The sequence below is a fragment of the Rhodococcus sp. 15-649-2-2 genome (assembly GCF_002258645.1).
GTDB lineage: Bacteria > Actinomycetota > Actinomycetes > Mycobacteriales > Mycobacteriaceae > Rhodococcoides.
In genome coordinates this window covers 1-50,902 of sequence record NZ_NPFM01000040.1, presented here as the reverse complement: position 1 = coordinate 50,902, position 50,902 = coordinate 1, and the positions used below count along the sequence as shown (strand labels likewise).

The following is a 50,902-nucleotide window of genomic DNA, read 5'->3' as shown; positions in this document are numbered from 1 at the left end:
ACCCCCACCAGGGCGGATGCGAGCCCCCGCCCCCTCTACGACCAGCCCACACCACGAACTCGCCGCGATCGGGCGGGAGATCTTCACCGCCGCCCGCAATGCGTCAGGCCACTGAACCGCACCCTCTCAACCAACACCCAAGGAGAACACCATGATTGCCAGCCTCACCGCATCGACGACCACATTCCTCGCGCAGAACATCGGCGACGTCAGCCCCCAAGCACCGGACGGCCCCACCGGGGACAAGATCTTGACCCTGCTGTCCTGGCTGATGTGGGGATGCATCATCGCTGCCGTCGCCGGAATCATGATCTGCGGCGCGATGCTCGCGTACGAGAAAATCTCCGGTGGCGGCCAAGGCGGCAACGCGACCGGCAAACTCGTCGGCGGACTGTTCGGGTCCATCGTCATCGGTGGTGCCGCAGGCCTGGTCAACATGCTCGTCCTATGACCATCGTGAACTGGACTCTGTGGGGTCTGATCATCGCCTCGATTGTCGGAGTCATGGTCGGCGGCGGTGAGCTTGCGTACGACCAATTCAGGGGCCGCTGGTGTCAGGCCAACCAGCGGGCCACCGGACTGCTGTATGCGTCGATATTGCTCGGATTCGTTGCTGGAGTGGCGAATACAGTGGTCACGGCGGCGATGACATGAACATCGACGTGCTCGCGCAACCACCGACCTCACCGGTCGAGTGGCCCGACGAGGTGTGGCAGCCGGTCATGACGGGCCTGTCGTGGCTGCTCTGGTTCGCCATCGTCACCTGCATCGCAGCACTGTTCGTGTGCGGGGCGGTGTTCGTCAACCAACGCAAATCCACCGGAACACAGATGGTCGAGGACGCCACCCTGGCCCGAATCCTCATCTGTGCCGCCATCATCGGATCCGCATCCGGGATCGCCCAAGCCGTACTCGCCTGAGAACACCGAAATTCCCTGCGCCCGAACTGCATCGACCTGAAAGGCCCTCCTCTGATGACCGTCTCCCGCACACTCCGGATCGCCGCGACAGCGGCGACCGTCCTCGCACTCGCTGCGTGCGGATCCGGCAACGACGACACACCCGCCGCTGCCCCGGATCCGGCACCGGATCTGCGTTCCGCTCCGGCCGAGCTGACCTGGCGCGAGGTCGCAGGGGTATCGGTGCCCACCTCACGGGTCGACGGGCCCCTCGCTGGAACATCGGTGAATCGCAGCGGATATGCACAGACCCCACAAGGTGCTGTCCTGGCCGCGATCAACGGGCAGACCGCACTTGCCGTCGCCGACGACCGCGCGTGGCCGGAAGTGGTCAACACCGTGACCGCACCCGGGCCCGGTCGCGACGAGTTCGCGGCCGCACGCGCCGCCGTCACCGTCTCCGGTTCGGTCCCTGCCGACGCTGCACCGAAGTTCGTCGGGTTCGAGGTCACCGACTACTCCAGTGATCCGCTTTCGGCGGGGGTGTCGGTGGCACAAACCATCGGGACCGGAACCGAGTTGTTTTCCTATCCTGTCGCGCTGCAATGGATCAGCGGCGATTGGCGGATCGTGCTACCCACTTCCGAGGAAAACATCGACGCCGTCGAGATCGACAACCTCGAGGGCTACACCACATTGGAGCGCACCCCATGAACCGTCGGCTACGTACCGTCCTGATTACCGTTGCTGCGATCGTCGTCATCGCCATCGTCGGCGCGATCGTGTTCATCATCCCGAACATGAACGACGACACCCCGCTGACCACCGCTGGTCCACCGCCGACGACAGCAGCACCTACCCCCGGTGACTCCGAGCTCGACACCGGCGCGGAAGGCTTCGGTGTTCCCGACGCGGACTTGTCCGGGCGCACGGTGATGGTCCCGAACAACCCTGCGGGTCAACCACTGCCACAGCGAGAACCGACCGGGCCGCGTGTCGAATGCACCAACGACGGCCGACCGGTGACGTCCCCGGAGTCGATGATGATCCAACGCAACTTCGGTGTCTCGACCCTGTACTCCGAGACGGATGGGCCGTCGTACATCGACGGGCTGGTCCTCGCCGGCTACACCCGCACCCCGCAAGGCGCGGCACTGGCCGCCGCAAACTTCCTACCCCGCGGACTCGCGGGCGGACCTGTGGCTGTCGAATCCACGGAGAAGCTCACCCTGATACCCGACGAGAAGATCGGTACCCAGGAGAAGAAAGAAGCAGAACTCGCGAAACCGGTCAACACCGAGACTGTGGCATTGCGGGCACCCATGGCGTTCAAGATTCTCTCCTGCACGGACAGTTTCGCCGTCGTCGAGCTCGCCCAGATCCGCGATGTCGATGACGCCGGTAGACGGATGCAGAACCCGACCTACACAGGACTGCGCCTGAATATGGCGTGGGATGGTGGCACCTGGAAGGTCAGCAAACTCGACGGTGCCACTACTGGCGGCCCGTACAGCTCGCTCGATGGTTTCACCCGGTGGGCACTGTGACCCGCACAGCGGCCTTGGCCGCCCGCGCTGTCGTCATTGCACTGCTCTCACTGATCGCGGTCGTCGGGGCCAGCGGACTCGCACACGCCCAAGATCCGACACCGGCACCCGCACCGAATCTGACCGAGCAGATCAACCCCGACGCCGACGGCAACGACTTCCAGCAACAACGCCGCGAGTGCGTCGCCGAAGGCTCGCCGGTCCTCGGTGACGGTTGGCTCAACGATGCGCTCGAGGGAACCGCGGTCGGTGGCTTCATGGACGAGGCACTGTGCCTGGACAACGCGTTCAGTGATCACCCCGGTGACGCGTTCTCTACCGCTGTCGACTCCGCAGTCTCGACATTCTGGGGTGACCCGGTCGGGGACTTCGCCAAATCGGTGATGGAAGGCAACACCCAAGCATTCCGGTCGGTGATGACGTTCTGGATGTCCTCCGGCATACCGGGCCTCGCGGCGGAGAACGCGATGTCGGGGCTGCGGAATCTGATCTCCGGGTTCACCGTCGTCGCCTTGTTTGCCTCCATCATCATCGCGATGATCAAGCTCGCGATCGCCCGCAAACAAGCGGTGATGGAAGGGGCCACCGAGACCGCGACCATGTTGGTGCGCACCGTCGTCACCGTGTCACTGCTGCCGATTCTGGTGTTGATGTTCCATCAAGGCGGCGACATCGCCTCTGCATACGCGCTGGAGAAGTTCGTCGGCGGAGACCTGAACGAGAAGATCACTGCCATCACCGCGTTCGACGACAAGACCGGCCTCGGCCCGATCCTCGCGCTCGCCTGCGCTGGGTTCGCATTCCTCGGGTCGGTCGCCCAATTGATCGCACTGTTGATCCGTGAGGCGGTGCTGTGCGTCGTCGTGGCCGTGATCCCGCTCGCCGCTGCCGCGTCGGCCACCGGCACCGGGCGCAGCTCCTACAAGTCGATGATTGCCTTCACTCTCGGCGCGTTGCTGTTCAAACCGGTCGCGACGCTGCTGTACCTGTTCGCGTTCTGGGCGTCGTCGGCGTCGAGCTCGGATCAGATCGCCACCGTCATCATCGGCTCCGTCCTCCTGGCGATAATCGGGTTCTCCCTACCCACCTTGATCAAGATCGTCGCTCCCGCAGCGGACACCATCTCCGCCGGTGGCAGGGAGGTCGGTCAGCTCGGCGCAGCAGGCGGGGCGGTGATGGGTGCCGGTGGGATGGCTGCATCGCGTGCCCTCGGCTCGGTCGCGAACTCCGTCGGCGGATCCTCGGGTGGCGGCAAGGGCGGGTCTTCGGGTGCGGCCGGTACCGGCGCACGTTCGTCTCCCGGTTTCCAGGGCCGCTACAACGGTGGATCGAGTCCCTCGCACGCGGGCGCATCGTCCGGGCCGATGGGCGCAGCCCGCAGAGTCGGAACGGCCGCTGCATCGGCCGGCCGCACCGGTACCTCGGCAACCCTGCGCGGCGCAGCAGGGGCACTCAAAGCTGCGGGCACCGTAGGCCGCACCGCAGGCTCGGCCTCGACCACTCTCGGCTCGGCCGCTGAAGGCGCAGTCGGCAACTACCACGGACGGATTCAACGATGAGCGCGCAGCTCGAAGCCCCGTACGAGCCGCCGATCTATTCGGCAGGTAACCGGCCGCAGAGCACGTTCGCGTTTGGCCTGCCGACGAAGGTCATTGCCTACGGTGCAGGGTTTTTCGCGGTCTCGTTCGCAGTCCTGATCTTCGTCCACGTCGTCGTTGGACTGGCTCTGATGGGTGTCGGCGCGCTCATCCTCACCCCTCTGGTCATCGCCCCGAACGGCCGAACCCTTTACGAGACAGGACAACTGAGAATGCAATGGATGCGGCGTAAGCACATCGACAAGTCCACCGAGTACCACGCCGGACCGCACTCGAGGATCCCTGGTGGCCGCTACAAGCTCCCTGGCCTGCTCGCCCGCACCAAGGTCTACATGGGAATCGACCGTCACGGCAACGAGTTCGGGATGATCCACAACCCCGACGATCACCGCTACACCGTCGTATTCGATGCCCTCCCGGGCGGTGACGAAGCGATCGTCCAGCGCGACAAAGACCTCTACACCGCAGACTGGGGCGTCTACCTCGCCGACCTCGGACTACCAGGCGACATCGTCGGTGCCGTGGTGGTGGTGGAGAACATCCCGGCTACCGGGCTGCGGCTGGCACGGCGCGCCGAACACGAACTCGTCCCCACTGCACCGCCGCTGGCTGCGTCGTTCGTCGAGCAGTCCGCCGTCCGGATGCCCTCGGGTCGCCACCGCACCCTGGCACGACTGTCGATCACCTTCCGCGCCACCACCCGCGAACGCCAGAAGGACCCCGAAGAGATGGCCACCGAACTGGCCCGCCGTCTGCCGGATCTGTACGAATCGCTCTCCGGTGCCGGGATCGACGCACAACCGATGACCGCCGCCGAAATCACCGCGGCCGTGCACCGCTCCTACAACCCCTCGACCGAGAACGACTTCGAGGAACTCGAAATCTCCGGCGAAGAGCACGGCGTCGACTGGGACGACGCCGGACCGGGACGTGCGAAGACCGATTGGGGTCACTACCGCCACGACGGCGGAGTCTCGGTCGTCTGGGAAATGGCCGCACCTCCCGAATCGGTGTTCACCGACACCGTCCTCAAACCGCTGCTGCAGCCGCACGACGACATCCCCCGTAAGCGATTGACGCTCGTCTACCGCCCCTACACCGCCGGGGACGCCGCGAAGAAGGTCGACAAGCAACACCGAGACGCCCTGCACGCGATCAACTCTCGCGGCAACAAGATCACCTCCGCCGGGTCGGAGAAGCGCCACGAGATCGCCGAGCAGGCCCGCCGCGAGATGGTCTCCGGAGCCGGATACGAACGCTATTCGGCACTGCTGACGATCACCGTCGGCTCGGTCGAAGAAATTGCGAACGCGGCCGCCGTCACCGAATCCCTCGCCGCCCGCTCCCGCCTGCGACTGCGGCGCGCATTCGCTTTCCAGGACGCCGCGTTCGCCGCCGGCCTCGGCGTCGGTGTCCTCCTGCCCGATCAGATCTCCACTTCGATCCTCGTGCGCCGCAGCTAGAGCGCCGCCGACCGCATCCGGCCCACCCCTGCCCGAGAAAAGAGACACCTACGATGACGACGACCGACCACCGCCCGCGCAGGGACTACGACCCTCGGTACGACGAGGCCAGGTCCGACGAGCCCGACCTGTACGAGACGTCAACGCCGCAGCCGTCGGCGTTCGTGCGGTGGATCATCGGCGACACCGACTACGCCGAGCTCGCCGCCCTCATCGCCACCGGCGACGCCGAAGAACCCTCCGCTCTTTCCCGGCGCGGCCTCGGGCTGACCCGGTGGCGCAACGACCACCCACGGGCCGAGCAAGCCGTCCACGAGGCAGCGGGAGACCCCTGGTGGCGCGCAGCACTGTCGTCGAGCGCACGCGGCCTCAAAGGTGCCGGTGGTGGCCGGATGTCCACCGTCCCGGCCCCGATCGAGTACGAAGCGACCTCGGTGCAGATGTGCGGACTGAACCCGTGGGCGATCGGCGCAGCCGCACCCTCGGCGGGCACCATCGTCGGCCAGCACGCCATCACCGGCAACGCCGTCTCGTGCGATCCATTCGCCTACTTCCGCGACAAGCTCATCGGAAACCCCTCGATGTTCGTCCTCTCCCTGCCGGGCCTGGGGAAGTCGACACTGATCCGCAAGATCCTCCTCGGGGCGTGCGGATGGGGACAGACCCCGATCGTCGCCGGCGACATCAAAGGCGAATACGTCAAACTCACCCACCTGGTCGGCGGGCAGGTCATCACCCTCGGCCACGGCGGTGGACATCTCAACCCCCTCGCCGCCGGAGCCCTCGGCCAGGCCGTCGTCCGCGCGATCGCCGCCCGCGACGAGGCCACCGACCCCGCTCGGATCGCCGAGCTCGACGAGCTGATCGACGTCGCGACCATCACCATCTCCACCCGCCAGATCAACGCCGTCTGCGCCCTGGTCGAGCTGATCCGCTACGACACCCACTCGGTGAAGGCCTTCGAGAATTCCCTGATCGGGATCGCGCTGCGTGAGCTGTACGCCGACGGCGGATTCTCCTACACCCACCCGCCGCTGCTCAAGGACCTCTACGCCCGCATCGACGCCGGATCGGCGGACATGCTTCAAGCGGCCTACAAGACCGATCACGAGGGCTACCGCGAGGCGATCACCGAATTGATGCAGGCTCTCGGCGCGCTGACCTCCGGCCCGCTCGGGGACATCTTCGCCGATCACACCACCGAACCGATCGACCTCGACGCACCGATGATCTGCATCGACGTCTCCTCCCTCGACCGCGGCGACACCACCCTCAAAGCGGCCGTGATGCTCTCCTGCTGGGCCGACGCCTACGGCACCGTGGAAGCGGCGCACCTGCTCGCCGACGCGGGCCTGGACCGCCAACGACTCTTCCTGATGGCCCTGGACGAGCTGTGGCAGGTCATCGGAGCCGGACCGGGCATGGTCGCCCGCGTCAACGAGATCACCCGTCTCAATCGCACCGATGCGACCGGGCTGCTGATGATTACCCACACCGGCCGTGACCTCGAAACCCTGCCCACCGAAGCCGATATCAAGACCGCGAAGGGATTCATCGACCGCGCCGGCATGGTCGTGTGCGGGGGACTGCCCATCGGTGAAGTCGAACGCCTGTCCGGGGAGCTGAAGTTCACCGACGCCGAAGCCGGGATGGTCACCTCCTGGTCGCGCGGGGCAGCGCTACGCGGGTCCGAACGGCGGACCGTCCGCAACCCGATCGGGCGCGGGAAGTTCCTGATCAAGGTCGCCAAGGACAACACCCCCGGCATCCCCATCCAGACGGTGCTCACCGACGTCGAATACGACACCGGGGTCCACGACACCAACGCCCGCTTCGCCGAGTACTTCGCCGGCGGCCAGCACCACGCCGCCGATACCGACGACGCCCACTACGCGCACGACACGGCACTGGTCGGAGCGCAGTGATGACCGCCGAGTACCCCCGCGCCGAATACCCGGCGCAGACCCGCGCGTGGGCGCTCGATCAATACGAGAAGTCGCGACACAACTACTCCTCCCGCGCCGAATGCGTTGCAGCCTTGGCACTCTCGATCGGGGCACACGAGAACACCGTGGCCCGGTGGATCAAGGACAAGTACGGGCCCTCGCGTCGCCCCGCAGCTGACGAGGTGACCGCACGACTACGTGCCGCCGAGGAGGAGATCACCCGACTGCGTTCGGAAAACCGTTCCCTCACCGAGCGTTTGGCCGCCCACGCCCCGCGATCGATCGGCGCGGAGTCGATTTCGGCGGCCGCGTTGTGAAAAAAGGCGGCGCGATCGCTCTGACCGTCGTGCTCGCGCTGGCCCTGTTCGTGGTCCTGTTCGTCACCACCGGGGTCCGAGAAGAAGTACCCACCAACTGCATTCCCGGGAAAGGCATTTCCTCCGCCGCGGGCGGGGTTCCGGCCGGGTCGTTCGCCAAACCGATGAAAACCTCCGAGGCGCAGCTCACGAGCCCGTTCGGGTCGCGGTGGGGGACGATGCACAAGGGCATCGACCTCGCCGGACCCGTCGGTACACCGATCTACGCCTACGCCGACGGCATCGTCACCCAAGCCGGACCCGCCGACGGGTTCGGGATGTGGATCGTCCTCGAGCACAACATCGACGGGCAGACCGTCTCGACGGTGTACGGGCACATGTTCCCCGACGGTGTCCTGGTCACGCCAGGCGAACGTGTCACCGCCGGTCAGCACATCGCCGACGAAGGCAACAACGGCGACACCACCGGCGCGCACCTGCACTTCGAGTACCACACCGGCCCTTGGTCACCCGACAACGCGATCGACCCGCAGCCGTTCTACGAAGCCGCCGCCGAACCCGGCAGCGGACAGACCGGCCAGAGCCCACTACCGTCGCCGTCGCCGTCGCCGTCCGCACCGACTGGCGGCAGTACAGCGGAAATGGCGGCGCTGCCCGCCGACGTCGGCTCCGAAGAGCACTTCCAGGTCGACACCGTCCGCGTCGCCCGCGCCGTGCACGCGAAGTTCCCGCAGATCACCACGATCGGTGGGTGGCGCGCCGACGGTGGGGGATTCGACGACCACCCCTCCGGCCGGGCCGCGGACATCATGATCGACAACTGGTCCTCCGAGGAAGGCAAAGCACTCGGCGACCAGGTCAAGGACTACCTATGGGCGAACCGCGACTACCTCCAGATCGAATACATGATCTGGCGACAGGAATACATCCCCTCCCAAGGTGAACCGAACACCATGGAGGACAGGGGATCTCCCACCCAGAACCACTTCGACCACGTCCACGTCACCACCGTCGGCCACGGCGCACCGGCACCCGGGCAGACCTACGGGCCCGTCCCCGGCGGCGGCGGATCCGCACCGAAAGCCACAGGCAACTGCACCACCGCACCCGGTGCCGGACTCGGTGATCACGCGAACCTCGCCGCCGGCCAGATCCCTCCCGAGTTCGAGCCGTGGCTCGCCCTCTCGGCCGCGCAGTGCCGCGAGCTCTCACCCGCGATCCTCGCCGCTCAGCTCAAACAGGAATCCGGCTTCACACCCGGTCTGACCAGCCCGGCCGGTGCCGAAGGGTATGCGCAGTTCCTCCCCGGCACGTGGGCGTCGTTCGGTTTCCCCGTCGACGACAAGGGCGTGGTCACCGGAGCTGCGGGGGAGGGCGATCCCAACGACATCGGCGACGCCGTCATGGCGCAGGGACGATACAACTGCTCGGTCGCCGACACCCTGCGACCGGGGATCGAATCCGGCTCTATCACCGGTGATCCCGTGGAGCTGATGCTCGCCGGATACAACGCCGGCCCAGGAGCGGTCCAACAGTTCGGTGGCATCCCGCCCTACTCGGAGACCCAGAACTACGTCACCACCATCACCGCCACCGCATCCGACTACGACCTGGCCCGATAGCCGCCACCGACCAATGCTCGACGGAAAGGCCCACTCATGAACACCGCACCGACACGCACCAGCCACCACCTGACGTCCCACGATCGACATCGAGCACTGACAGCCCTTGCTCTGACCTCGGTCATCGTATGGACGGTGTGGGCTGTTCCCGTCGCCCGACTGATCCTGGAGTCGATGATCACCACGATCGAGGACAGCGGCCGCGCCGCAGCGACCAGCGACGTTCTCGCGCATGGTTGGTGGGCCGTCATCGTCGTCACCGCGGCGATGACCATAGGCAGCCTCATCGCTGTCGCCGACGCCTCTGCGCGAGCGCAGAACTGGACTGTCACTGCGCTCCGCAAAGCCATCCACGTGGCGGCGACCGCGCTCGTCATGTGGGCGATATGGACGGTGAGCGTTGTCGCCGCAGCAGGAGTCCCCACCGTCGGCTAGCGCGGCACACAACCACACTTGTTGTCGGTGGCCACCAGGACACTGGCACCATCACAGACCAAGGAGCACAGATATGGCACAGATCCTCCACAACCGCCAGGCGGATGCACCGATCGTCGATTGGCTCGAAGTCATCGCCAAAGCCGCTGCGCTGGGCCAGATCTGCGACACCGACGCTGAATCAGCGAACGACTCCGACTCGCAGGAGACCACGAGATGAGCCGAAGAGCAGGCATCGTGTTCGCGTGTCTCGGCATCGTCGGGGTGGTCGCCATTGCCGCTCTGATCGTGTTCGTGTTCCGCGGTTCGGACACACCGCCACCACCGGGCACGGACGCCGGGATCGCCATCGACCCGTCGGCCACCGACCCGGTCGGCGTCGCGACGTCGGTGATGTCCGGTGTGTTCACCTGGCAACCCGCAGTGCAGGACTCACCGTGGGATGCCCTGCACGCCCAACGCGACAACGTGACCGGATCGATGGCCACCGCCGCCGCCACGCCACCCGATCCAGCCCCGCAGCCGATCCCGGAGTGGTCGGCATGGGCGCGCAGCGGAGACGTCGTCACCGCCGTCGCTCGACCGGACACCAGCATCTACGCCGACGGCACAGCCGCCGAGATGGACGGTGACAACCAGGCCACCGTGGCTGTCGTCATCGACCGCGTCGTCCAACACCGCAGCGGTGAGATCACCCCGTTCACCGGATACACCGGAGCCGTCGACCTCGAACGCACCGACGACGGCTGGAAGGTCGCGAACTACCGCCTCGTCAGCGCAAGCCTCTAGCCCGACCGGCCACCGGCAACACCCTCGCTGTCCACACGCCGCACGCACCGCAGAGAAGGATCTCTTGTCATGGGAAAAGTCGGAATCCTCACCGAAAAGCCCTCCGCAGCTCGCAACTTCGCCACCGCACTGGGCGGTATGAGTGGCACGTTCGCAGGCACGGAGTACGTCATCGTCCACGCTCGCGGCCACCTGCTGGAGTTGAAAGACCCTTCCGCAATGGTGCCCGCGCCTCTCACCGACAAGTACAAGAGCTGGGAGCTCGAATATCTCCCGTGGAACGCCGACGACTTCCGCTGGGAGCGAGAGATCCGGCGCCGGGTGTCCGGCGGCAAGCTGGTCACCGATCCGGACGCGAAAAGCTTGCTGCAGGACCTCAAGACAGTGCTCTCGGAGTGCGAGAGCGTCTGCAATGCAGCCGATCTCGATCCGACCGGTGAAGGCTCACTGCTGGGCTGGGAGATCGTGGAGTACCTGGGCCTCGAGAACAAGAAGCTCGAACGCATGGAGTTCCTGGACGAGACACCGGCATCGCTGCGTAAGGCCTTCACAGCCCGTCGGCCGGTCACGGCGATCGCTGCCGAGGGCGACTACCGCAAAGCCGACTTCCGGTCGAAGTGGGACATGCTCTCGATGCAGTTCACCAGAGTTGCGACCAAGACGACCGGGGCGAGCACGGTACTGCGTAACGGGCGGCTCAAGTCCGCAATGGTCGTGATCGTCGGTGACGGGCTCGACGCGCACCACGCATACCTCAAGAAGGCGTTCTACGAGAACCGTTTTCGGGACGAGAACGGCGTCACGTACACCGACCCCGAGGTCGATCGATTCGAGAACGAGAACGATGTTCCCGGCGGCCTGCAGTCGTCACCGGTCGTCCACGACGGGACCACACGCAAGAAAACGGGACCGCCGCGGTTGATGGACCTGGCCGGACTGTCGTCACTGCTGGCGAAGAAGGGCTTCGGAGCCAAGAACGTTCTCGACACCTATCAGAAGATGTACGAGGCGCAGGTGGTGTCCTACCCGCGCACCGAGGACAAATTCATCTCGATCGAGCAATTCAACGAGCTGCTTCCATCGGTCGACGCGATCGCCGGTGTGGTCGGCGTGGATCCGGCGGCGCTGAGCCATCGCGGCCCACGTACGAGCCACGTCAAGGCCGGTGGCGCGCACGGTGCCAACCGTCCGGGGCCCAACGTGCCGCCGAGCCTCGCGGCAGTGGAGAAGACCTACGGTGAATTGGGCCGGGAGATCTACGAGCTCCTCGCGAAGAACTACCTGACAATGCTCGCCCCCGACTACGAGTACGACCAGCATCGCGGCCACGTCGAGAAGTATCCGAGCTTCGTCGGATCGCTGAATGTGCCCGCAGTGCTCGGATGGAAAGGTGTGTTCGTCGTCGAGGAGGAGGACGGCGAGCGCGACGAGCAACCCACTGGTGTGACGGCGTTGGGTACTGTCGCGGACCCGTTCGTCCACGAGGGCTTCCCGCCGCGGCCGCCGCATCCGACGATGGGCTGGTTGATGAAGCAGCTCGAGAAGCGGAGCGTAGGTACCGGCGCGACCCGGACGAGCACCTATGCCGAGGTCACGAACAACGCGGGCGGCAAGGCCTTGATGGTCGAGAAACGCGGCAAGACCACCCTCAGCGCGATCGGTGAACTCAACCATCGGATCCTGCCGGGTACACACATCGGTGACCTCACGCTCACCGAGCAGGTCTTCGAGCAGATGGCGCAGATCGAGGCCGGAACCGGTGAGGCAGCCGACTATCTCTCCCTCGTAGCGGATCTGGTGCGCCGCGACCTCGCGACGATGAAGGCAAATTCGAGCACGCTGTCCGGCGAACTCACGGCGCGTATGGGCAAAGCCGGAGTGACTCGGGCGGCGGTGGAGATGATCGACCTGCCACCCGAGCTGCACTTCACCCACGCAGGCACGGTCGTGACCCGCGCGAAGCGAGTCTTCGGTGGCCACCGGTTCACCGACACCGAAGTAGCGAAACTGCTGGCCGGGCAGGTCATCGAAATCATCGCAACAAGCGCGAAGTCGGGAAAGACGTTCACCTGCACGGGAAAACTCGAACCAGGCGTCAGGGAGAAAGACGGCAAGCAGTACCCACACGTGAGCTTCAACCCGCAGTTCGAAGAGCGTGCACCTCGAACCGACCTGGTCAGCGGAGTGTGGAAAGGCAAGCCGGTCACGTTCAAAGGCCGGGGATGGGGGGCCAACGAACACTGGCCGGGCAAGGACTTCACCGAGCAGGAACTCGCGTCGCTGCTGGCCGGGGAGACCATCGAATTCGATGCCACAAGTAAGACAGGTAAGACGTACCGAGCCAGGGGCGCACTGGCCGGAGGTACCTACCAGGGCAGCAAGACATTTGGATTCAAGCTGAAGTTCGAGGACCGCAAATCCACCGCAGGCACCAAGAAACGCACCGTGCGTCGGTAAACGGGTGCCGCAGGACAGCAGCGGGGTCGTACGCCTGCACCCATCGGGAAACGAGTTCGAGCGGCGGGTTCAGAAGAAGGTCAGCTGTGCCTCGTCGACGCGGACACGCCCGGGCTTCGTCCGGCGGGGTCGGACCGGGGGAGCGTGCGTAGCCGGCACCGCCGGTGCGGAACCTTCGGCGATGCCGAGGCCGGCAAGTGCGCGGCGCGCCAGTTCCTCTCTCACACGGGAGCGTTCGGCCACGCGCGTACGTCCGATCGGAGTGTCTCGGACGCTCCACTCCAACTCCCACGCCGCCGACCCCGGTGTCGGTGCTGCCACAGCGCGGTCGGTCACCCGATCGAGTAGTTGGTCGATCTTGTCGATCAACACGTGCGCGCACTCGTCGAGCACACGCTCAGGCACCGTGGCCACGGACTCGTTGTCGCTCACGCCCGCCACTGTAGAGCCGGGCACTGACGGACAGTCCGCAGCTGACACTAACGGCGACGGCCCGATCGCCAGAGCATCGCCTGGTTGCCGGAATCCCCAACAAGGATCGAGGGGTCGGTCAGGCGCTGAGCACAGCCGACGCCGAAGACGCGGCCCTGATCACCCCTCGTCCACACCTACACGCTGATGAGTCGATAACGAACGTCAATCTCGCGGGCGCAGACCTGGGTAAAGTTAAGAATCTCGACGCCGCAGACCTGACTGGCGTGTACTACACAATGTCCACCAAATGGCCAGTTGGCTTTGCGCCCCCCGCTTCGGCTGATTGTTATCAACAAACCGAACAATCTACTTGCGATGCATTTCCTGAATAGTGCGGCTGCGAGATTGGGGCGTTCGCACGACGCTCGTGGTGGACGCGTGAGTGTGACGAAGCCTGCGGCAGCACAGCACATGCAGTGGTTCACACTGGCGTAGCATCCAGCGGCTCTACTTTGCCGCTTCCCCGCCACAAAGAAAGAAGTTGAGAGTGCAGCAACCGAACCCGACTCCACCGCCTGACCACTACGAATGGCTGGGCAGGGTGATGGCCGCATGTTCGTTGCTTGAGATCCAGATCGGAATGATCGGGTGGGCCGCAAAGAACGGTAAGCCCTGGACCGAGAACTGGATGGACGTGGCCAAAAGCTCTGGAGCCGCAGTCGAGCTCTGCAAAAGCCAGCTCAGATCGATGGATACATCGCTGGCCGACGACGTCCGAGCACTGCTGGCCGAAGCGCAACCTGTCTTCCACGAGCGCAACAACTTTGCGCACGCCGTCTTCACGCTCGACCCCACGCGGCCCGGTGACGAACAGTGGGTTCTTAAGTCGGCTCGAGTGGCCGAGTTCAAGCCACTGACCGCCAAGGAAGGCAGCGTTCTGGTTGCAACGACCAACCGCCTCAGCAAACGGGCGAAAGCATTGAGCGCTCGCGCTTCGGGCCCGTAATCACGGACATAGCGAACCGATCACCCGGACAAGGTCGTGGATCGCGAGAAAGCCACAAGTGCACAATCAGCTACGCATATCGAGGTGGCTCCGCCAGCTCGTACCAGGCGAGTTCGTGCGATGGTTCGGCAAGGAACCAAGCAAAACTTCCCGTGGCGAGGTCTTTGAGTCGTTTACGCGCCGGGCCCTCGTTGCGTGACACGAATGCGGAGAGAAACTGGCACCGGGCGGGCGGGATCTTTTGATCGGCTGCCCACTGAAGCAACGCAGCTTTCCGTGCGTTGTCGATTTCACCGTCAGTCGCGACCGCTTCGACTACCCAGAACGTTGCCGGTTTGGTTCCGATGTCGACGATGAGGGCGTCCGGGAGCAGCGTAGAGACGCTGATACTGATGCCTGCGGCAGCGAGCAGCTGACCGTCGGCGACGTACAGTTTGTTGCCCGGTTCCGAGATGGACACGACGACTGGGACCACGAGTCGTGCTGGTGCCCATTGTTCGATGACGCCTTTGAGAATCAGTGAGGCGACACCGGGTTCCAAGGCGCGGGTCGACCGGTCGTGCGGCATCGTGACGGTGACGGCGGTTGACGCTGCGGCCATGTTGCCTTGAACGCTGATCCTGACCATTTCGAGCGGTTCTAGGTGCCCGCTGCGCCATTGCTCGATGGCTTCGTCAAGATCGGTTCCGGTCAGATCAGGGTCGAATAGCGCGGCGAACGCCCCGGCGAGCGCCCAGCGTGGCCCTGAGTAGTTCTGTGGTTTACCGGGACGCCAAGTTGCCGCGCCGCGTTCCCGCAGCATTCGTAACGATTCGTCGCGCAGCGGCTCGCGTGAGTTGTTGGCGTACCACGGGTTGTATTCGTGGCCCCATTCCGTGACGAGGCTTCGGACCTTGTTTTGTCCGCGGCGGGCAGCGGCGTACCACTGCTCTCGTTCGTAGAAATCGGTGTGAACGATGCCGGCGTCCGATAGCCAGAGGCACATCGTGGGTGTCATCCACCGGTGTTCATCAGTGGGCTCGTCGTCTTCTGGGACAATCGCTCCGACGTAGAGCATGGCCGTCACGCCGGTAGCTGCGATGGGGCTGGACAAGGCGGTGTCGAATGCCGCGCGCGGGAAGATGGCCAGTAGTCGCTGTTCGACCTCGGTGCGGGTGGGGACAGGCGGCAGATAGGTCATGGCAGGTCCGTTCGGTAGACGAACCGGACAGCTGCTTCCAGAGCGTCACCACTGAGGCCTTCCCATGACGCGAGGATGTCGCGGCCTGGCAGAGGCAAGGATTCAAGCTCGTACGCGCTGACGGCAACCGATCCGGACATGCTGCGCATGACTCGGTCAAGGGTGCGAGTGGCGAGCAGCCGAGTGAGTGTCGTTCGAGTGACGGCTGGGTTCGACGACGTGGGGCGGAGCACGTTCACGTGGTTTTCGGCAACGACCATCCCTCCCCATTGCGTGAGTACTGAGTCAGTGAGTTCAGCGGCGACCAAGCGTCGGGGCTGTTCGGGGGCTGTTGTTCGCTGAACGACCACGGCGGGCTCACGGAGCACCATCACTTGTTGGTCGGATTTAACCCGCAGGCTGAGATACCGCTGGCCATCCCGGGCAGGGTCCTGATGGACCACTCCACCGTCGATGTCGGCAGCCCAGAGGATCGGTACCGCGCCCGCTGCGTGCAAGGCGGAGATGTCGGATGCTCGGCGGTTCCAGACCAGCGGTCCGGTCGTCGCTTTCCACCCCGCTGACGCGAGAGTGAGCGGCATTGCAAGAGCTGCGGCAGCCGCAGGGGCGTCGTCGGCACGGCGAGGGAGGATCCAGGGTCCGGCACGCTTGGGTGTTGCGACTTTGGCAATCGGACTCACAGTGCCGTTGACGGAAGTGATTGTCACAGTTCGGGTTTTCTTCGGCGAGAAGGTCACCAGGCATGTTTCTTGCAGTACGCCGTCGAAGACTCCAGCCCGGTCGTTGACGAAACCTACCGACCGCAGGGGTGCTTCGGTGGCGAGGACACCCCGTTGGGCTTCGAAGTAACGTCCGGCGAGAAATGATGTCGGGACCAAGGCCGCCAACACTCCGTCCGGGGAGAGCGACTCGATCCCGGACGCCATGAACAGACCGTAGAGATTGGCGTGGCCGTACAGGTGTCGTGCGAACCGGGCTCGCTCATCGGGGTTCAGCTTGACGCGTCCGTACGGCGGATTCATCAGCGAAACCAGGCAGCGGGAGTCGTTGGCGGCCAGTCCGTCCCCGACTTCGGTCAGGGCGGGAAGCGGACGACGTCGTGCGCGCGGTGTGACGGCGAGCAGTGGCAGAAGTTCGGCGGCGAGGACGACGTTGGCGAGCCACACGGCATTGGGATCGTTGTCGATGCCCGCAATGGCATTGGGCAGACCCGCCAGCACGAGTTGCGGGTCAGTTCGCGCACTGGCACCGAGATGGTCTCGGAGTACGGGCAACAGGAGTGCACCGGCACCGCACGCCGGGTCGCGTACCAATCCTGGGAGCGGGCGGGGGCGCTTCCAACCGAGCGCACGTTTGGTCATTGCCCATAATTCCGCTGCCAGCGGCTGCGGTGTGTAGTGACGCCCGTGATCCGATCGATCTTTTGTGCCGAGGGACGCGACGTACCGTTCGCCGAGCTGTTCGGCGGTGCCGAGTTGTTCGGGGACGTCGAACGGTGTCGCAACTTCTTTCGGGAGCGCTGTATCGACAGCCTGGGAGACATCGAGCCACTTGCCGCTGAGACCGGCTGCGCTCGCGCGCTGTGCCCACCATTCCGGGACGCCCGCCAGTACTGTGGCCGGCGACATCGCCGGTGCCGCCTTGCCGCGTGCGTTTCTGGAGCCGCGAGCGCCCGGGTCACGAGCCGGGACGAGAAGGCCGGACACCATCACCCTCTCTCCTGCTGGTCTGTGCATTTGATCTTCGCAGAGTGCAACCGCTTGCCTCAGGCGACTCACCGGCAACGGCAGGTCAGATGAATCATAGGTACCCGAAGGTTGCTCGGTACAGTCACCTGGTGAGCGCCACTGGTGCAGCCTTTACCATCATGTTCTTCGACTGCGGAGCGCCGTTCGGCGACGGAGATAACCCCTCCAAGCTCGACACGCCCACATGGGTCGCCGTAGACAAACATGGCCATCCGGTCGCCACCCTGGCCACTCAAGTACATAGGGAACAGACCGTCGCTGGCGTTCCCTTCGACCGCTGCGTCACCACCTTTGCCCTGGCGTCCACACGAACCAAGGCCACAGCGGAAGTCGTCAGGGCAGCACAAAGCTACTGGTTGAAGAGTCATCAGCTGACGCTTTATCGAACAGGAACCGCGAGCGAGAAAGGTGCGGCCTGTCTCAGCGACCTCGGGATCGACATCGCGCCCTTCCGTAAGCAGAAATATGAGCAGTGGCGAGCGCGTGAAGACCAACTCGACGAAATGCAACGTCAGCAACCTGAGAGCCCCCGCGGGTTCAATGGAGACAATCCGTACACCACGCTCACGGACGACCAGGCTGACGAGCTACGCGAGAAGTGGCTGGCAGAGGCCGAAGCACTTCTCAAGGTGAACCCCACTGGGTACCCCTGACAGACGTACCTGCGTTGAGCCTGACATAAGGGCTGCTTTATCGGCCGCGCCCATAACCGCCGGCTCAGCACTCCCCCAGTTCTGCCGTCTCGACGTGCCCCGTGGTTCAGGCGCGTTCGGCCTGAACCGTGCGGGTGGCGCGCAGCCACCGACCCAGATAGGCCGCGGACGCGGCGAGGTCGGGGCGGTCGGTGAGGAAGTCGGTGAACCAGCCCGACAGGCCGTCCCACTGCTGTGCATCGCCGGGTGGGTGCAGCGTCCAGCCGAGCTCGTCCAGTCTCCAGTGCGCTTTGGCGGAGTTGCGCAGCATCGAGGTGGTGACCCAGTTCGAGGCCTCGTCTGCTCCCCCGCGGGCGACAGGGTCGAGGTGATCGATGGTCGGGAACAGCTCCCAGAACGCGAAATGAGTCTCGGTCATCTTCCAATTCGAATGTGCGGGAAATTCGTTCGGCAGCACGACCGACAGCAATCTCAATGCTCCCGGGTGGATCAGTCGGTCGCCGGAGTAGCGGTCGAGGAATCCGTCGCGGTAGAAGGTGCGCAGCATCTCGGGGAGCGTGTATCGGCGTTGCGCTATGGTGCCGACAACGTGTGGGTAGTCGGTGCCGATGATGGCCTTGGCTGCGTTGTCGTCTCCGTTGCTGAGCGCGGCGCAGGCCCGCGCGAGGACGTCTGCTTTCTGCGTCGGCTGGCCCGATCCGGTGGCCACTACGATCTCCCCGGTCATGTGGGCAGACCACGGACGGCCTGCGTGAGCCCGTGGTCGACTTCCCACACGGCGGTGCTCGGCTTGCCGAGGATGTTATCGAGGCGGTCAGCCTGGTCGAGCACGATTGCCATGCCTCGATCTTTCACCGGCGGAACCCCCGCGCGCTGTACATGCACACAGTCGCGCGCGTCGCGGCCCTATCGGCGTCGCCCCCGGGTTATGTCCACACACGTTCCGTCGACGAAACGGAACGACGGGCAACAGCGATAGCGGAGCGTGCGGTTTCGTCAAAGGGATCGTCCGAGAAGAAAGTGGGTTTCTCAGTGCCTGTTCGCTCTTCGGCGGAACGCGCAACGCGAATCAGAGCGGCTGCTCTGGTCGGTGTCTTTCTCGCTGTCGCCGGGATCATCTTGCTCATGTATCCCGTGTCGGTCTCGTCGTATGGGCTCACTGCGGCATGCGGCACCACGATCACCCGGGAGAACAAAGAACCCGAGGCGCTCGTCGACAGATTCGACACCACGCTCGCAGACAGTCTCGACATTCCGACCCCTCTCGACCTCGACGTCGGGCCGTACACGAAATGCACCGACGCATTGACATTTCGTCGCTGGGTCGCATGGCCCGCAGTCGTCGTCGGTATCGCAGTCGCGGTTCTCGCGCTCCGGAAGCTCACATGGACGAACCTCCTTGCGGCGCGACGCAACAGCACCGCCGGCGTCCCCGCAACTGCTCACCTTGCTAAAACGTCGCCAACACCGCCGACACCCACCCCGGCTACTGTGCCCGCGCCGATCCGAACGGGCGCAGCTGGCGATGCTTCCCTACCGTCGGCACCTCCAGGTTGGTACCCGGACCCCCACCAGCAGAACGGTCTTCGATGGTTCGACGGCTCGCAGTGGACTGCCGGAACTGCTCCCGGCGCACCTACGCAGGAAACCCCCGACGAGAACGAAAGCGATGCCCGATGAACGCGGCTCTGCGTACCAAGCTGGTTGCTGGCTTATTGCTGGTCGGGATTGCTGGTGGAACGATCGCGACCGTTGCGGCGACCACTGCACCAGAACAGGAAACAACCAACTACGCAGTGCGTAGTGGCCTGTATCCGAGCTACAACGATGCGCTCGACACATACCTCGGAGACAGTGATCTGGTGGATGCGTACGGCCAGTTCACCGTCCGCGACCATGGGATCAGGCTCTGCCTCGATGCTGAGCGCGGAGCCTCCGACTCACAAATTATCTCGGCGACGTCCCAAAATCTCGGCGGGATGGGGTACGAAACAGCTCGCAGGTTGTATGCCATCGTCCTCGCTTACGGCATCTGCTCGGTGGATTGATCGTTGAACACAGTTCCCGAAGCTGTCGTAAGAGCTATTGGGTGCTGCAAGATACCGTGTCCATGTATTAGGGTTGATGTTGTTCGACCGTCGATGAGGGTCACGGTCGAGCGTCCATCCAGCAACAGCGCTGCACTGCACCTCTATCTGGTGCCGGTGTGTTCGTGCTGTGGGCTGGCCGACGCTCCCAGTGAAGGCCCTCCATGTCGATTTCACTCCTGCTCGTGTCGAGCAATCCCGAGAATCCATCAGCTTTCGATGGCGGTGTCCGTCGATGACCCGCACCGTCTCTACAGCCGAGCAGCAGCGCCGCTCACAGATCGCCGCCGCAGCCTACGAACGCGGCCGACGCGCCACCCTGGCTGCCGCACGACGCCGCAGCCTGCCCGACCGGGCGCACACACGCCGCGACGAGATCCGCAGTCGCTCCCACTCGTACGAGCCGCGCAGTGACAGTCGCGCATTCGGGCTGCTCGACACCGACGTGTCGCTGGTCCGGGCTGCTGCGTATCTCGCCGCATCCGGTGTCGCGCACGAGTTGATCGCGGCGCAGACCTTCACCGACCCCGCCCAACAGGAGTGGGCGGACGCCACCGTCAATCGCACGGCTGTGCACGAGGACGCATGGCGAGAACGGTTGATCGACAACGGTATCGACGACGCAGTCTTGCGACCGGGCCTGTCTCTGGACGTCCTAGAGCTGCCCGCCGAACTCGACGGTCTCGACTTCGAGGACATTGCCGAACACACCCTCGACGTGTCCTCCACCTCGGCCGACGTCGAACCCCTGAGGCTGGTCGACCTTCTGCGGGAGACACCGCGCCAGGAACAGTCGTCGGGTTCGGTCGTCGACATCACCGACCGGGTCGCCCGCATCATCGAAATCGACCGCGGCATCGATGCGGCCGTCGAAGGTGGTGTGGACGCATGGTGATGACGAAGAAGCCCACCTCGAAAGGTGCCGGCGCTTCCTCGTCGGTGCTCCCGCTGATCGCCGTCTCGGTGGTGATCGTGCTCATCGCCCTCGGATACGGATCACTCTGGCTCGGACACGCATTCACCGACACCGGCGAGCAGATCCCCGGCAACCCGTTTCAGGCCCTGTTCTCCGTGGCCGGCGGGAAGCTGACGTGGCCGACAGCCTCGACGGTGATCTTCGTGATGGCGGTGATCATCGGCTCCGGTCTCGTCGGCGTCGCTGCGGCCGCTCGGGCCTCACGCGGCGGGAAGAACGATGTCGACGCCAAGGCCCGCCTGATGGGCCCGACATCGAAGCTGACCGGGGTGACCGGCAAGCAGGCACGCGAACGCGCGAAGTCGCTGCGCTCGGATCTCGCCGACCGGGACACGCTCGACGACGCCGACATCGGGGTCATCGTCGGCCGCACGGTCCAAGGCAACCAGAAAGTGTTCATGTCCTGGGAGGACATGATGTTCGCCCTCGCCGGTCCTCGTATGGGCAAGACCGCCGCGATGGCGATCGACGCCCTCTGCACCGCACCGGGCGCGGCCCTGTTCACCTCGAACAAACGCGACGGCCATGACCTCACCCGCGGCGTCCGCGAACAACTCGGCACCGTCTGGCGCTACGACCTACAGGGGATCGCCGACGGGCCGCTCACCGGCGGCGACGGATTCTGGTGGAATCCACTCCGCGGCATCACCTCGATCGCCGCTGCCCGCAAACTCGCCTCCTACTTCGCTGCCGCCTCGAACGACGGTTCGGCGAAGGCGGACTCCTCCTACTTCGACGGCGGCGCAAAGGAATTATTCGCGCAGATGTTGCTCGCGGCCGCGTGTGCGGGCGGCGATCTGCTGCACGTCTACGGCTGGCTCTCCGACGAGGACAACGAACTCCCCCAGAAGATCCTCGAGGAACACAACCATCAGATCGTCGCGATGCGGCTGCAATCGGTGCGCGGGCTCAACCCGCGTCAGCGAGACGGCCTGTACGACATGGCCCGCCGGTTCATCAGCCTGCTCGAAGAGCAGAACTACGTGATGAGCGTGCTCCCACCCGAACGCGTCGACGTCTCCCTCGGCGCGGCCCGCGACACCGACATCGGTAGAGGGGTGCGCTACCCGCACTCGATGCCCGAATTCGTGGTCGAGAAGTTCGTCACCAGCACCGACACCATCTATGCCTTGTCCAAGGAAGGACCGGACTCGACGTCGGCACTGACCACGGCCTTGATCGGGTCGATCATCGACGCAGCCCAACGGACCGCACGCCGCAGCCCGCGCGGGCGGATGCCGGTACCGATGCTGTGCATCCTCGACGAGGCCGCGAACGTCTGCCGACTCACTGAGCTCCCCGCCTGGTACTCCCACCTCGGCTCCCAGGGGATCTGCCTGATGACGATCGTGCAGAACCTCTCCCAAGCACAGAAGGTGTGGGGTCAGGACGGGGTCAAACAACTCCAGGATGCCGCGAACTTCCTCTGGTACGGCGGCGGGATCAAGGACAAGACCACCCTGTCGGACCTGTCTGCGCTCGTCGGCGATCACGACGTCGAACGCTGGTCGACCTCCCGTAGCGGCGGCATGTTCGACAGCGGCTCGACCTCAAAGTCTCAGTCCTGGTCGAAGGAGCCGATCATGACCGTCGACGACCTCGCCGCGATCCCGAAAACCCGAGCCCTGGTCCAGATTTCGGGCAACCGGCCGGTGCTGATGAAGAAGCTGTACTGGTCCGACGGCCCGAACGCCGACGCCATCACCGCCTCGGCCGGGCGATACGGAATCCCCGAGAAGACACAGATTCTGCTCGACGAGGACGCAGTCGACATCGACGAAGTCACCGAGAGCGATGAGGAGCCCTTCCTGTGACCGCATACGACGACCCCGATGCCACCGAGTTCGATCCGGACGCCACCGACTTCGATCCGAACGGGAATCCGCCGGAACCGGAGCGGCAGTACGAGTCGATGTTCGACTGGTTCGACACCTGGTTCGCGACCCTGATCACCCGCAAGCTCAGCGGCACCGCCGGTAAGAGCGGGCGAGTGTTCTGCCCCGAGTGGTGGCGACACGACGAAGTGGTGCGCCGCCTGCGGGACCTATGGCTGGCGTGGGAAGGCGCGGAGGCGAGCGAGAACCTCGGGGCTCCGAGTGCCTGGTGGATCCACGACGCCGACCCGATGCTGCGAGTGCTGCTCGATCCAGACGGTGGCCCGATGTATCTGTGCAGCAGAGACAACCACGAAACGACCCCGCCGCTACGGCGAACGTTGACCCTGCCCCCAGCGGGCTGGTTCGACGGCCTCGACTGACCCCACCCACCCACATCGTCAACATATCTTGACGATTCAGGTGGAGCCTGACACAACTACCGATTCGATCGACCGAAGGGACCTGGTGGGTCCGGCTAGACCCACCAGGTCCGATATGGCCGGAGAGTGCGTCTCCGGCCGACGACGACGTTAACGATCCCTGCCCGGTCCCGGGCAGTGCGGGTCGCACAGACGTCTCGCCCGACTTCAGGAGCGCACACCGTGGCCAAAGATTCCGACGATTTCCAACTCGATTTGTTCGCCGAGACAGAGGACAGTGACACCCATGATCGACCCGATAACGCAGGAGATAATGAAGCTCTACTTGGAGCACCAGGGGCTGCCGCAGGAGCTGAGCCCGACCGATCAGCAGGCGTTCCTCGAGACCGAGAGCGAGCGGATCGCGGAGCGGATCGACAACATGAAGATCGTCATGGAACAGCAAGTGCTGCAACGCTATATGCGCGACAACGGCCAGCCGCCCCCGTACATGGAGAAGGTCGGGATGATCAACCAGGCGTGGGCGCAGGCGACGGACTTCGTGATCAACGAGGAGATCTACGGCCAGCTCCCGCCGGAGATGGAGGCCTACCCACCGGACCAGGAGAGCCCGGAAGCGGAAGCGGAACGGGATCAGGCGCGGATTCAGGTTCACAAGAGCGATCCGGAGCGGTGGCGCAACCCGCTCAACTGCGCGGACCCGGACAAGGAAGCGGACCGGCTGACGGACCAGCTGTGGAAGGGCCGGCCGGTGCAGTTCCTCTACTACGCAGCGCATCTGATAGCGGCGAGGATCGAGGACAACGAGCCCTACCCGACGTCGCAGAGCCACCCGCTGTATCCATCGTTCACCAGCCAGCTCGACGAGAGAGTGGCCGAGACCGCGGCAAGCGGAAAGTAACCCGCCGCAGCGAATCCGACGCCCAACTGGATCTGTTCTCGTTCGACGCCGACGGTGCCGCACCGATCGACCCGGCCGGCACCGAGATCGGCGGCACACCGCTCCCGGCACCGGTCGATCCCAAGATCCTCGCCGCCGACGCCGCATCCCAGCAGACGCGCGAGCTCCAGCCCGCACCGGAGGTCGTCACGGGCACTGCCGTCGACGGCCCGGCACTGCCGCCGTCGGCGACGGAGCTGGTACGCGACGCCTACGGCCGGCTCGCGCGCGAGGACGAAGCGTACGTGCGGTTGGCGCGGATCCGCGCCGACCTCGACGGGACACTGACCAGCGAGCAGCTCACCGATGCGCTGATGGAGCTGCGGCGCGCGGGCGATGTGTCGCTGATTCCGGAAGAGAATCAGAAGACTCTCGGGCCCGCCGATCACGCTGCGGCGGTGAGCTACGGCAACCAGAGTCGGCACCTGATCGCCGTCGACGGTCGCCGCGTCGACCAACTCCTCCCCACGCGGAGCACTCCCCCACCCAGCGTCGAGACCGCCTCCCCCACAGTCGAACCGACCCCCGATCCCACGACGACTACCGCAGTCCCGGACACCACCGAAGGGATGGTGGTCGACACGCAGACGGTCGCCGAGCGACTGTGGAATGTCGAGCCCGTCGACTTCCGGCCCGGCACCGACATCCTGGTGCCCTCCGGAACGAAAGCCCGTGTGGCAGCGAACATCGACGCCCTGCGCACCCTCGCCGTCGTCACCGCGCAGGATCGCTACGCCACCGCCGACGAGCAAGCAGTGCTGGCCCGCTGGTCGAGTTGGGGTGCAACCCCGCAGGTGTTCGACCCTCGCCGCGACGATTGGGCCGCCGAACGCGAGCAGATCCGCTCGTTGCTGGACGACACCGCGTGGGCGCAGGCGCAGCGAACCATACTCAACGCTCACTACACCGACCCGGCGATCGCGGCGGCGATGTGGAAGGCAACGATCCGGGCCGGGTTCACCGGCGGCCGGGTTCTCGAACCGGGTTGCGGATCGGGAACATTCATCGCTCACGCCCCCAGCTCCGCGCAGATGGTCGGGGTGGAGCTCGACGCCACTACCGCCGCGATCGCCGCGGCGTTGAACCCGTCGGCGCAGATCCGCGCCGAGGGATTCGAGAAGACCACCGCGCCGGCGTCATCGTTCACCGCGGCGATCGGCAACGTCCCGTTCGGGGACTACCGGCTCTACGACCCAGTCCACAATCAGGCCAAGCACTCGATCCACAACCACTTCATCGTCAAATCGTTGGCGATGACCGCCCCCGGCGGCTACGTCACCGTCCTGACCTCCCGCTACACCCTCGACGCCCAGAACCAGCGGGCCCGCCGCGACATCGCCGCCCTCGGCGACCTCGTCGGCGCAGTCCGGTTGCCGTCCAACGCCTTCCGGCGTGTCGCCGGGACGGAGGTCGTCACCGACATACTCGTGTTGCGCCGCCGCGCCGACGGGGCGAAACCCGCACCGTTGACCGAGCGGTTCCTGCAGCTCGAGAACGCCACCGCTCTCGACGATGCCGGCGAGGACAAGGGCGTGCCGATCAATTCCGTCTACACCGATCACCCCGACTGGGTGCTCGGTGAGCTACGGGTCGGGCACGGCATGTACGGCAACGAGACCCTGTCCGTCGACGCGACCGACAGCGACGTCGACCTCGCCTCCCTGGTCGAGGATCGGCTCACCGCGATCGTCGACGCAGCGAATACCGACGGTCTCGGGCTCACCGCGTCGTGGCGCGACACTCTCGGGCCCACCCGGGAGGACTTCGAGCGCGGACTGCTGGCGATCGGGAACGGCCCGGCGCAGGACGAGCTCGCGGTGGGCACGCTGCGGCACGATGCGCAGATGGAGACCATCGAACGCTGGAACTCCCGCGCCTGGGAGCCGGTGAACACTCGTGGAGCCAAGCAGGTCGCCGAATGGGGCGAGCTGCTCGCGCTGCGCGACACCACCCACGCCCTCCTCGACGCGCAACGTGGACCCACCGACCCCAGCCAGCGGCAAGCGCTGCGGGAGATCCTCGGTGAGCAGTACGACGCCTACGTTGCCCGCTACGGCCCGATCAACCGGTTCACCATGACAACGCCCAAGGACCTCACCGAATCGCAGCACGACGCCGCTCTGGCGAAGCTGATCGACACCTGGCGTAAGGACGAAGGCGTCGCCGGCGACCCGTATGCCGGAGAGGTTCCCGAAGACGTCTACGACCGGCTCTCCGACGATGCGTGGATCAATCCCCGCCAGCCCACCAAGCTGCAAAGCCATCTCGGCAAAGCCTTGCGCACCGATCCGACGTTCGCTGCGGTGCTCTCCCTCGAGCACTTCGACGAGGAGACCATGGCCCCCCGCAAGGCGGCGATCTTCCACACCGACGTTCTGCACTCACGCGAGCTGCGCAGTCACGCCGAGACGGTCGACGAGGCAATGGCCATCAGCCTCGACGAGCAAGCCCGCCTCGACGTCGGGCGGATCGCCGAACTACTCGGAACCACCGTCGAGCAGGCCGAGACCCAGATGGAAGGACGCGCTTTCCGCACTCTGACCGATCCGACCCGGTGGGTGTCGTCGTCGAGGTATCTGTCGGGCAATGTCCGCACCAAGCTCGCCGACGCCGAAGAGATCGCCGCGCTCGATCCCCGCTACCAAGCGAACGTCGACGCCTTGACCGCGGTGATACCGCCACGCAAGACCGATGTCGATGTCGCTCTCGGTGCGCCGTGGGTGCCGATCGAGACCTACACCCAGTTCGTCCGCGAGACCTTCGAGGTACCGGCCGATGTCCCGGTCACCATCGAACGGGCATCGGGTCGCTGGGCGGTGTCGGTGGATGCCTACCCCGGTGTGGGCGAGCAGCACCTCAAGTGGGGCCTGGTACCCAAACGGGGATCGTGGTCGACGAAGTACAACTTCGAGCACCGCCCCGCCGAGGACCGCGGGATCGGCAACGCCGGAATGCGCTCCGGTGACTACGAGTGGCAGGAACTGCTCACCGACCTGCTCAACAGCGACCCGATCGAGATCGCCACCTCCAAGGAGTTCCGCGAGAGTGCCGGGGCACCGGGCATTCACGATGCCGCGACCCGCGCGGCGCAGTCGAAGGCGCGGCGTCTGTCTCAGGAGTTCGGGCAGTGGGCGTTGCACTCCGACGAGGTGCGCCGCGAACAGCTCCTCGATATCTACAACGACAAGTTCAACTCCCTTGTCGCGCCGGTGCATTCGGGGGCGCACATGGCCTTCCCCGGTCTCGGTGAGAAGTACTCGCCGTACCCGTATCAACGAGACGCCGCCGCGCGGATCGTCTCCGAGCCGACGGTGCTGCTCGATCACGTCGTCGGGGCCGGCAAGACCGGCACCATCCTCATGGGAGCGATGGAGCTGGGGCGTCTCGGGTTGGCGGACAAGCCGTGGGTGGTGGTGCCCAACCACATCATCGACCAGGTCGTCCGCGAAGCCGGGCAGTGGTATCCCGGCGCGAGAATCCTGTCCGGATCGGCGGCCACCGACGCCGAAGGGCGCCGATTGCTCGTCGCCCAGTCCGCCTCGCAGGACTGGGACATGGTCATCGTGCCGCGGTCGGCGTTCTCCTCGATCGGGGTCGATCCCGGCACGAAAGCCGAGTACATCCGTGGCCAGGTCCAGGCCATCGACGCGGATCTGGGCGATGTAGAGGGCCGCCAGACCAAGAAACGGCTCGAAGCGATGAAGGCCAGGCTCGAGGAGAAGCTCGCGACTGCGCTCGAGCAGGCGGGGAAGGACCGTGGGCTGACCTTCGAGGCATCGGGCTGTGACTACCTGTTCATCGACGAAGCCCACGAGTTCAAGAATCTCGCCCGCGCGTCCGGGGTCACCGAGCTCGCGAACGAGGGCTCGCACCGGGCCACCGACATGGACCTCAAGCTGAACTATCTGCGGTCGATGCGCCGCGAGGAAGCGATCACGAAGGGCATTCCGCCGGAGGAGTACGTCGAGCGTGTGGCCACGTTTGCCACAGGCACGCCGGTCGCGAACTCTCTCGCCGAGCTGTGGGTGATGCAGCACTATCTGCGTCCGGATCTCCTCGAGGACGCCGGGGTCGCCTCGATCAACGACTGGGGAGCGACGTTCACCGACACCGTCGAACGAGTCGAGCTCAATTCGTCGGGATCGAGACTGCGGGCCATCACCCGGGTCGGTGAATTCACCAACGTCGGCGATCTCATCGGCATGACCAGCGTGTACACCGACGCGGTTACCCGCGATCAGGTGCCGGCGAACCTTCCGGTCAAGGACGGTGGCCGCAACACCGACGTCACGTTCACCCCGGCGCTGGAGGTGCAGGACTTCATCGCCGATCTGGGCTACCGGGCCGATAACGCCGACGTCAAGCGCCCTGATCTCGACAATGCCCTCAAGGTCGCCAACGACGGCCGCAACGCCACCCTCGATCCGAGGGTGGCGCACATGGACCCGGCACCACCGGAGCATTCACGGGCGCACATCGTCGCGCAGCGAATCCTGAACGTGCACAACGAATCGAGCGAGAACGCCTACCTCGATGCCTCCGGTGAACCGCACCCGACGCCGGGTGCGTTGCAGATCGTGTTCTGCGACCGCTCCACCCCGAAAGCCGACGGGTCGTGGTCGATCTACGACGGGATCCGCGAGGAGTTGCTCGCCGGCGGGATGGAGCCCGCACAGATCGCCTACGTCCACGACTACCCGAAGCCGTCGGAGAAGGCCCGCCTGTTCGAGATGTGCCGCACCGGAAAGGTATCGGTGGTGTTCGGGTCCACCGAGAAGATGGGCACCGGCACCAACATCCAGGATCGTGCGATCGCACTTCATCACGTCGATGTGCCGTGGCGACCAGCCGACCTCGAACAGCGTGAGGGCCGAATCATCCGGCAGGGCAACCAGAACGCCCATGTCAAGGTGTTCAACTACGTCGCCGAGAAGACCTTCGACACCGTCATGTGGCAGACCGTGCACCGCAAGGCGCATTTCATCGAGCAGCTCAAGAAGGCGGACCGCTCGATGCGGCGGGTGGTCGATCTCGACAGCGACTCGCTCGCCGAGAACTCGGCCATGACCAAGGCCCTCGCCACCGGCGATGATCGGTACATCCAGCAGATCGAGCTGGACTCCCAGCTCCAGGAGCTCCAGTCCGAAGCGGATTCGCATTTCGCCGAGCAACGCTCCATCGAACGCGACCGGGACCGCCTGCGCCGCGAAGTACCCCGCGCACGCCAGCGGGTCGCCGGATTGAAAGAAGCGGCACCGGTGCTCAAAGGCCGGCGCGACGTCGAGCAGTGGCCCGGCATGACCATCCGCGGAGTGTTCTACGACAAGCGCAGCGACGCCGCGAATGCGATGGCCATGGCGTTGCAGGGCACCTACCAGGCCCTCAAGGGTGAAGGGTTGACCAAGTCGATGGTGGTCGCGGAGATGAGCGGATTCCCGATCGAGGCATCTCGCCCGGCCCAGGACAGTGCGCTGTATCTGTCGTTTTCCGGTCTCGGTTCCTCGACGAAGGTGATCGAAGCGCACGATCTGTATCCGAGGATCGGAGACGGAGACCGCAGCCAACACGCGTTCGGTCTGCTCACGCGGATGGAGAACATGGCGTACACCGTCGACACCGACCTCGCGAAGGCCGAACGCTCACTCGATCGAGACGAACAACGCCTCGACGACCTCGAACTGGTCGAGCTATCCGACTTCCCGAAAGCGGTACAGCTGAAGGACCTCTCGAACGAAGTCGCCCGGCTACGGCGCGAAATCAAGGAGGCAGAAACGAGTCCCGAAGCCCTCGCCCGCGACGCTGCCCGTGCCGAACGTGCAGCAGCGAAAGGTCGAGAGCAAGGGTGGTCGCTGATGCTCAACCCCACCCCCGCACTCGTCGAACAACTCGGAATGGGCAGCGCCGACAACGTCCGCGCGATGATGCGCCAGGCCGAAGTAGAAGCGTTACAGCGCACTTCATCGTCGAGCATCGATGCGATCGACCCGGATCGACCCCGTCGCGGACTATCTGCACCACCCGAAAACAGGGCACCGGGCACCGGTCGACCGGATCCTGATCGGCGCCGCCCACCTCCAGAGCCGAACGGGCCCACCCGCGACCAAGGGCCCCAATTGGAGTAACAGGTATCTGACTCGCCGGATCTGCCACCGGTCCGGCGAGTCATCAGTTCAGCTCGAAACTGCCGGATCGCGGGCCGAACTTCTCCTACTTCAAGTCATGTCCCACCGGCGGCCGCACGATGTATTGAAAGTAGGCACGGTGATCGAATCCGTTGGCCCGCTGGTACTTCGCCCCCTTGGCACGCATCTGAATGTTGATGACAGCTGCCTCACCCACATCAGCGTCCGTAACCTCCCATTCGAGTTGGGCTTCCGTGCCGCTTGCGGAAATGGCGGAGGCTGCGTGTGTGCCTGCGGGAGTGATGAGCTCCCATTCCAGTGGTCGGTCGCGTCCGTCGGTACCGGTTACCGTGACCTGAACTCGGTCTCCTGGGCGAAGGATCGCACCGGTGACCTTGCCCTCAAAGATTTCCCCAATCGGACCGTCCCAGCCGGTGAGTCGATGACCGAAACAGTCCACCGCGGACTCAATCCGCGGATAGATTTCTCCGGCGGGATCTCGCGTGCTCATATACAACGTCACCTGATTTCGGATCTGACCGGCGATACCGGAGAGGAGTTCCTGCTCGAAGGTCACCAAGGGCCTGCTGTGGGCTGTGGTGTTGCGGAGTTTTTCCATGCGCACTAGAAGTGGATAGGCGTCTCCGAGTGCAGGTTCTAGGTCCGACCAATACGTCTTGGCGATCTTGACCAAGTCGTACATGTTCGCATAGGTGAGGCCGGGCCCATCCGTTTCGGCTACACCGCGACGTTCCCTAGTCTTCTGTTCAGCCTTGGCTCTTTCTGCCCACAACTCGCGTTGCTGCTCTGTCGACACTCTTTCGATCCAGTCGGCATCGTACTTCTGCAGGAACACGTAGCCCATCAAGGATCTGAGGGCGTTCTCGCAGGTTGACTGGGCAATGCTCGGCTCAAGGGTCACCATGACCACATGCTGCCACGCACCCGATTGCAGTGGGCTGATGCACTTGGTCCGATGTCGCAAGATATTTCCGATCGCGCATTAGGCCCTTGCGTAGGTGTCACCGTCGTACGGTCGAGGGATGGCTCTCGGAACGATCATCAGAGATGTGTACTCCAACGACGAACGCAAAGATATGCGAAAAGTCCTGCGAGCGTTTCTCTGTGGAGGTTGGAATACCGCCGGGATCTACTGCTTCTGGGACCCGGACACACACGACGCTCTCTACCTCGGTTTGGCCAAGAACCTCCCCGACCGGTTTGCCAATCACAATGGGTTGAAGGGCACCCCAGGTAACGGGAACAAAGCGATAGAAGTCGACGCATGGTTCGATGCCCACGAACGGCTGGGCTACAGCATCATCGTGCAGTCGGACGTCGCGGACGATGCCACGGAGGGTTACACGAAGAGTGCCGAAGGTCAGCTGATTAAGGGCCACCAGAAGGCATTTGGCAAGATCCCGCCGTGGAACAACATGGGCGGCAGCGTCGACGGAGCCGCGAAGGCCGGGGATCTGACCGGAGCATGGTTCGACTTCCTCACCGGTCGCCAGGACAGCCTGCTCGTGGCACGACGAACGATCCGGCAACTCGATGACGACGCCACAGCTGAGTTCAACGAAATCGATATCATGCTTGCTCGCACACAGCTCGCCTTGGCCCAGTTCGATTCGGAGATAACCGATCACTCGATCGTCAAGGGTCTTGAGTATCTCCGTGACACTCCGGTCTTCGGCCGAACATCGGAACGCCACGACGAGTTGATCGAATACCTACACGAGCCCGCACCACACCCCGAACTGAGCGACTGAGCGCGCGTCTGTTCGTGTCCGTTCTTTACAAGCCGCGATCGAGATCGATCCCCCGATTCGGCTCGACGTCCGGTGGGGTCTGTCTGCGCGTGGCGGCATCCGTCGTTGACTGTCCACTCGCCGCTGACGGGGCACTGGCGAGAGAACGTGCACGTGCAGCATCCTCGCGATCCGCATCACGCAGAACTTCGGTGTCACGTCGTTGATCGGTGATTCCCTCGACGGGCCGACCGTCTCTGAGGGGCGCAGCAGTGACGTCGGTTTCTCGGCGTAGTCGCTGCTCGACCGCTGCACGTTGGGGTGCCGTGAGCTTCTGTCGGCGGCGGCGAGCATGTTCGGTGATAGCGGTATCGAACACGGCGGCGGATGCAAGATCGGCGGCGCGGCGGTCGGGGTCGCCCGCGCGTGCCGCGATCGCGGACCATTCGCCAGTCTCGGCACCCACCCGGCCGGCGGCGTCGCGAGCAGCGCGTTGGGTGTCGCGGACCTGGCGTGCAAGTCGCTCTTCGCGTAGTCGTGCATCGTCGGCGGCCGGTTCGAGGGTCTTACGCTCGCGTCGTTTTGCGGTCGACAGCTGCTCGGTGAGCGACGTGTGTTCATTGCGCGCAGCCTCGTGTTGCGCGGTGATCCGGCGTAGTTCAGTCTCGATTTCGCGGGCTGCTGCGATCGCTGCGGCGTGCTCGTCGAGTCGGGCGTACAGCTTTTCGGTGTCGGCGACGACGGTGGGTTCGGTGCGGTCGCGTCCGGCGCGGTCGACGAACGCGGTCAGCTCTGCGTCCGGGAGGAGACGGATCGGGTCCTGTTCCATTTTGGCGAGCAGGGCGGCGTCGGCCGGCGAGAGCGCCGGTTGCGGATCGGGGGCACTCTCGATGATGTCTTCCGCCGACAGTTCTGTCGGGGCCGGCGCTTCGTGCTCGGGCTGCTCGACCACGGTATCAAGTTGTGGTGCGTCAACCGCCTCGGTGGTGGCAGTGGGCTGCTCCTGCGTCGTCACGGTCGGGGTGTCGGACATCGCGGAACGCTTCGCTGCCTGTTCGGCCCGCCACAGCATCGCTTCGGTGCGGTCGACGTCGGCCTTGAGCTCGATGAGGACGGCGAGGTCGATGCTCTCGGCCGCCAGGCGTGCGGTGGTGACGTCGACGGCGGTGACTTCTCCCCCATCGGCGGCGGTGACGCGCTCGTATTCGGCGGCGGCGTCGTGTGCGCGGGTGCGGGCGGCGGTGGCGGTGTCGTCGACGAATCCGGCGCGCCAGATCTCCCAGTCGAGACCGCGCTGAGCGAGGGCGCGGGCATCGTCGTCGTCCCCGGCGGCCGCCACGTCGGCGGCGACTGCGGGCCGGATGACGGTGTCGATGTGATGCCAGAGCGCTTCGGCCTCGAACTCGGTGTCCATCCAGTCCTGGCGGGTGTCGAGCATCGCGATCCGGGCGGGGCGTTGCCGGTCCGCGCGCTCCTGCAGCTCGGCGAGCATCGTGCGGGCATGGAACTGTGCGGGGCTGGTGCCGTCGGAAATCCGGCCGCGCAGCTCCCTATAGTTGGTTCTCGCGTCTTCGAGGTCTTGGGTAAGCAGTCGTACTCGTTCGTCGGTGGTGACCGTCGGGTACGGCAGAGCCAACACCCGTGCGTGTTCGAGCATCGCCGCGTACGGATCGACCTCTGGATCGATGTCCGGATCGTCGGCGGTGACGTCGTCGCTGTAGCTGTCGTACTCGGGCGGCGGGGCGTCGTCGTACTCCAGCGGCGCATCGAGTGCGTCGAGGGAGGCGAGGTAGTCCGCATCGCTGCCCAGCGGGATTGTCGGTGCGGCTGCGTCGACTGCTGCTGTCGGTGAGTTGACCGGGGCCGGAAGGTAGTCCGGATCGGCGAATTCGGCGGGCAGCACGTCGGCAGTAGTGTCGCCGATCGTCTCGTCGAGCGGTGCGAGGGCTTCTTCGTCCTCGACCGAGAGCGGTTCGTCGGCCAGTGGGGTGTAAGTGCGGGCGAGGTGGTTCTCGCGCACCAGCATCTCGGCCCGCCACGTCAGTGCGGTGGCGAGTTCGTGGGCGGGCAGGGTGACACCGTGATCGACCGGGTCGATGCCCCCGTGCAGGAACTCGTACGCAGTCCCCAGCAACTCCCCCGGCGTCCACAAGGTGGGGTCGGCGTCGTCGACGGTCGCCACGAGTGAGGGCCATGCCGGGTCGGACATCACGCGGGTGGCGGCGCGCTCGCCGAGCAGTTCGGTCAGCATCGGTGCCCAGGATGGTTCGAGGACCGCGCCGTCGGTGTCCGCGTCGAGCGCGGCGGCGGAGAGTTCACCGGACAGTCGCCACCACAGTGCGGCAGCGGGCAGCTCGTCGGGTAGCGGCGAGGTGGCGAGGGAGTCGCGGACGAGGGTGTGGACTTCGATTCCGGCGCGTGCGGCGGCGGAGAGTCGGTCGGCGAGGATCGGGAAGTACGGGTCGCGGGCGATGTGGGTGTCGAGTTCGTCGACGAACGGACGCCATCGGGCGACGGCATCGTTTCCGGTGTCGATCATTTCGGCGGCGCGGCGGTCGAGGCTGCGTTGCGCTTTCACCGATTCGGCCGCGTATTGCTCGGGTCCGGTCGGACGGCGGTCTGCCGGGTCGACGTCGTGTGCGGCGCGGAACACCGCAAGATCGGTGAGCAGTTCGAGGTCGGGTTCGTCGGTGAGTATCGGGCGCGCCCACACCGGTGCAGTTGTCGGTGTCCATGTGGCGACGTCGGCGGCGATGCGTTCTCGATGACCAGTGATGGCGTCGGCGCGGGCGTCGAGGTAGCTCGCCCACTCCGGTTCCTTGCGCAGTGCGTCGGGGATGGCGGGCAGCCACGGCAACGGCCCCCGCCCCGATGCTCCACGTGCTGCGGAGTGGCGTCCGGTGGCGTCGAGTCGCCAGTCCAGGACTGCGGCCCGATCTCCCGCGGTGCCGAGTTCGCGTTCGGTGATCGCGGCGTTCAGTGCGACGACAGGGTCGTCGCCTCCGGCGGCGAGGATCGCGAGATGACCACGCAGGACCGGCCACGCGGCGTCGTCGGTGAGGCCGGCGATCGCGGCGTCGGCGGCGGTGTCGATCGCGGCCATCACTGCGGGTCCGGCGAGGACTTCGCAGGCGGTGGCGACGGAGTAGTCGTAGGCGTTCGCGGCCGGTGCCAGGTTCACATGCGGATCGCCGGCAGCAGCGAGGGTCGAGTGCGCCGATACCTGTGCGCCATCGCGGCGCAGGATCGCCCGGAAGTCGTCGACGGCGGTCGGGGGAAGCATTCCGCGTTCGGTCATCGCGGTGTGCAGATCGCCGTCGGAGGCGGTCGCGAGATACATGTGGTTGTTCAGTCGACCGCGGGTGAGTGCGACGTAGGCGAGCTGTCGGGTTTCGTCGCCGGTGGCCACGACGTGGCAGGTGTCGGCGGTCGAGCCTTGCGCGGAGTGGACTGTTCCGGCGTAGCCGAGTTCGGTCGATTCCTGGACGTAGTTTGGTGACAGGGTGACGGTGCGTCCGAGTTCGAGGTGGCGTACCACCAGTGATCCGTCGCGGCCGACTTTCTCGACGGTCCAGCGGTCACCGTTGCGGACCCAGTCGGTCTGCGAGAGTGGGTTGCGGCGGTCGTTGGAACGAGTGCGGACGATGTCCCCGGCGCTGGCGCGGAGCCCGTCGGCGAGGACGGCTTCCCGACCGATCTTGGCGTCGGTGGCGGCGAGGCGGTCGGTGCGGGCGCGGGTGTTGAGTTCGGCGACGAGCTCACGGGTGGGTGCGAGCAGCAGTGCGTCCTTGCCGGCGGCGCGGTCGGTCGACCATGCGATGTAGGCGTCGTCGGTGACGGTGGCGATGGAGCCCACGTGCAGCCGGGAGTGGTCGATGTAGAAGCCGATCGCGGCGTCGTCGCCGTCGCGCAGTGCCAGTGATGCTGCGCCTTCGGCCGCGCCGGTGACCGGGTCACGGAACCGCACCACCTGCGAGAGCGTGAGAGCGCCGACGCGGTCGTGGATGTCGCGGAGCACTCCGCCGGAGGCAACGGAGGCGAGCTGTTGATCGTCGCCGATCAATCGCACCGTTGCGCCGCGTTCGGCGAGGGCGGTGACGGCGTCGTCGAGGTCGAGGGTGCCGGTCATTCCGGCTTCGTCGACGATGACGAGAGTGTCCGGTCCGATGTTGGTGTACCACTCGGGGACGGACACCGGATCGCCGTTGCGTAGACGTTTGGTGATGTCGACGAACTTCGCCAACGTATCGGTAGTCGTCAAGATATCTTGACGCAGGACTGCGGCGGCAGCAGCAGTCGGCGCGAACCCGACAACGTGTCCGCCTGCGTTCTGCCACGACCGTGTCAGTGCGGTCATGGCGGTGGTCTTGCCGGTTCCGGCGGGTGCGAGTGCGAGCTGAAGTTTCGCACCGGAGGTCGCCATTGCGCGCACCAGTGATCGCTGTCCGGCGTTGAGTTCGCGTCCGTTCGCAGCGGACTCGAGCAGCGCCATTTCGACGTGCTCGTCGGCGATGGCAACCCCGTCGTTGCGTTGTGCGAGAGCGACGATGCGAGCTTCGGCATCGAGGACGGCGTTGGTGGTGAACAGGGTTGCTTCGTGGCGGGTGTGCACGTCTCTGCCGTCGCGTCGACGCATTACCTCCGGGGCGATGTCTGCGGCGACGTCGTCACTGAGTTCGTCGCCCAGGGTGACGGCGTGGTCGGTGCTGCAGGCGCGGTCGGTGATCGCTTCGACGAGGTCGGTGATGCGATCGGCCGGCGGGTTCGCGGTGCGGACCTGACGGATCGCTTCGGCGCGGATGTTGTGCCGTTGGTAGCGCGAGCGTGCACGGGAGACGACCTCGACGACTTCGGCGGCGGTGTAGTCGATCCAGCGCGGGTCGTCGATGTCCACGCTCGCCCGGGTGCGCTTCTTGCCGGTCACCTCGGCGACCATCTTCGACAGTGCCTTCGGTGAACCGAGTACGTCGATCGCCTCGGCGCGCCACCCTCCGCGTTGCTCGGCGTGCGAGCGCGGTTCGTGTTTGGCCTGCCGGGTCTCCAGTGTCGCGCGCTGCGCCAACCGGATCGCTTCGATGGCGGTCGGTTCGCGGTGATGCTCGGCCTGGAACTCCCGTGCGAGTTCGGCGGTGCGCACGACGATGGCGGCATTGCGGGAGGACCAGCGCTCGGCCAGACGGGTATCGAGGCCGACGATTTCACGCACGGGTCGCTTCGACCGGTCCTCGCTCGGGCGTTCGGCGAAGTCGACTCCGATGCGTTCACGCAGTTGCGCTTCGAGGGCGGTGTTGTAGACCTCGGAGGCGGGAACGTTGTTGCGGTACAACGCGGCCCCGTCGAGCGCGAGCCACTTCGTCGTCCCGTCCGGCAGGGTCGTGGAGACCTTGTTGGAGATCGCGACGTGGGTGTGCAGGTTCGGATCCCCGGCGCGTGAATCGCGGTGGGTGAACGCTGCGGCGATCAATCCGTTCGCGTCGACTTGCGCGACACCGCCGTTGCCGAGGCGGGTGAAGCAGGCGTGCTCTTCGAGGTATTCGAGTGCTGCTGCGATCGCGGCGTCGTGCGCTGCTTCGATCTCTTGCGAGATCTCCCGCGGCGCAACGGCCCAGAGCGCCGACACACTTTTCACGGGCGTGAACGTGAGGTCGAACCCGGCGACGGCTTTGGTGTTCTGTCGCCCCGATTTTGCGACCCACCCGGACAGTTCACGTTCGTCGGCCGGGGCGCGTCCGTACTCGCGCTCGAACATCTCCCTCGCGACGCGGGTGCGGATCGTTGCGCGCGATTCGGCCTCGATCGGTGCGTTCCATTTCTCGCCGGCCGCGAGGTTGTGCTCGACGAACGCCTTCGCGCACGCGACCCGGTAGTCGGAGGCTCCGTTGTCGATCTTGAATGCGCGTCCGAGCTTGATCGCCGCCGACGCTGCCCGCTCTGCGTTCTTAGTCGACGCACCGGCAGCGAGCTCGGCCGCGAACTTTTCCGCGTACATGGTGTCGGCCTCGGGGTGCAGGCCGTCACCGAACAGCGCCTTCATGTGCGCCTCGGACACCTGTTCCCCTGCGCCGATGGTTTCCAGCTCGGCGAGTCCGGACCCGGTCCAGCGGCCCGGAGATTCGCCCTTTTCGGAGTAGTACTCGGCCAGTGATGCGGCCCCTCGTTCGGTGGAATCTGCCGCTGCAACCTGCCTGGTCAGGTACGTATACCCGTCCCCCGCGGTGAGCTTGTGCAGACCCATCATGGACCGGACCCTACCAGCGAAATCCACAAAGTGGCCTGAATGCATGAGGTCTGTGGGGTTGGTCTTGGCTTTCGGTTCTAGATCGGTGGTGCTTGGGATCAGTGGTCTTGGGATGGGGTTTCGGTGGTGGTGGATCGGGATGCGGGAGGAGGTTGTGTCAGGATCTGTGAATTCGAGGGTGTTCGGGGTTAAGGTGGGCGGCATGGCGTCGACTCAGGCTCGGATGACTGCGCGTGCTCGGGCACGGGCAGCGCAGCAAAAAGTCGTCGCCGACCGCAAAGCGCGCGACGAGAAGAACATGGGCTCGTTGACGGACTACTTCGCGGCCGCTGACCAGATCGACGCGGCCCGGCTGGCGATGGCCCGCGCGCTCGACGACATCCGCGCTCGGGAAGGAACACTCAGCGCCGCTGCGACACTCGCGGGGATCACGACCGGCGAAGCTCGCAAACTTCTCGCACTGCTCGCCGACACCGCAGCGCCGTCGGCGAGCCCAGAGACCGGCGACGACGCCTCGGTCTCCGACTCGGATGCAAACGCAGAATCGCGTGATGGATCGGCCTTGAACGAGCCGGGTGACTCGGCGTCGACAGGCGATGCAACGACGAACAAAGCCGCGACCGTCGACAGCGTCCCGGACGCCGAGTCCGCGACAAGTCAGGGGTAGCCGGTGACCGCAGCGGTGATGCAACTGGCGTTGTTCGGCGACGACACCGACGCCGCTGAGTTGCAGTCGGTTCGCCGGGTGTGGCGACCGTTGCAAGGGCCGTTGACCGCCAAGACGGTGGCACGGTTCTGGACGAAGGTCGTCAAAACTCCGACGTGCTGGTGGTGGCGTTCAGCCGTCAGTTTTCCTGATTCCTATGGGAGGTTCACCTTCACCGACGGCGACACACCACGCACGTTGTCCGCGCACCGGTTCGCTCTTCTGCTCGAATACGGCGACCTCGATGACGGGATCGTCGGCGAGCACGACTGCGACGAAACACTGTGCGTGCGAGTGGCCGACGGTCACCTCAAACGCGGCACCCAGTCGGCGAACCTCGCGCACGCCGTCGCAGTCGGCCGGCACATCGGACCGACACCGGCAGGCGGGGATCCACGCGGACGCTACGGGCGCGCGATCGCGATCCGCGACGCACTCGAAGACGGCTACGACGAACCGCGACTGCGGGCCGCTCTCGCCGGCCACAGCTTCGACGCCCAAGCACCACCAACACTGTTCTGATACGACAACGACGACGTTGTCGGCGGCGAGCTGTAGAGATAGATCCATCAGGCTTCGGGCCGCTGCACCGCCCCGGTGAGAGCAGTCCTCAACGATAGGGACTTCGAGATGACGCTCTCCTCGCTCTTCACCGACGACGTCGGACCGCTCCCCCTGCTCGCTGTCGCCGGTGCTGGACTCTTGATCTGGTACGTCCGGTACCTCGGCGAGAACGACCCCGGATGGAAGGGTTTCGTGGCAAACATTCTCACCGTCATCGGTGTCGGCGCGTACCTCGTCGTTCTCGCTGTCGTGTTCGGCGCGTTCATCGCGGTGATCGGCGCGTTCATCGCGGTGATGCTGTTCATGGTTCCCCTGTTCGCACTCGGCGGTGCCAGCGGAGTCGATGACCGCAGAGCCCGTCGCGGGTACTACCGCGACCGGTACGACAACGATTACTACTGACCCTCCGACACGCACGAACAGTCTCTGTGCACGTAGTGCACTCGGGCGATGCTCAGCCGGTGCAACAGCGGTTGTGCAGTCGCTGCAACGGTCACGTGCGGATCGTGTGCACCGCGTCCCGACACCGGATGCAACGGGCACAAGGTTTGAGAGAGAGCGTCGCCTGTGTACGCGGCCCGGGTACAGCGTGAGCGATGAATGCGGATAGTCCTGACGCACGACCGCAGCTGTCGGTCGAGGAGATCTTCGAGCGGCATGGCGAGTGCAGACGCCGACTCAGTTCGTCGTGCCGTGCATCCAGGCAATGACGTCGAGGACTCGTAGCGCACTGATCTCGTCGGGCAGTCCGGCCTTCGCCCGAATCGAACGCAACCGCGCGTCGAGTGCTCCGCCGTCGGCACGCAGCGCTTCCCGAATGGGGTTCAGATGCAGTGCCTTCGTGTCCAGCACACGTCCGACGACCACGTCGTAGATCGGCACGAGACGGGGACGTTTGCGGGCCATCAGCTTCGTAGCGATGGTGCGGCCGATGTCCCCCACGCTCCGCAATTCGTCCTCCAGACGCCACAACGGTGCCTCCGACGTGAACGGTTCGGTCTCATCGACGAGGTCGCGGTCGGGGCCAACCGACTCCAGGAGTTCGGTGAATCGGTCGACTCGGGTGACGAGCAGATCGCGTGCCGCGTTTGCCGTGACCGCAACCGACAAGAAGGTGACCGCAACGAGGTCGTCGGCGGTGAATCGGTTGCTGTCGGCGACGCGGTTCTGCGGTGCCCAGCTGTCGAAGTACGCGCCGGTGTAGCACCCGGCATCGAGGTAGGTGCCGCCGTAGTACCGACGCAGCAGAGCGACCGCATCGTCGTCGGAGTCGGCGATCAAGGGCGGTGGAAGAGTGACACTCATAGCGGTCGATCGTGTCAGACAACGGTGGTGTCGACGTCGGGTTCCGGGTGGGGTTCGATGCGCTCCATGCTGTTGATGATCAGCGCGGTGCGCTCCGGCGGGCCAGACACACATGCGGTCGCAGCGATCGGGCCCGCCGTCTCGACGCACGATCGGCCGGTGTGTGCGAACGCGCGCGGGAACATCCAGAAGTCGATCGAATCGTCCAAGTCGACGAGTCGCCCCATCGCCCACTGACCTGTCTGCTCATTCGTCTGCACTGTGACGTCCTCGAGGGTGCCGTGCACGACGACGTGCGTCCCGTTGGGGACATCGCCGTCGAGCACCTCCCGCACTCGCACGAGAGGCTGCGGTGTGGCGGCGTGGTCGTTCGGCATGGTCCCCAGGCTTCCACCAGGCTCCGACACGAATGTGGCGTTGTGAGGCCGACGGCTCCGATGTGGCCTGTCAGCGGCGGGCGCGCCTGGGGGGGTCGAGCTACGACTCGGTGCGATCGGGTGCGGTGGTGGCGTCGCAGATCCTGTCGTCTTCACCTGCGTACCGGAAGGTGCGTTGACCTGTCGAGACCATCCTGGGCGTTCGCCGTCGTCGGCAGGTGGGTCGAACGTCCGCTCGTCTGCCATACCGCCAGTTTCTCGTCTGCCACGACCGATCTCGGGCGGCGTCGACGCGGTGATGTGACCGGGGGAAGGTTCAGAGGTAGAGCAGGTTCATCTCGCCTGTTCCGTCGAATCGTTCGAGGCTGTCGAGGACGCCGTTGAAGTTCGCGGTCCGGCATCGTCCGAGGCCGACGATGAGTGCGAAGTTGCCGTCGAGGGTGACCAGATACGACGGGGCGCAGCCGTTGTCGGGTGAGACGTGTTCGCGGGCGTCGAGCAGTGCGTAGCGGACGGCGTCGGCGGCTGCTCTCTTGGCGGTGGCGAGGTCCGGCTCGGCTCCGGATGCGGTGATGATCTCGGGGTTGTTCTCGGGGCGGGTAGTGACGGTCCAGGTGATCATCGTCGGTGTTCCTTTCCTCGCGCTGTCGTGGGCGGGCCGTGTAGGACTGGAGCCTCGCACGGCGAGCGCAGCGAGTCGGGCGAGGCGACCGCCATTGTCGGTCGGGTGTGGAGTGCCGGCGAAGCTGTGGATAACGACGTTCGGCCCCGCGGTGCGGGGCCGAACGTGTGGTATAGGTCAGGCGTTGTCGAATGCGTCGAGAATTCTGGTGGGGTCTCGGCGGAAGCGGCCGCCGTCGACGAATACCCCGACCGCGGTGCGGTGAACGCGGCGCAGCTCCTCCATGAGGGTGTCGTAGCCGACGCGGTCGGTGATGCGCCAGGTGATCGGGCCCATGTGCAGGTCTGCCCAGTGGACGGTGCGGCGTTGTTCGGGGACGTAGCGGCTGTGCGCGACGACGGAGTGTTCGGGGCCGCCGAGCCACACGACAGATATCGCGGCGGCACCGAATTGTGTGCCGGGTTGCGCCGGGTGGGGGGCGTGACCGTCCACGCCGACGAGTGAGCCTCGGACGGAGGCGAATCCGGCGATGAGGTCGCAGACGGCTTCGGCGCTGCGGAAGGTCATCATCACGTGCCCGAACGCGACGATCATCTGCGCTTCGTCGGTCGCGGCCGCAGTGACGGTGATAGTGGCGGTCTGTGGGCCGGTGACGATCGCGGTGGTGTGGGTGACGATGGCGGTGGTCCGCGCGTTCTGCGCTGCGCTGGCTCGGCGGCTGGGTCTGGTGGTGTTGCTCGACATGGTGACCTCTCCTGGAAAACGGTGGCCGGACCTTCGCCCTGCCAATTTCTTTTGCCGTGGTGGCTTGAGGAGAGGGCTCAGCGCACGGGGCGGCGGGTCAGCCGGTGGGCCGGAAAGTTTTCAGCCGAAGGCGTTCTGAAAAGTTTTCGGAGCCCTTGGGCCGGCGCAGCCGCCATCGGTTGATGCGCCGGCACGGGTGATGAACACTCGGAGAAGCCACAACGTCACAAGAAATTGATTTCTTCGATGCGGACGAAGCGCAGCGGAGTTCGATTCGGCGGCGGCCCGCAGGGTCGCGTGTGGCCCGCCAGGGCCTGCCCGAGGACTGCACCGGCCACCACCGGCGAGACGGCCGACGCCGCCGGGGTTCGGCGCTCCTGCAGCGCGGTGTGGGGTACGGCTCGCACGGTGACTGTGCGGGAGCGACGAAACGGAACCACGCTCGATGTCGCGGTAGCTCCGATCTTTTCGGTGTGTCCGACGGTGGTCGGGTGTGCAGTTCCGGTCTGGGCGGATTCGGTGTGGATCGTTTAGACTTTCGATCAAGTTCGAGCGTCGATGAGGGTCACGTTCGAGCGCGCCCCACCCGTACCGATTCACCCAGCACTGCGTTCACCGCACTGTGGGTTGTGTGGCTCTGTGAGCGATCGGTACCTGTCCGGTGGGGATTTCCGCGCACCGAAACTGGAAGGCCCTCACCATGTCTGTCTCTCCTGCTGTCGACAAAGACACCGCTCTGGCGCGCGCACGCGCCGCGATCGAGAACCGCACCAAATACATCGAGTCCCTTTTCGACGCCGCCCAGGCATCCGCTGATGCGCGCGAGAAGGTCGCCGAGGCGACTCGCGCCGCTGAACGCGCGAACGCCGAACACGCTGCCGCGTACAAAGAAGCGATCGATGCCGGGTGGACGGTTGCCGAACTCACCGGAAGTGGTCTGACTGCACCGACACCGGTCGGCAAGAAGCCATCCAAGCCCTCTGCCAGGCGCAGCTCCGGTCGCGCTACTGCGCGCCGCCGAGTAGGTGCCGAGAACACCGCCGGCCCCGACCGGCAACACGACGATGCGACCTCGCCGACTGCACCCGGAACGCCGAGCGAACCTGAGTCCTCGCCCGCGCACTGACCCTGCTGCCCTCGCACCACCCGCGCACCGGCACCGGTCGCGGATCCCCCGTGCCCTCGCACGCTCGACACATCTCGCGTGCGGGCGCACCCCATCACGTCTAAGGACCACACACATGACCCAGCCCGGATTCAACGTCGAAGTAGCCTCCCTCGACCGCAACGGCGACCCCGGTTTCGTGCACTACCGCGGCGCGTTCTACACCTCCCGTTCCGCCGGACAGTTCGCACTCACTCAAGCAGCAGCACTGTCGGACACCCGCGAAGTCGACACCGTCTCCGTCGTCATCGACGCAGTCGGCGAGGGCACCTCACGCCGTGATGTCGAGTTCATCGGCACCCCCGGCGAACTCGCCGCCGACCTCACCGCACTCCCGGACTACAAGAACGGTGTCCTGCGCACCGTCATCCCCGCACCACGCAACGTCACCGCGGCAATTGCCGCGATCGTCGAAGCAACACCGCCGCTACCCGACTCGGCGGTCGACGGCCCCGACGCCGTCGCAGTTCTCGACGTGGAGGTGTACTCGGTCCGGCCCGGCCCGATCCCGAACTCGCGCACCGACGTCGGCGCGTACACACCCGAGGACGCGCACCGCATCGCCGAGCAGCTCGCGGCAGATCTCGGCGGCTCCATCGAGCCGATGCGCAACGAGACGGTGCTGCGCGTGACCCACACAGCGGACGTCTCCGACACCGACCGCATCGCCGCCGAACGGTCCGTGCAGGTGCGGAACCTGCGGGCGAACCTCTCCGTCCTCGACCCGGTCGCCGACGCCGAACACATCACCGCCCTCGCCGCCGACCTCGACGAGCTGCGAGCTCGATCGACGCCGGCCGCACGCCCGGACAACACCGCAGCTGTGTCCGCGTCGGTATCGACGCCTTCGCTGGCGAACGCAGCGGACGTCGAACGCTCCTCGACACGTCCGCGCGGGTTGGTCACTCCCCCGACCGGACGCTCGTCCAGAGCGGCACAGGCCACCTCGTCCACGCTGCACACCGCCCCTGCTCCGACACACACAGCGGCGATATCGCGGTCGGCCGATCACGGTCTCGGGTGACCACCGACCACCAGATCCCCACCGCAGAGAAGGGAAGGGCGGCACCGACTACCTCGGCCCTCGCAGCGCTCCGACGAGCTCGGCGACGGTAAGCCTGCGTTCCGGCTCGACGGCGGCGACCTCGGCGCGGTCCTGGCGTTCGAGGCGGTGCTGTGGAACGAACCGATGACCGGCGTACTCCGCGAAATCCACATCACGCCCGGCCGCGTACGCGTGGTCGTTCTTCAGACCGAACAGCAGAAGGGCCTCTACCCGCGATACACATCCAGCGGCGATCCTGATGCGCCGTATCTGGCCGACTACGACATCAACTTCGGCGACGAGGTCCGGATCGGCGATCGCCACTGACACCGCTCGTCCGGCTCAGCTCGGCCGTACACGCGAGAAAGGCACCCACACAGCCGGTGTGGGTGCCTTTGTCGATCGGGCCGGGTTGGGTTGGGCGCGCGGTCAGCGCTGCGGGTGCGGCGCGGTGCCGGGTGCACCGAAGATCCCAGCCGAGCGTGCCCATGCGGTCAGGGTGCGGCGTTCGGCGTCGGTCGTCTCGTCGGCGTGGAGGTAGTCCCACTCCTGCAGCGCATCGAGGTCGCGGGCGTCGGCTCCGACGTGTCCGCACCACCACAGATACGCCCCGATCGGGGACTCCACCTCCGGCCCGTGGGAGTCGACACCGCGGGTGTCCCGTTCGTTACGGGGTCCGGTGCGGGGACTGTCGAGGGTCACTGCCCTGCCCGAAACGTGTTGAGCCGCCGCCACAGTGCTCGTTGAGCGCGTCCGTGCTCCACGAGATGTTCGAACAGGTACTCCTCCGGTAGCTCTTCGGCGGCGTGGACGATGGCCGTTGCCACGGTCCGGTAACTGCGTCGGTAGGACTGAGAGAGAACGATGTCGGCGTAGTGGACGGCGGTGAAGCCGTCTGCCCCGGCGGTGATGACCTCGTTCAAGCGGCGACGCAGGGGCGCGTCTTTGGCTCCGCCGGATCCGGATCGCATGAAGGCTGCGGTGACGCTCGCCGGGTCGTAGGGTTCGCCGGCCAGGGCGAGACCGGCAATCACGACGAACATTCGCCGGTATGCGACGTCGTCGAAGTCGTCGGCGGTCACGATCGCGGTGATGCGCAGGTCTTCGGCGGACACTCCCCCGGTGTGGGCGCTCCACATCAGGGCGCACAGCAGCAGTGCCTCGGGGTCGGTGGACGGCTCGTGAGCTGTCTCGTTGTCGACGGCAGTGTCGTCGTCGACAACGGCGAGGCTGCGAACGACACGCTCGGGCTCGTCGGGCGGTGGAACTGCACTCAGTGGCGTCATCGTCGGGCTCGTTCTCGCAGGTCGATCTCGAACAGGGTCAACGGAGTGGTCGGTCAGGCCGCGGTGAGCTTGTCGATGGCGTCGATCCGAAAGCCGGACCAGTGGGTGTTCTCGTCGACGACCACGACGGGCATCTGCCGGTAGCCGAGTCGGTCGGTGACGAACTCGCGGGCCGCTGCATCTTCGGTGACATCGACGGTTGTGTAGTCGATCCCGTGCTTGTTCAGGCGTCGTTTTGTTTGATCGCAGTTGTTGCATTCGGGTTTCGTGTACACAGTGATCGACATAGCTCACTCCTCGCGAGAATTGTTCCGATATGTCGATTTTACCTCAAATTGCCCCGATTATCCATAGATAAAGCGAGGCATTTTAACTCGAATATGTTGGCGCGCAATAGATTACTGACTGACCAGAAGTTCGCAATTACGTCGGTTGCGTTTCCTTATCGGCGTCCAGCTCGGCAGCGGCGAGCACCTCGAATATGTCGATCTGGCCTGCGGTCTCGGCCATCACCGCACGCCCAGCTCGGGGCGGGTGATGGACTGCACGGCGAGGGAGAGTCGTACATCGCCGGCGTCGACGACGACGGGGTGGATGCGGCTGTACCAGGCACCGGGTGCGTCGAGGAGGGCGGTGACCTCGACGCGGCCTGCGGGTGCGGTGCGGTAGCCGAGAATGTCGATGATCGTTCCGTCGAACTGGGTATCGAGCGAAATCAGTTTCATTCCAACTCCTTTGAGACGGCGGCGCGCGGGCGTGGTGGATGCGGCCAGGGTGGCGGTCATGAGTACTCCCAAGGTCGGGCGGAGAAAGACTTCAGCGACGACGGTCGCGGGCCGTGCGCAGGCGCTCAGGAAGGCAAGGTCTGGCAGTCGGCGCATTCCCAGCGCCCGGCGGTCGAGGTGCAGGTCCGTCGCTCTTCACAGAGCCAGCAGATCTGGTTGCGCTTGCGGGTCGACACCTGTTGCGCGGCAGCCACGGTGGCGGCCTGTGCGCGGTACTGCTCACGGGTGCTCGCATCACGGACAGCGAGGTCGGCGCGGACCTGCTCCGGATCTACGGCCAATCCGCCGGTTCGTACGTTCAGCATGTCCCCGAACGCTGCGCGGCAGGACTGACACACATCGCCTGGCGTAGCGACCGGAACAGTACACCCGGGCAATGCGCAAGACGTGAACAGCGTTGCCTGCCAACCGTATTCGATCTCGCCGGTGCGTGTCGATGTCATACCCAAACCATACAGCGTCACGCTGTATGGTTGCAAGGGGTTCGGCGGAGTACTTACAGCGTGGGGCTGTAAGGTGCGGGTATGTCGACAATCATGCTCGTGCGGGGATCGGAGGAACCGTGACCGATACCGAATTGACCCTCTCGGAGGTTCTGGCACTGATCGAGGCCTCGACCGGGAAAGCGATCGCGTCCTCAACGTGGCGGTCATACGTCGCTCGTGGCCAGGCCCCGAAACCTGCCCGCCACCTCTCGCGCACTCCGCTGTATTCGCGGGAGGACATCGAGGCGTGGATCGCAGGCCGACCCGGCAGTGGTGCACGAACCGACCTGTACCCACGCTGATCGCCGTTCGGCGTTCCCGGTTCACCCCTGCGCGCGTCAACATATCTTGACGAACCAGAAAGGCCCCGGCCATCGGCGTGATGGTCGGGGCCTTCCTGCCGTGCTGGTTGCGACGCTCCAGCGGATGGTTAGGCGTCGTCGTCGACGGCGGCGTACGCGGCGTCGACGGTGATGTTGCCGATCGCGGCCTGCTCCACCGGGGTCAGGGTGTGCCCGCTGTCGGCGAGGAAGGTCAGGTAGCTGTCGATGCCGACCATGCCTCGGTAGTGCTTCGAGGAGAACCGCCAGTAGTCCTTGGCGTCCTGCGGTCCCGTCAGGCGGGCCTCGAACGCGGTGAGCACACGGGCAAGCAGCAACACCTCGGCGCGAGCGGGCGTGGCACCGGTTGCCTTACGGTCGACCTCGCCCAGCGGTGAACCCATGATCTCGCCGTACCGCTCCGAGCACTTGGATTCGGTGAACACGTCGCCATGAGCCGCCAGCGCGGTCACCATCCACTTGGTGGCGTTCTTCGGGGCGGTCTTGCCTGCGAGCAGACCGGTGAGGAATGCACGTCGGGCTTCGGTGGCGGTGGCTCCGGCACGGTTGAGGGCTTTCACCTTGCGGCGTTCTGCGCGTTCGGTCTCGATGCGTTCGGCTTCGGCGCGCGCGGCTGTGCGCTGCGCCGGGGTCAATCCGTCCTCGGCGTCGCCGCCCTCTGCGCCGACGGCGGCGATCTTCTCGGGTGCGAGTTCGAGGCCGGCCGCAGACACGTGGTCGTGGCGCAGGAAGAACTCGCACCCCCAGGCGGTCACTTTCTCGACCGTGTTCGCGTGCCGCAGCTCCTCGTACGCCTCGGCGGCGTCGTCGTCCTCGGTGTCGAAGTCGATGTCGTCCTCGGCGACTTCCTCGCGGGTCGTCTTGTCGACCCAGACGGTGCCGGTCTCGTGGACGTAGACGTGCCACAAGTGCGGTGCGTGCTCCGGGGCGTCGGCCGGGACTGCCGCGCCGTCGGCGGTGCGCAGGTCCGCGAGTGAGTACCACTCCCCCTCGCTGGTGGACGGTTCGTCGTGGAGCAACGTGAAGCCGAGTGCGATGTAATCGGCTGCGGCGAAGGTGGTCTCGGCGCGTTCGTCGATGCGGCGCTGGAGGGTGGCCAGGCGGTACTCGAAACCGAATCTGTTGTCGAAGATCTGCTCGATTGCCTCGGTGATCCACGGCTCCGCCTGTGCGGCGGCTTCGAGATCAGCAAGCAACGCAGCCCCTTCGAGGGTGAGTTGCCGGTCGTCGAGCTGGCGGCGAGCGCGCTCGGATCGTCCTGCTCGACCGGCCTTTTCGACGTACGACTTGGGGACGTGCAGTGCTGTCGCGACCTTCTGCACGTTCAGGCCCAGGTCGAGCAGGCCCGTGACGGCGGCGGCGCGTTGCCCGGTGGTGAGGTCTTCGCGCTGGTCGTTGGATACGACCTGCTCGGTGATGCGTTCGATCCCTGCGGCCTTCTCGTCGTCGGACTGCTCGCGCACCATCACCGGTATCGAGGTGAGACCGGCTTCGCGGGCCCCGAGAGTTCTGCGCTGTCCGTCGTGGACGACCAAGGTTCCGTCGGCGCGGCGGACCGCCGAGACCGCCTGGAGGACACCGTGGGCGGCGATGGAGGCGACGAACTCGGGGTCGGCGGTGATGTCTACGCCGTCGCGGACGTTGGCGGTGATGTCGAGGGCGTGCGGGTCGGCGTCGACGAGGGTGTAGCCGGTCGAGGTCGGTGCCGATTGTGCAGCCATGGTGGTGGTCATGATCGTGGTCTCCCTGGTTAGTGTGTGCAGGTGAGGCACCGGGCAGATATCAGCTGCCCGGTGCCCGTTCGCAGGTGGAGGGTCGAGCGAGGGTCAGCGGTCGGCGGTCTTCACGACGGGTAGTTCCCAGATCGGATCTTCTGCACAGGGGTCGCTGATGTCGACCCATCGCCCGGTGACCGCGTATCCGCGACGGGCGAGCAGGACCTGCGCCGTGTCCGGGGTCCAGTCCATCGGTGCGTGCTTCTCGATGCCGGGCGCGTCGATGTATTCGACCTCGATGCCGCCCCGTCGGATGGACACTCCCAGGCCGCGTTCGGGGCGTTCGTCGCCGTATTCGGAGGTGACTGCCGTGAGGTTCTGCTCGGTTTCTCCCATGCCCCAACCTTACAGCGTCACGCTGTATTGTCAAGTCCTGCAACGGTTTTCGATTCCTGTGCGAATCCGAGCGGTCTCGTTGCGGGCGTCGAACGGCGGCACCATACCCACTCGATTCGCCTACAGCGCAGGATGATCGAGCCTGCGGCTCACGCCGGGTCGGTGCGGCGGGTGGGGTTCTCGATACGGGGGCGCAGGTTGTAGGTGTCGTACCACTGCTGGGCGGCTTGCTTGCTCATGCCGAGGATCTCGCCGATCTTCGACCATGGGACAGGCCGCTCCTGGGTCCGGAGGCGTCCGATGATGGCGTAGCGGTCGGCAATCATCGTCGAGGCGAGGAAGGCGTTGATCTCGAGTGCGTCGACATCGGAGACCGCGTCGTCCATGCGGCGTTGGGCGTTCACGGTCCACGTCCCGGCGTCCTTGCGCCCCTGCTCGTGGACCATCTCGGCTAGGTCGACGTCGACGAGAGCGTCCTTGTATTGGACGTAGAGTTCGGTCAGCTCGGTCGGGGTGAGGACCTTCTCCGATTCCATAACGTCAAGATATCTTGACGTATTCTGTCCGTCAACATATCTTGACAATTAGAGCGTGCTTCAGCTGACTGGGGTTGCGGCTTCGGCGGGGCACCACTGTTGATGGAGGCGAAGGAATCCCTTGCCGTTGCCGATCGGTATATCGAAGCTCAGACAGCAAATCCACTGTCCACGAGCGGTTTTCGCCCACGCATGAAGCAGTCCGGGCGATTTTGTATCCATCGCGAGTCCCTCCGAGCGGACCTTGAGAGGCGTCCCGTCGCGGAAGGATCCTCCGGACGAGCCTGCCACGGTGAGCGCTATGTTTTGTGCACGGATGGACAGATGTCCACGTACTGTTGCCCACCATGCCGAAACCTGGTTGGCGTGTTTGTATCACTCCACA

General features: G+C 65.5%; 50 protein-coding genes. 32 read left to right on the top strand and 18 right to left on the bottom strand.

The features are described 5' to 3' along the window. Positions 1 to 151 precede the first annotated feature (151 nt). The 14 genes from CH305_RS28560 to CH305_RS28500 all read left to right on the top strand — a co-directional run bounded on the left by CH305_RS28560 (position 152) and on the right by CH305_RS28500 (position 13,073). The gene (locus CH305_RS28560; RefSeq protein ID WP_051364808.1) at positions 152 to 451 is read left to right on the top strand and encodes a hypothetical protein; all 300 of its coding nucleotides are present in this window, start codon (positions 152 to 154) and stop codon (positions 449 to 451) included. Continuing rightward, the gene (locus CH305_RS28555; protein WP_027494129.1) at positions 448 to 654 is read left to right on the top strand and encodes a hypothetical protein; all 207 of its coding nucleotides are present in this window, start codon (positions 448 to 450) and stop codon (positions 652 to 654) included. Before CH305_RS28560 ends, CH305_RS28555 begins: the two co-directional genes overlap by 4 nt. Then, the gene (locus CH305_RS28550) at positions 651 to 920 is read left to right on the top strand and encodes a hypothetical protein (RefSeq protein WP_027494130.1); all 270 of its coding nucleotides are present in this window, start codon (positions 651 to 653) and stop codon (positions 918 to 920) included. Before CH305_RS28555 ends, CH305_RS28550 begins: the two co-directional genes overlap by 4 nt. A gap of 54 nt (positions 921 to 974) precedes the next feature. Continuing rightward, positions 975 to 1,613, top strand: coding sequence for a hypothetical protein (locus CH305_RS28545; protein ID WP_094623022.1), 639 nt, complete (start codon positions 975 to 977; stop codon positions 1,611 to 1,613). Next, entirely contained in the window at positions 1,610 to 2,446 is an 837-nt protein-coding gene (locus CH305_RS28540; protein ID WP_094623021.1) for a hypothetical protein, read from the top strand. Before CH305_RS28545 ends, CH305_RS28540 begins: the two co-directional genes overlap by 4 nt. Then, a complete protein-coding gene (locus CH305_RS28535) occupies positions 2,443 to 4,005 on the top strand; it encodes a hypothetical protein (RefSeq protein WP_094623020.1) in 1,563 nt (520 codons plus the stop codon). The genes CH305_RS28540 and CH305_RS28535 overlap by 4 nt, the downstream gene beginning before the upstream one ends. Further along, complete coding sequence (locus tag CH305_RS28530; RefSeq protein WP_094623019.1) at positions 4,002 to 5,507, top strand: SCO6880 family protein; 1,506 nt, start codon at positions 4,002 to 4,004, stop codon at positions 5,505 to 5,507. Before CH305_RS28535 ends, CH305_RS28530 begins: the two co-directional genes overlap by 4 nt. 53 nt (positions 5,508 to 5,560) lie before the next feature. Then, positions 5,561 to 7,432: an ATP/GTP-binding protein gene (locus CH305_RS28525; protein ID WP_094623018.1), complete on the top strand. Its 1,872-nt coding sequence runs from the start codon at positions 5,561 to 5,563 to the stop codon at positions 7,430 to 7,432. After that, a complete protein-coding gene (locus CH305_RS28520; protein WP_094623017.1) occupies positions 7,432 to 7,770 on the top strand; it encodes a transposase in 339 nt (112 codons plus the stop codon). The genes CH305_RS28525 and CH305_RS28520 overlap by 1 nt, the downstream gene beginning before the upstream one ends. Further along, on the top strand, positions 7,767 to 9,392 hold the full coding sequence (locus CH305_RS28515) for a peptidoglycan DD-metalloendopeptidase family protein (RefSeq protein WP_094623016.1): 1,626 nt from the start codon (positions 7,767 to 7,769) through the stop codon (positions 9,390 to 9,392). The genes CH305_RS28520 and CH305_RS28515 overlap by 4 nt, the downstream gene beginning before the upstream one ends. A 36-nt stretch (positions 9,393 to 9,428) precedes the next feature. Continuing rightward, on the top strand, positions 9,429 to 9,827 hold the full coding sequence (locus CH305_RS28510; RefSeq protein ID WP_094623015.1) for a hypothetical protein: 399 nt from the start codon (positions 9,429 to 9,431) through the stop codon (positions 9,825 to 9,827). A 73-nt stretch (positions 9,828 to 9,900) separates the two neighbouring features. Next, complete coding sequence (locus tag CH305_RS29265) at positions 9,901 to 10,047, top strand: hypothetical protein (RefSeq protein ID WP_155288950.1); 147 nt, start codon at positions 9,901 to 9,903, stop codon at positions 10,045 to 10,047. Beyond that, a complete protein-coding gene (locus CH305_RS28505) occupies positions 10,044 to 10,616 on the top strand; it encodes a hypothetical protein (protein ID WP_256984016.1) in 573 nt (190 codons plus the stop codon). Before CH305_RS29265 ends, CH305_RS28505 begins: the two co-directional genes overlap by 4 nt. Positions 10,617 to 10,685: 69 nt before the next feature. Beyond that, positions 10,686 to 13,073, top strand: coding sequence for a DNA topoisomerase III (locus tag CH305_RS28500; RefSeq protein WP_094623014.1), 2,388 nt, complete (start codon positions 10,686 to 10,688; stop codon positions 13,071 to 13,073). 69 nt (positions 13,074 to 13,142) lie between these two features. Here CH305_RS28500 and CH305_RS28495 read toward each other — a convergent pair whose 3' ends face one another. After that, the gene (locus CH305_RS28495) at positions 13,143 to 13,505 is read right to left on the bottom strand and encodes a hypothetical protein (RefSeq protein ID WP_143536301.1); all 363 of its coding nucleotides are present in this window, start codon (positions 13,503 to 13,505) and stop codon (positions 13,143 to 13,145) included. A 529-nt stretch (positions 13,506 to 14,034) separates the two neighbouring features. Between CH305_RS28495 and CH305_RS28490 the strand changes: the two genes are divergently transcribed. Continuing rightward, the gene (locus CH305_RS28490) at positions 14,035 to 14,493 is read left to right on the top strand and encodes a hypothetical protein (RefSeq protein WP_143536300.1); all 459 of its coding nucleotides are present in this window, start codon (positions 14,035 to 14,037) and stop codon (positions 14,491 to 14,493) included. Between the two features lie 70 nt (positions 14,494 to 14,563). On the opposite strand, the gene CH305_RS28485 is transcribed toward CH305_RS28490, so the two are convergent. Both CH305_RS28485 and CH305_RS28480 read right to left on the bottom strand, forming a co-directional pair. Further along, positions 14,564 to 15,673 (bottom strand): BsuBI/PstI family type II restriction endonuclease, encoded by a 1,110-nt coding sequence (locus tag CH305_RS28485; protein ID WP_094623011.1) that lies wholly within the window; start codon positions 15,671 to 15,673, stop codon positions 14,564 to 14,566. Beyond that, entirely contained in the window at positions 15,670 to 17,382 is a 1,713-nt protein-coding gene (locus CH305_RS28480; RefSeq protein WP_094623010.1) for an Eco57I restriction-modification methylase domain-containing protein, read from the bottom strand. The genes CH305_RS28485 and CH305_RS28480 overlap by 4 nt, the downstream gene beginning before the upstream one ends. Positions 17,383 to 17,510: 128 nt before the next feature. Here CH305_RS28480 and CH305_RS28475 point away from each other — a divergent pair, with 128 nt between their 5' ends. Beyond that, positions 17,511 to 18,074, top strand: coding sequence for a hypothetical protein (locus CH305_RS28475; protein WP_094623009.1), 564 nt, complete (start codon positions 17,511 to 17,513; stop codon positions 18,072 to 18,074). A 106-nt stretch (positions 18,075 to 18,180) separates the two neighbouring features. Here CH305_RS28475 and CH305_RS28470 read toward each other — a convergent pair whose 3' ends face one another. Then, complete coding sequence (locus CH305_RS28470; RefSeq protein WP_094623008.1) at positions 18,181 to 18,801, bottom strand: HNH endonuclease; 621 nt, start codon at positions 18,799 to 18,801, stop codon at positions 18,181 to 18,183. A gap of 305 nt (positions 18,802 to 19,106) precedes the next feature. Between CH305_RS28470 and CH305_RS28465 the strand changes: the two genes are divergently transcribed. The 7 genes from CH305_RS28465 (at position 19,107) to CH305_RS28435 (ending at position 30,456) form a co-directional block, all read left to right on the top strand. Then, positions 19,107 to 19,754: a DUF2510 domain-containing protein gene (locus CH305_RS28465; RefSeq protein ID WP_218828620.1), complete on the top strand. Its 648-nt coding sequence runs from the start codon at positions 19,107 to 19,109 to the stop codon at positions 19,752 to 19,754. Beyond that, on the top strand, positions 19,751 to 20,122 hold the full coding sequence (locus CH305_RS28460) for a hypothetical protein (RefSeq protein WP_094623007.1): 372 nt from the start codon (positions 19,751 to 19,753) through the stop codon (positions 20,120 to 20,122). The genes CH305_RS28465 and CH305_RS28460 overlap by 4 nt, the downstream gene beginning before the upstream one ends. 274 nt (positions 20,123 to 20,396) lie before the next feature. Continuing rightward, a complete protein-coding gene (locus tag CH305_RS28455) occupies positions 20,397 to 21,056 on the top strand; it encodes a TraI DNA relaxase (protein WP_094623006.1) in 660 nt (219 codons plus the stop codon). Next, positions 21,050 to 22,951, top strand: coding sequence for a type IV secretory system conjugative DNA transfer family protein (locus CH305_RS28450; protein ID WP_094623005.1), 1,902 nt, complete (start codon positions 21,050 to 21,052; stop codon positions 22,949 to 22,951). Before CH305_RS28455 ends, CH305_RS28450 begins: the two co-directional genes overlap by 7 nt. Further along, entirely contained in the window at positions 22,948 to 23,394 is a 447-nt protein-coding gene (locus CH305_RS28445; protein WP_094623004.1) for a DUF4913 domain-containing protein, read from the top strand. The genes CH305_RS28450 and CH305_RS28445 overlap by 4 nt, the downstream gene beginning before the upstream one ends. 286 nt (positions 23,395 to 23,680) lie before the next feature. After that, the gene (locus tag CH305_RS29660) at positions 23,681 to 24,295 is read left to right on the top strand and encodes a hypothetical protein (protein ID WP_094623003.1); all 615 of its coding nucleotides are present in this window, start codon (positions 23,681 to 23,683) and stop codon (positions 24,293 to 24,295) included. Beyond that, positions 24,238 to 30,456: a helicase-related protein gene (locus CH305_RS28435; RefSeq protein ID WP_256984018.1), complete on the top strand. Its 6,219-nt coding sequence runs from the start codon at positions 24,238 to 24,240 to the stop codon at positions 30,454 to 30,456. The genes CH305_RS29660 and CH305_RS28435 overlap by 58 nt, the downstream gene beginning before the upstream one ends. A gap of 85 nt (positions 30,457 to 30,541) precedes the next feature. On the opposite strand, the gene CH305_RS28430 is transcribed toward CH305_RS28435, so the two are convergent. Then, positions 30,542 to 31,381, bottom strand: a complete 840-nt coding sequence (locus CH305_RS28430; protein ID WP_143536298.1) for a hypothetical protein — start codon at positions 31,379 to 31,381, stop codon at positions 30,542 to 30,544. Positions 31,382 to 31,499: 118 nt separating this feature from the next. Here CH305_RS28430 and CH305_RS28425 point away from each other — a divergent pair, with 118 nt between their 5' ends. Continuing rightward, positions 31,500 to 32,228, top strand: a complete 729-nt coding sequence (locus CH305_RS28425; protein ID WP_094623001.1) for a hypothetical protein — start codon at positions 31,500 to 31,502, stop codon at positions 32,226 to 32,228. 25 nt (positions 32,229 to 32,253) lie between these two features. Here the strand turns inward: CH305_RS28425 and mobF are convergent, their stop codons facing one another. Beyond that, positions 32,254 to 38,445 (bottom strand): MobF family relaxase, encoded by a 6,192-nt coding sequence (gene mobF, locus CH305_RS28420; RefSeq protein ID WP_179272029.1) that lies wholly within the window; start codon positions 38,443 to 38,445, stop codon positions 32,254 to 32,256. A 202-nt stretch (positions 38,446 to 38,647) separates the two neighbouring features. On the opposite strand from mobF, the gene CH305_RS28415 reads away from it, so the two are divergent. The 3 genes from CH305_RS28415 (at position 38,648) to CH305_RS28405 (ending at position 40,117) form a co-directional block, all read left to right on the top strand. Beyond that, a complete protein-coding gene (locus tag CH305_RS28415; protein WP_080731981.1) occupies positions 38,648 to 39,112 on the top strand; it encodes a hypothetical protein in 465 nt (154 codons plus the stop codon). A gap of 3 nt (positions 39,113 to 39,115) precedes the next feature. Continuing rightward, entirely contained in the window at positions 39,116 to 39,673 is a 558-nt protein-coding gene (locus CH305_RS28410; protein ID WP_052057159.1) for a hypothetical protein, read from the top strand. Positions 39,674 to 39,781: 108 nt separating this feature from the next. Then, a complete protein-coding gene (locus CH305_RS28405) occupies positions 39,782 to 40,117 on the top strand; it encodes a hypothetical protein (protein WP_032386848.1) in 336 nt (111 codons plus the stop codon). A gap of 276 nt (positions 40,118 to 40,393) precedes the next feature. Here the strand turns inward: CH305_RS28405 and CH305_RS28395 are convergent, their stop codons facing one another. From CH305_RS28395 to CH305_RS28380, 4 genes are all read right to left on the bottom strand, one after another. Then, entirely contained in the window at positions 40,394 to 41,020 is a 627-nt protein-coding gene (locus CH305_RS28395; protein ID WP_094622998.1) for a DUF6308 family protein, read from the bottom strand. A gap of 14 nt (positions 41,021 to 41,034) precedes the next feature. Continuing rightward, the gene (locus tag CH305_RS28390) at positions 41,035 to 41,397 is read right to left on the bottom strand and encodes a hypothetical protein (protein WP_094622997.1); all 363 of its coding nucleotides are present in this window, start codon (positions 41,395 to 41,397) and stop codon (positions 41,035 to 41,037) included. A 316-nt stretch (positions 41,398 to 41,713) separates the two neighbouring features. Continuing rightward, positions 41,714 to 42,019, bottom strand: a complete 306-nt coding sequence (locus CH305_RS28385) for a hypothetical protein (RefSeq protein WP_032386844.1) — start codon at positions 42,017 to 42,019, stop codon at positions 41,714 to 41,716. Between the two features lie 177 nt (positions 42,020 to 42,196). Continuing rightward, positions 42,197 to 42,763: a hypothetical protein gene (locus CH305_RS28380; RefSeq protein WP_094622996.1), complete on the bottom strand. Its 567-nt coding sequence runs from the start codon at positions 42,761 to 42,763 to the stop codon at positions 42,197 to 42,199. 246 nt (positions 42,764 to 43,009) lie between these two features. Here CH305_RS28380 and CH305_RS29260 point away from each other — a divergent pair, with 246 nt between their 5' ends. The 4 genes from CH305_RS29260 to CH305_RS28360 all read left to right on the top strand — a co-directional run bounded on the left by CH305_RS29260 (position 43,010) and on the right by CH305_RS28360 (position 45,300). Beyond that, positions 43,010 to 43,297, top strand: a complete 288-nt coding sequence (locus tag CH305_RS29260) for a hypothetical protein (protein ID WP_143538011.1) — start codon at positions 43,010 to 43,012, stop codon at positions 43,295 to 43,297. A gap of 166 nt (positions 43,298 to 43,463) precedes the next feature. Further along, the gene (locus tag CH305_RS28370; RefSeq protein ID WP_094622994.1) at positions 43,464 to 43,889 is read left to right on the top strand and encodes a hypothetical protein; all 426 of its coding nucleotides are present in this window, start codon (positions 43,464 to 43,466) and stop codon (positions 43,887 to 43,889) included. A 115-nt stretch (positions 43,890 to 44,004) separates the two neighbouring features. Beyond that, entirely contained in the window at positions 44,005 to 44,952 is a 948-nt protein-coding gene (locus tag CH305_RS28365; RefSeq protein WP_094705662.1) for a hypothetical protein, read from the top strand. 165 nt (positions 44,953 to 45,117) lie between these two features. Beyond that, positions 45,118 to 45,300: a hypothetical protein gene (locus CH305_RS28360; RefSeq protein WP_143536296.1), complete on the top strand. Its 183-nt coding sequence runs from the start codon at positions 45,118 to 45,120 to the stop codon at positions 45,298 to 45,300. 102 nt (positions 45,301 to 45,402) lie between these two features. Here CH305_RS28360 and CH305_RS28355 read toward each other — a convergent pair whose 3' ends face one another. The 5 genes from CH305_RS28355 to CH305_RS29655 all read right to left on the bottom strand — a co-directional run bounded on the left by CH305_RS28355 (position 45,403) and on the right by CH305_RS29655 (position 47,349). Next, complete coding sequence (locus tag CH305_RS28355) at positions 45,403 to 45,675, bottom strand: hypothetical protein (protein WP_032386838.1); 273 nt, start codon at positions 45,673 to 45,675, stop codon at positions 45,403 to 45,405. Next, complete coding sequence (locus CH305_RS28350; protein ID WP_094622992.1) at positions 45,672 to 46,259, bottom strand: DnaB-like helicase N-terminal domain-containing protein; 588 nt, start codon at positions 46,257 to 46,259, stop codon at positions 45,672 to 45,674. Before CH305_RS28350 ends, CH305_RS28355 begins: the two co-directional genes overlap by 4 nt. 53 nt (positions 46,260 to 46,312) lie before the next feature. Continuing rightward, complete coding sequence (locus CH305_RS28345) at positions 46,313 to 46,546, bottom strand: glutaredoxin family protein (protein ID WP_094622991.1); 234 nt, start codon at positions 46,544 to 46,546, stop codon at positions 46,313 to 46,315. 222 nt (positions 46,547 to 46,768) lie between these two features. Continuing rightward, positions 46,769 to 46,984, bottom strand: coding sequence for a hypothetical protein (locus CH305_RS28340; RefSeq protein WP_143536534.1), 216 nt, complete (start codon positions 46,982 to 46,984; stop codon positions 46,769 to 46,771). Between the two features lie 125 nt (positions 46,985 to 47,109). Next, positions 47,110 to 47,349: a hypothetical protein gene (locus tag CH305_RS29655; protein ID WP_256984009.1), complete on the bottom strand. Its 240-nt coding sequence runs from the start codon at positions 47,347 to 47,349 to the stop codon at positions 47,110 to 47,112. Positions 47,350 to 47,606: 257 nt separating this feature from the next. Here CH305_RS29655 and CH305_RS28330 point away from each other — a divergent pair, with 257 nt between their 5' ends. Further along, positions 47,607 to 47,831, top strand: a complete 225-nt coding sequence (locus CH305_RS28330; protein ID WP_094622989.1) for an AlpA family transcriptional regulator — start codon at positions 47,607 to 47,609, stop codon at positions 47,829 to 47,831. 128 nt (positions 47,832 to 47,959) lie between these two features. Here the strand turns inward: CH305_RS28330 and CH305_RS28325 are convergent, their stop codons facing one another. The 3 genes from CH305_RS28325 to CH305_RS28315 all read right to left on the bottom strand — a co-directional run bounded on the left by CH305_RS28325 (position 47,960) and on the right by CH305_RS28315 (position 50,517). Continuing rightward, entirely contained in the window at positions 47,960 to 49,603 is a 1,644-nt protein-coding gene (locus tag CH305_RS28325) for a ParB N-terminal domain-containing protein (protein ID WP_094622988.1), read from the bottom strand. Positions 49,604 to 49,696: 93 nt separating this feature from the next. Then, a complete protein-coding gene (locus CH305_RS28320) occupies positions 49,697 to 49,981 on the bottom strand; it encodes a hypothetical protein (RefSeq protein WP_094622987.1) in 285 nt (94 codons plus the stop codon). A gap of 149 nt (positions 49,982 to 50,130) precedes the next feature. Further along, positions 50,131 to 50,517, bottom strand: coding sequence for a hypothetical protein (locus tag CH305_RS28315; protein WP_094622986.1), 387 nt, complete (start codon positions 50,515 to 50,517; stop codon positions 50,131 to 50,133). Between the last annotated feature and the right edge of the window lie 385 nt (positions 50,518 to 50,902).

Coding starts and splice junctions, on each gene's coding strand:
- CH305_RS29655 (WP_256984009.1), bottom strand. CDS start 47,349: ATGCTGAACGTACGAACCGGCGGATTGGCCGTAGATCCGGAGCAGGTC.
- CH305_RS28470 (WP_094623008.1), bottom strand. CDS start 18,801: ATGACCGGGGAGATCGTAGTGGCCACCGGATCGGGCCAGCCGACGCAG.
- CH305_RS28385 (WP_032386844.1), bottom strand. CDS start 42,019: ATGATCACCTGGACCGTCACTACCCGCCCCGAGAACAACCCCGAGATC.
- CH305_RS28315 (WP_094622986.1), bottom strand. CDS start 50,517: ATGGAATCGGAGAAGGTCCTCACCCCGACCGAGCTGACCGAACTCTAC.
- CH305_RS28540 (WP_094623021.1), top strand. CDS start 1,610: ATGAACCGTCGGCTACGTACCGTCCTGATTACCGTTGCTGCGATCGTC.
- CH305_RS28430 (WP_143536298.1), bottom strand. CDS start 31,381: ATGGTGACCCTTGAGCCGAGCATTGCCCAGTCAACCTGCGAGAACGCC.
- CH305_RS28500 (WP_094623014.1), top strand. CDS start 10,686: ATGGGAAAAGTCGGAATCCTCACCGAAAAGCCCTCCGCAGCTCGCAAC.
- mobF (WP_179272029.1), bottom strand. CDS start 38,445: ATGATGGGTCTGCACAAGCTCACCGCGGGGGACGGGTATACGTACCTG.
- CH305_RS28365 (WP_094705662.1), top strand. CDS start 44,005: ATGACCCAGCCCGGATTCAACGTCGAAGTAGCCTCCCTCGACCGCAAC.
- CH305_RS28530 (WP_094623019.1), top strand. CDS start 4,002: ATGAGCGCGCAGCTCGAAGCCCCGTACGAGCCGCCGATCTATTCGGCA.
- CH305_RS28525 (WP_094623018.1), top strand. CDS start 5,561: ATGACGACGACCGACCACCGCCCGCGCAGGGACTACGACCCTCGGTAC.
- CH305_RS28505 (WP_256984016.1), top strand. CDS start 10,044: ATGAGCCGAAGAGCAGGCATCGTGTTCGCGTGTCTCGGCATCGTCGGG.
- CH305_RS29660 (WP_094623003.1), top strand. CDS start 23,681: ATGATCGACCCGATAACGCAGGAGATAATGAAGCTCTACTTGGAGCAC.
- CH305_RS28405 (WP_032386848.1), top strand. CDS start 39,782: ATGACGCTCTCCTCGCTCTTCACCGACGACGTCGGACCGCTCCCCCTG.
- CH305_RS28450 (WP_094623005.1), top strand. CDS start 21,050: ATGGTGATGACGAAGAAGCCCACCTCGAAAGGTGCCGGCGCTTCCTCG.
- CH305_RS28520 (WP_094623017.1), top strand. CDS start 7,432: ATGACCGCCGAGTACCCCCGCGCCGAATACCCGGCGCAGACCCGCGCG.
- CH305_RS28455 (WP_094623006.1), top strand. CDS start 20,397: ATGACCCGCACCGTCTCTACAGCCGAGCAGCAGCGCCGCTCACAGATC.
- CH305_RS28555 (WP_027494129.1), top strand. CDS start 448: ATGACCATCGTGAACTGGACTCTGTGGGGTCTGATCATCGCCTCGATT.
- CH305_RS29265 (WP_155288950.1), top strand. CDS start 9,901: ATGGCACAGATCCTCCACAACCGCCAGGCGGATGCACCGATCGTCGAT.
- CH305_RS28370 (WP_094622994.1), top strand. CDS start 43,464: ATGTCTGTCTCTCCTGCTGTCGACAAAGACACCGCTCTGGCGCGCGCA.
- CH305_RS28425 (WP_094623001.1), top strand. CDS start 31,500: ATGGCTCTCGGAACGATCATCAGAGATGTGTACTCCAACGACGAACGC.
- CH305_RS28560 (WP_051364808.1), top strand. CDS start 152: ATGATTGCCAGCCTCACCGCATCGACGACCACATTCCTCGCGCAGAAC.
- CH305_RS28545 (WP_094623022.1), top strand. CDS start 975: ATGACCGTCTCCCGCACACTCCGGATCGCCGCGACAGCGGCGACCGTC.
- CH305_RS29260 (WP_143538011.1), top strand. CDS start 43,010: ATGCGGACGAAGCGCAGCGGAGTTCGATTCGGCGGCGGCCCGCAGGGT.
- CH305_RS28320 (WP_094622987.1), bottom strand. CDS start 49,981: ATGGGAGAAACCGAGCAGAACCTCACGGCAGTCACCTCCGAATACGGC.
- CH305_RS28510 (WP_094623015.1), top strand. CDS start 9,429: ATGAACACCGCACCGACACGCACCAGCCACCACCTGACGTCCCACGAT.
- CH305_RS28460 (WP_094623007.1), top strand. CDS start 19,751: ATGAACGCGGCTCTGCGTACCAAGCTGGTTGCTGGCTTATTGCTGGTC.
- CH305_RS28340 (WP_143536534.1), bottom strand. CDS start 46,984: ATGAAACTGATTTCGCTCGATACCCAGTTCGACGGAACGATCATCGAC.
- CH305_RS28345 (WP_094622991.1), bottom strand. CDS start 46,546: ATGTCGATCACTGTGTACACGAAACCCGAATGCAACAACTGCGATCAA.
- CH305_RS28380 (WP_094622996.1), bottom strand. CDS start 42,763: ATGTCGAGCAACACCACCAGACCCAGCCGCCGAGCCAGCGCAGCGCAG.
- CH305_RS28480 (WP_094623010.1), bottom strand. CDS start 17,382: ATGGTGTCCGGCCTTCTCGTCCCGGCTCGTGACCCGGGCGCTCGCGGC.
- CH305_RS28390 (WP_094622997.1), bottom strand. CDS start 41,397: ATGCCGAACGACCACGCCGCCACACCGCAGCCTCTCGTGCGAGTGCGG.
- CH305_RS28360 (WP_143536296.1), top strand. CDS start 45,118: ATGACCGGCGTACTCCGCGAAATCCACATCACGCCCGGCCGCGTACGC.
- CH305_RS28350 (WP_094622992.1), bottom strand. CDS start 46,259: ATGACGCCACTGAGTGCAGTTCCACCGCCCGACGAGCCCGAGCGTGTC.
- CH305_RS28325 (WP_094622988.1), bottom strand. CDS start 49,603: ATGACCACCACCATGGCTGCACAATCGGCACCGACCTCGACCGGCTAC.
- CH305_RS28550 (WP_027494130.1), top strand. CDS start 651: ATGAACATCGACGTGCTCGCGCAACCACCGACCTCACCGGTCGAGTGG.
- CH305_RS28485 (WP_094623011.1), bottom strand. CDS start 15,673: ATGACCTATCTGCCGCCTGTCCCCACCCGCACCGAGGTCGAACAGCGA.
- CH305_RS28415 (WP_080731981.1), top strand. CDS start 38,648: ATGGCGTCGACTCAGGCTCGGATGACTGCGCGTGCTCGGGCACGGGCA.
- CH305_RS28395 (WP_094622998.1), bottom strand. CDS start 41,020: ATGAGTGTCACTCTTCCACCGCCCTTGATCGCCGACTCCGACGACGAT.